We start from the raw sequence: 55,053 nt of genomic DNA, 5'->3' as shown, positions 1-55,053 counted from the left end.
ATTCTCCTGAAGCGGAACGGCTCCAGCAAGGATTGAGAGAAATGGGACTATGGTGAAATATTGGTACAACGGAAATGCGATCGAGTCCAACCAAATCGAACTCTCAATTGCTGACCCAGGCTTAATCTATGGCGCAACAACGTTCACAACATTAAGAGTTTACGGATCACTCGATTATCCATTAACTCAATGGAACGAACATTGTGCGCGATTGAGACATACGATCGATACCTTCCACTGGCAATCTCCAAATTGGGAAAACATTCGATCGGGTGCAGAATGGATGGCGATGAACTATCCAGTCTTGAGAATCGTAGTTTTTCCAGATGGGCGGGAATGGATTACTGGAAGAGCTTTGCCGATCGACTTAGAAAAACGTCAGCAAAAAGGAATTACGGCTTGGGTCGCAGATTCGGAACTTTGTCGATCGCTTCCCCAACACAAAACCGGAAACTATCTCGCGACTTGGCTTGCTCTTCAAGCTGCACAACGCCATAACGCTCAAGAGGCAATTTTAGTTCAAGATGGAAACTGGCTCGAAACGAGTACCGGAACGCTTTGGGGCTGGAAAGAAAATCGCTGGTGGACACCGCCAATAGAAGGAATTCTGCCGGGAATTTTGCGATCGCTCCTGATATCCGAACTCGATCCCATCGAAGCACCTTGGGAATTTGTTGAATCCTTTGAAGCGATCGCTTATACAAATTGTGTAATGGAACTAATCCCGATTCATACAGTGCTCGATCGAGATCGAACTTATCACTACAATTCAACTCATCCAGAATTTCAAATAATCCGAAGCTATTTTTCAAAATAGGAAAGAGCATTTAAACGAAGCCTAAACATGCTAAGAGTATTGATCCGTTCTGTAGCGGTCTAACGTTATGCGATCGACAAATCTAGTTATCTTCACAGCATCTCCCGAATTTGCTCAAGCCGCATTGAATGAATTTCAGGTTGTCGATCGACAATCAAAGCTCCGTCAATGGCTCGATCCAGGCATCGGATTGATTGAAGTTAGCATTCCGTTCTTGCATCTCGCATCTCAGATTACATTGACTAGAGCAGCTTTTATTCGGCATATTTGTCCGGTAATGGAAGAAACTGCGATCGAGAACTTACAAAGCGTAATCTCGGCTCATCTTTCAATGTTCGATCGAACTCAAACACTCTCAGTTCAAATCCGTTCTAATACGAAAGACATCAATCGTTCCGAACTTAGAAATCTAATCGTTAATGAACTAGTTGGATTAAAAGTGGAAGCAAAAGATCCAGTACAAATCATTTCTATCTTTTGCACCAAAGAGATTGCTTATTTTGGATTCTCGAACGCAGTTGAAAACCTTAGCAATTGGGCGGGTGGAATGCACCGATTTGCACACGAAGCAGACCAAATCTCTAGAGCCGAATTTAAGCTATTAGAAGCGATCGACGTTTTCAATCTTCAACTGCCGACAGAAGGTTTAGGACTCGATTTAGGTGCAAGTCCGGGCGGATGGACAAGAGTACTCAGAAATCGAGGACTATCTGTGGTTGCAGTTGATCCAGGTGATTTAGCTGAATCCTTGCGCTCTGATCCGAAGATTACGCACTGTCGCCAGTTAGTCCAGCAATATTTGCCCAATTGCCGCGATCGCTTTGATCTCATTGTGAATGATATGCGAATGAGTCCAGTAGATTCTGCGAAAAATATGATTGCAGCAAGTGAAGTTCTTAAAGAAAATGGACTCGCAATCATGACGCTGAAGTTGCCGAATAAAGGGGTGAAGAACGTGATTAATAATGCGATCGCGCTTCTTGAAAAGCACTACGAAATCATTGGTATCAGAAATCTATTTCACAATCGTCAAGAAGTAACTTTAGTAATGCAAGTTCTTTAACAGCGATCGCAGTGTCCACAAGCAAAGTTAAAGGCTTCTTGCTCAAAGCCAAACGATCGTAGAATGAACTTCCAGCGACAATCTTTAGTGTTGAGGTAAGATTTCATCGATTGTGTAGAATTGAGCAACGCAGACAGCTTGTTTCTGGAAAGAATTTGATAGTGAAATGGATCTGTCCAGATTAATTGCTTGGAACTATGCAACAGAGAAAGCGCGATCGAAGCGCCCTTAAACTCTCGCGAAACCGCATCAATGTTGCCGCGCTCTGGTAATTTCTGAATCAGCTTTTGAGCTTTCATCGTTTGCTGATGTTCTTGAGTCTCAAAGAATTTCCAGCGCTGTTGGTCTTCTGGATCAATCCAACTACTCTTTAGAAGAACTGCGATCGCTGGTTTTCCATCTCGTCCCGCTCTTCCAATTTCCTGCACATATTCACTCATCAGAAACGGAGCATGATAGTGAATTACCCAGCGAGTTTGCTCCTTATTAACGCCCATTCCAAAAGCGCAGGTTGCAACTACGAACTTCAACCGATCGTTGATCCAAGCTTGCTCAATCTGTCGGCGATCGATAGATTTCAGTCCTGCATGATATGCTGCTGTGGGATAGCCTTGCTGCTTGAGCCATTCCGCGAGTTCTTCTCCGTCTCGGCGCGATCGAACATACACTAATCCAGAACCCGACTGCGATCGGATTACGTTTAATAGCTTCTGTTTGCGTTGTTTCGGTGTTACAACAGATTCAATTTTCAAAGTTAGATTGGCTCGATACGGGCTAATCTGAAAGGATTGAGGTGTTTCTAGCTGTAAAATTCGTTTGATTGTTTCTTGTGTTAGCGGGTTTGCAGTTGCAGTAAACGCAGCAATTGAAACCCGATCGCGATCTTTTGATAATGTCGATCGAACTGCTCCTAATCGGTAATAAACAGGTCGAAATGTTTCTCCCCATTGAGTTAGGCAATGTGCTTCATCGACAATAATCGAGTTGATCTTAAGTTCAGGATTTAACAATCGCTGCCATACAGGTGAGCTTAGTAATGTTTCGGGTGAGAGATACAACAATCGATAGTTCTCGATCGTATTCAAAATCTGCTTCCGTTCCGATCCAGGTAGCTCACTATGTAACATTGCTGCTGGAATTCGTTTCTGTCGTAGCTCTTGAACTTGATTCTCCATCAATGCAACGAGTGGAGAAACAACGATCGTTAATCCTGGTTGCATAATCGCTGGCAGTTGAAAACACAGAGATTTACCACCGCCAGTAGGGAGAACAATCAGCGAATCTTTTCGATCGAGAATCGTTTGAACAATCTCAGCTTGAGGATAGCGAAATTCACAATAGCCCCAGACTTGCTTTAAGCGATCGTGCAAATTTATCATTGCCTGTCATTCCCGCACCGACGACTCTAATTTGCACAAATACAGCAGTAGAAGTTTAGGACATCCTCGGAGTTGCCCCCAAACCCCCAATTCTGGGGGCTTAAGACTCTTGCTCCCCCAAACTTGGGGGCTGGGGGGCGATCTCGAAGTGTCCTAACTAAAGTAGGTACTGCTATAGAAAGTTTTATTTTATACAATTCGATGCGGGATGCTCTTAGACCAAAGTAGAATCAAGCCGACAGCATATTCGTCAATTCGGCATGAATAAAGGCAATATCTGGATCACGCTGAATCGCCTGATAATAGTTCTGCTCTAGTGTCGATCCAGTTTCAGACGGGTGCATCAACTGACGAGTCAAGCTCAAAAGCTCCGTTGCCTGATCCATCGTAATCGGCTCTTTTGCGCTTAACGCCTCATCAATCTGCACAATAAACTGCGAAATCGGGCGCAACCAAGCAAACCACTCATTCTCCAGCACCAACTGGAAAAACTCAGTATTCGATCGAATCCGTCCATGTTCCTGTTCGTACCGTATCCGCTCACCATCCAGCAGCGCTTTATGCAGCCGTAACAGGGCAAAACGCACCTGTCCCAAACGTTGCAGCGTAGAATCAAACTCAGTCAAAGACATCCGACAAGATCTGGTAAACACCGTTTCTATCTTGTCACATCCCCAGCGGGCAAATAATTTCTAACCGAACCAATTCCGATCCGGATCACCTCACTGAAGCTTTATTAAAGGTTTGATCGCACCAGATGACTTTCAGAGTGACCAAGGATACGATGGAACCGATATCTTACCCGGACATAATATTTATGCGCGTTCTTTCCGTCTCGATCGGCTTTCTCACATTAGCAGGCAGTTTCGCCTTTGTCGCTGCTCCGAAAGCGATCGCTGAAAATACAACTCCTTATCCCGCTGAGGCAGTCCAGATCTTTAACGACACTTGCGTTTCTCAAGGCACTCAGAGTAAAATTCCGCCCGATGTAATGCGTGAAATTTGTTCCTGCAACATCCGCGAGATTCAGAAAACCTACACCTTTGAAGAATTCACACAGATTGGGACTGCCTTGGGCGAAGGAAAACCAGCCCCCGCAGGCTTCAAAGAAATGGTCGAAGGCTGTGTCGCAGAGGTCTTTCAAAAGTAAAGACGAAATCAAGCACTGAATTCAATTTATGAAGTTGGGGCGGGAAAACTAGGGATGTTCTCTCTAGTGACACTGCCCCAACCATGTTTAACGCCACAGAACTCTTAATCGATGATTTCGTTCAGAAATTAAAGGAAGGCTACCGTCGAACGTATGGCGGCTGGAAATCTGACTATGAAGATATCATCGGCTGGGTGGGGTCGATGGCAATGGAAAATATCGCCAATAGTGACGCGCTCTATCACAACGTTGAGCATTCGATTTTAGTCACGTTGGTGGGTCAAGAAATCTTACGAGGACGACATATTCGCGATGGCGGCGTTTCGTGCGAAGACTGGCTGCACTTCGTTATTTCGCTAGTCTGTCACGATATCGGCTATGTGCGGGGAGTGTGCCGTGCGGATAAACATAATCTGTACGCAACTGGACGAGATGGCGCAATGGTATCCGTTCAGCCTGGATCGTCCGATGCTGCAATGACTCCGTATCATGTCGATCGAGCAAAACTATTCATTGATGAGCGCTTCGGTGGGCACAAATTAATCGATGTGGAAATTATCAAGCGCAATATTGAACTCACGCGATTCCCGGTTCCCGCAGCGGAAGACCACCAGGATACAGAAAATTATCCAGGATTGATTCGAGCTTCGGATTTGATCGGACAGTTGAGCGATCCCCGCTATTTGAAAAAGATTAGTGCGCTCTATTACGAATTCGAGGAAACAGGCGTAAACAAGGCTTTGGGGTATCGTCACCCTGGAGATTTGCGGAAGAATTACCCGAAATTTTATTGGCAGGGAGTCTATCCGTATATCAAACAGGCGCTCTATTACTTGTCGCTGACTCAGCAAGGAAAGCAAATCGTTGCTAATCTTTACTCGAATGTTTTTGTCGTAGAACACGAGCCTTCCGACGAGTGCTAAACGGAAATCTGGGCGAAAAGCGCGATCGCATACAGCGCATTATCGAGATCAAACGGCAGAATTGAAAAGTACTCGATCGTGCTTTTGGCTGTCATGGATCGTTTTTTCTCCCCGATTCAACAATTTCTCATCACCTGGTTGCTGATTCTCGTCTCTGGGTGGCTGACCCTCAACGCCCTGACGTATTTCGGTGAACTGATTAGCGTCGTGGTTACGGCAGGTCTAATCGCGTTCTTGCTGAACTATCCAGTCGCACGTTTGAGCAAAATTCTACCCAGAGCAGTTTCGGCTGCGATCGTGTATTTATTCGCAGGTCTGATTCTGGGAATTGTCGCCGTGACGATCGCGCCTCCGATTTTCCAGCAAGCTCAACAACTCGTGACCAATCTCCCAAATCTGATTGCGTCAGGACAAGAGCAAATTTCGGAACTTCAAGCTTGGAGCCAGGAGCGGCGTTTGGGCTTCGATCTGTCATTTTTGCAGCAGCAATTATCCGTTCAACTTCAAGATCAGACGAAATCGATCGCATCAACCGGAATCGGTCTCGTGCTTGGCACATTTAACTGGGTGCTGGATTTTATTTTGATTCTGGTGATCTCGTTTTATCTGGTGTTGGACGGGGAGAAAATTTGGAGCGGGCTAACCGGAATTTTTTCACGACCGATTCGAGAAGCGCTGACCAATTCGATCCGCGATAGTTTACAGCGGTTTGCCTCTGGACAATTGCTGTTAGGGCTATTCATGTCGATTCTGTTGTCGATCGCATTCTGGTGGCTTAAAGTCCCCTTCTTCCTCGTCTTTGCCGTCTTTATTGGCGTGATGGAAGTGATTCCGTTTATCGGCGCAACGTTGGGAATTGTAACGGTTTGTGTTTTAGTCGCCTTTATTGATTGGTGGCTGGCGATCGAGGTTTTGGGAGTTGCGATCGCGATTCAGCAAGTGAAAGACAATGCGATCGCGCCTCGGATTTTGGGAGAACTTACCGGATTCAGTCCCGTCATTATCCTCACATCGCTGCTTGTGGGTGCTAGAGTAGCGGGATTATTAGGCGTAATTTTAGCGATTCCCTTAACCAGCGTGGTGAAAACGATCGTCGAAATCATGCTCAATCCTGATCTGCCTCCACAAACGGGATCAATCTTCTCGGAAACTGTGGAAAATAGTATCCTGGAACCCATTCTCTCGGTCGAGCCTGACGAACCCAAAGTCACGGTGATCGTCAACGATTCGCATTAAACCCCTTTATCTTCTGTTGACCTATGGACTGGTGGCACAAACTCAAAAGAAATCCGTTAGCCAAGTTTGGGGCGCTTTTACTGGTGGTGTTCTATCTGTCAGTCATGGCTGCCGAATTTGTCGCGCCCTATAGCCCTTGTGACACGATATCGATTACGAGCGGGGCTTGTAAACCTCAGACGGATGGCGCACTGTTGCCCCCAACACAAATTTATTGGACGGATCAGAGTGGGCGCTTCATTGGTCCTCATGTGTATCCCACCACTCAAGGTCCAGTCGATGTCAATACAGGCGATCGAGAATTACGAGTCGATCGATCTAAACCGTCTCCATTGCGCCTCTTCGTCCAAGGTGAACCGTACCGATTCTTTCAACTTCGATTCCCTCTACCGACACGGTTTTCTATTACCGATCCCCGATTTGAAGAAATCGAGATCTTTCCGGGTATTCCTGGCAATTTGCATCTATTCGGTACAACGGGCGAAGGCAAATTTAACTTACTTGGAACTGATGAACAGGCGCGAGATTTATTCAGTCGCTTAGTTTATGGGGGGCGAATTAGTCTCAGTATTGGACTGGTGGGAATTGCGCTGTCATTCCCGATCGGCATGTTGATCGGCGGAATTTCTGGATATATTGGCGGTTGGGTGGATGCGGTTTTGATGCGAATTGTCGAAGTGTTGATGACGATTCCGAGCATTTATCTGTTGGTAGCACTCGCGGCAGTATTACCGCCTGGATTATCGAGCGCTCAACGGTTTTTACTCATCATCTTCATTACGTCGTTTATTAGTTGGGCGGGATTGGCGCGGGTGATTCGAGGGCAAGTGCTTTCGATTAAAGAACGCGAATTCGTACAGGCATCACGGGCAATGGGTGGAAAGTCACTTTACATCATCGTTCGTCACGTTCTACCGCAAACTGCAACTTATGTAATTATTTCTGCAACGTTGCAAGTTCCGAGCTTTATCATCGCGGAATCGGTGTTGAGCTTGATCGGATTGGGAATTCAACAGCCTGATCCATCTTGGGGAAATATGCTGTCACTCGCGACGAATGCTTCGATTCTGGTATTGCAACCTTGGCTCGTGTGGCCTCCAGCAATCTTGATTGTTCTAACTGTGTTGGCGTTTAACTTGCTTGGGGACGGGTTGCGAGATGCGCTCGATCCTCGAAGTTTGCAGCGATAATTTTATTAATTTGAAAAGAGCGATCGCACTTTGACGATCGCTCTTTTTTAATGCCGAGGTGCATACATCATTACCAACACCCCGATAAGTGAGATCGAGTCATGATGTTTAAAGAATTGAGTAAAAGATTCGTATCGATGAGAAAGGGCATTTACCGATCGTCCCCATAAATGCTCTCGCGACTGATGGCTTCATCCGATAATGACGGCAATCCAAGTTCACGATGACTTTCTACCCACGCCGCAAATCGTTGTGTCCATGCTTCTGCGTTTTCTTGAGTATCTAGCTGGGAAGGTTGCAAATCTAGTAAATTCGTGATTAATGATTCCAAACGAGGTTTAATCTGTTCTGAAGGGAGTTGGGTCAGCTTTGATAAGATTCGCGTCACCGCTTCTAAATCCTTTGAATTCTCTTCTAGAATGCGAACCTGATCTGTTGAACGCTGTGTCATAGCCTTTTGATGGTAATTAGTTTCTCAATCATACTCTTCAGGGTTTAGACAGCAAAAGAGATGTATTCCAATCTTTTGCTAATTCTGCACCAAGGATTGAAAAATTCAAGCTGATGAAAATGATCGAGTTTCAAATAGTTAGCTTTCGTGATTTCCCGGTTTTTCATTATTCTCCTAGCTGCTATCTTTCAGCTACATCTATTCTCGCTCAAAACACATGAATAGTTCTTGGCACGAGCTAATGCAAACTCTTCAATTTGAAGGAAGGAGAAATACAAGTCGAAATCCCAATGAAGAAGTAATTGCTGCTTTTGAACAGGAACATCAAATTGTCTTTCCATCGGACTACAGGGAGTTTTGTAAGCTTTTTGGTTCAGGTTGCATCGGTGACACGCTCGATATTTATTGCCCTGAAAATTCTCGACTTTTGTTAGGACAAGAAAGGCTACAGCTGATTATCAACAATATTAGAAAGTTTTCATTCGGTCATGAATTAGACGATGAAAAAATTGATCTATTAAGGAATGCCTTTTGGGTTGGTATCGATAGCTCAGGTTATTGTTTGGTATGGGATTTAGCAAGTTACAGCGAGGAGGACTCTAGCTATAACTTGTATTGGGTGCAAGAGGATTGCCCAGAGTTTTGGGATTTAGAAAGCAACGTTTATTACGCTGGACGGTCTTTCTTTGAGTTTTTTCGCGATTTTTGCAATGGCTTGCGAATAAACCCTTGCCTTAAGCCCTCATACTTTCGCTATTGAGTCATGAACTTTCGGGTATTTGGACGGTGAAAGAGCGGTACTCCGATCTCACCAAAGTCGATCGCTATTTCGGCTCAGAAGATTGAAGAAGACCAGATTTTGCAAGGAGTTCTTGGCTCCACTGTTGCGCGATCGCTGCACTTTCCAACCGCTTTTCTTGAGTTTCAAAAACTTCTTGAACATGAAATTTCCAAACGGTCAGTTGCCGCCCGATTCGCAGTAACTCTTCAGCAAGATTCAGATCAGACTCACTGTTCATCAGGTCAAGCGTTGTAATTGTCCACTCGGTAAAATCCTGACAAGTTTCAATGCTTGAGAGTACGATTTGCTTTCCAACTTCATCGCCTTCCTGTAAGTTTCTTCTGATACGCGCCAACTCAGATGCTAGATTCCCAAGCTGATGAGAACGCTCTAATTTCAAATAACCCATTTTCTGCGCTTCTTGGTTGTTCATGACTCTCCTAAAATATTAAATATAATTCGCTCAATTTGGCTGCGAATTGTTGAATCAAGAATTTCCATTGAATTGTTCTTACGAGGTCGAATGTTAATAATCGACTCATACGTAATTTGACGACGTATTGGAGTCCAATCGCATCCCCAAATATTTGCTTGCACACTCCCATCTTCAAGAAGAGTTTGTTCACAATCGTAATGTGCTCTTCCTCCTCCTGCTAAGATGCACCGCTCCACATCCACTGCTAGTTTAATGTAGATTCCTAGCTCCTCTAGCATTTCATCGAGTTGGGCGGGTGTGACTTGTGAGCGGATAATGAGAATGGACATTAGGTTTTTCAAACGAAATAGAAACTTATCTTCGCCCACCTTCGGGTATTTGGACGGTGAAAGGGCGGTACTCCGATCTCACCAAAGTCGATCGCTTCTCTACAATGGCGGTATTACGATCGATGATGAGATGAGGGAAACGCGATGCAGCCAAATAGTGCAGAGAAATTTACTGAAAAAGCCTGGGAAGCGATCGTACGCACTCCTGAAATCGTGAAGCAGGCACAGCAACAGCAGATCGAAACCGAGCATTTGATGAAAGCGCTCTTGGAGCAAGATGGCTTGGCGATCAGTATTTTCAATAAGCTGGCTGTCCCTGTCGATCGAGTGCGCGATCGAGCCGATGAATTTATCCGCAAACAGCCGAAAGTGTCTGGGAGTGGCACGTCCGTCTATTGGGGACGCAGTGCCGATTCGCTGTTAGATCGAGCGGAAGATTATCGCAAACAATTCGAGGATGATTTTATCTCGATCGAACATTTACTCTTAGGATATGCCCAAGATAGTCGCTTCGGGAAAGGCTTGCTGGCAGAATTTAAAGTAGATGAAGCAAAACTTAGAAACGCGATCGAACAAGTTCGGGGTAATCAAAAAGTGACGGATCAAACTCCTGAAAATAAGTACGAAGCTCTAGAGAAGTATGGGCGCGATTTGACTCAGTATGCGCGAGAAGGCAAGCTCGATCCGGTGATTGGTCGAGATGACGAAATTCGCCGTACAATTCAGATTCTCTCGCGTCGGACGAAGAATAATCCGGTTTTGATTGGTGAACCGGGTGTCGGTAAAACTGCGATCGCGGAAGGTTTGGCACAACGAATTCTCAGCGGTGATGTGCCTCAATCGCTAAAGGATCGCAAGTTGATCGCGCTTGATATGGGTGCGTTGATTGCAGGTGCGAAATATCGCGGTGAATTTGAAGAACGACTAAAAGCAGTTCTGAAAGAAGTCACCGATTCGAGAGGCAACATCATTCTATTCATTGATGAGATCCATACCGTTGTTGGTGCGGGTGCAACTCAAGGCGCGATGGATGCAGGTAACTTGCTCAAACCGATGTTGGCGCGGGGTGAATTGCGCTGTATTGGTGCAACCACTTTGGATGAGTATCGCAAGTACATCGAGAAAGATGCAGCCTTAGAGCGGCGATTCCAGCAAGTCTTTGTGGATCAGCCGACAGTCGAAGATACGATTTCGATTCTGCGTGGATTGAAGGAGCGTTATGAAGTTCACCACGGGGTGAAGATTTCCGATTCAGCTTTAGTGGCTGCTGCAACGCTTTCGACTCGATATATCAGCGATCGCTTTCTTCCTGACAAGGCGATCGACCTTGTAGACGAAGCTGCGGCGAAACTGAAAATGGAGATCACTTCTAAGCCAGAGGAGTTGGATGAAGTCGATCGTAAGATTCTCCAGCTTGAAATGGAGCGACTGTCGTTGCAGAAAGAGAGTGATACAGCATCCCGCGATCGCTTAGACCGCATCGAACGCGAACTTGCAGATCTCAAAGAAACTCAATCGACTTTGAATGCTCAATGGCAAGCTGAAAAAGGCGTAATCTCTGAGCTTCAAAAACTCAAAGAAGAAATCGATCAAGTCAACCTTGAAATTCAACAAGCAGAACGAGATTACGATCTCAACAAAGCGGCTGAACTGAAGTACGGCAAGCTCAACGAACTCAACCGCAAAGTAGAAGAAACTGAAGCTCAATTAACCCAAACTCAAAAATCCGGGACATCACTTTTGCGCGAGGAAGTGATCGAATCAGACATTGCTGAGATCATCTCTAAGTGGACGGGCATTCCAGTCAGCAAGCTCGTTGAATCTGAAATGCAGAAACTTCTAGAGCTTGAGGATGTCTTGCACAAGCGCGTGATCGGACAAGACGAAGCAGTAACGGCTGTTTCTGATGCAATTCAGCGATCGAGAGCCGGACTTTCTGATCCAAATCGTCCCACAGCAAGCTTTATCTTCCTGGGTCCAACAGGTGTCGGTAAAACCGAGCTTGCCAAAGCCCTCGCTTCTTTCCTGTTTGATACTGAAGAAGCCATGATTCGGATTGATATGTCTGAGTACATGGAGAAGCATTCAGTCTCGCGCTTGATTGGTGCGCCTCCTGGATATGTGGGCTATGACGAAGGGGGACAGTTAACCGAAGCGGTTCGTCGTCGTCCTTACTCGGTGATTCTGTTCGATGAGATCGAGAAAGCGCATCCTGATGTCTTTAACGTGATGCTGCAAATCCTTGATGATGGTCGCGTTACCGATTCGCAAGGTCGCACCGTAGACTTCAAGAACACGATTATCATCATGACCTCGAACATCGGTTCACAGTACATCTTTGAATACGGTGGAGACGACGATCGATACGAAGAAATGCGATCGAGAGTCATGGATGCGATGCGATCGAGCTTCCGTCCTGAGTTCTTGAACCGAATCGATGAAATCATCATCTTCCACAGCCTGCAAAAATCGCAACTGCGCGAAATCGTCAAGATTCAGGTCAAACGATTAGAGCAGCGATTGGCAGAGCGCAAGATGTCGCTGAAGTTATCAGACTCGGCGTTAGATTTCTTAGCTGAAGTGGGCTTTGATCCGGTGTATGGAGCGCGTCCATTGAAGCGGGCGATTCAGCGAGAACTGGAAACAGCGATCGCGAAAGAAATCCTACGTGGAAACTATACCGAAGGCGATACGATCTTCGTCGATGTCGGTGACACGGAACGCTTAGAGTTCAAGCGCTTACCTGCCGAAGTGGTGACAACCCAATAAGCTAAACGGGGTGGGAGAAATCTCACCCCATTATTGTATTAGAGGTTTAAGATTGAAACATTGTTGAACGAAGAGAAACACTATGCAGGAAACCGTTCGGATTGTGACTAAAGTGCTACCAGGGAACAGGATTGAAGTTGAAGTTCCGGACGGTTCTGTTGGCGCAGAAGTTGAAGTGATTGTTGTTCTCCCTCAAACGATTTCAACTGGGCGACGGAATGTTTTGAAGTTGATTGAAGAGATTCGGGATCGTCATCCTCAACGTTCTACTGAAGATATTGATCGAGAACTTGCAGCCGAAAAAGACTCGTGGGAGAAGATTAAGCAAATTCCGAAAAATTATCAATCTTCAGTCCCTGATCTTAATCAATTTGCTGGAGTATTGAGATGCGACGGTGAAGATCCTCTAGAGTTTCAGCAACGTATCAGAAGCGAATGGGATTAGAAGTTTTTTGTTTAGATTCTGGCGATTACAAACGTTAAATGAGTGAATTCAGTGATTGCTATTACTTTTTGAATGTAGATAGTAAACGGGTTGTTTCACTACTTAAAAAAATTCGTCGCTATGGAATGGTTCTGCCAGGTAACGATCGCTATACTCCTTTCCTAGTTGACGGAGCTTGGGATGCAGGGAAGTTGATTGATCATGTAGTAGAAAACAATCCTGGTGTAATACTGCATTATTCCTACGCAGCAGATCACGGGCTATGGATCAAAGTTTATGACTCTTCTAGCGAGGCTTTTACGATTGATATTCAGATGCGAGGATCTTCTGAGAATGATTTAGAGACCATCTTGGTTAAAGCAGAAGAATTGAACGTCGTGAAGCGCGATCACACTGTTCAATTACGCGCCATTCTTGCAGAAGCTACGACAGAAAGCATTGTAGATTTAGAGTCAATTCGTACTCAATTAAGTGAAGCTCTAGGCATTGTTTTCTTCAAGTGGTTAGGATGTGCAGACTTATTAATGCAGAGCCATAAAGAGTTATCTAATCGGTTTCCTGAAGCAATTTTTGTTCTTAGAAGTCTACGAGGTAAAGCAGACAAAACAATAGTGCCAGACCCTAATGAGTGGTGTCCTAAAGCTGGACTGCCAGCATTTATGTATTTACCTGTTCCAACTGGAAGCGTTGATGAACTGCTGCTTGAGCGGCATACTCAGCATTGGGTAGAAACACGAGATTGGGATGATAATGAACAAGTAGGATTTTGGCTTTATACCGCTTATCGTCGCGCCCTTCCAAATCGAATGCGTTATCTTGCCGATCGCATTATGAATCTTGAACTCGCGTTTGGTAGTGAACTCTACGAAGCGAAATTGCGTCAAACGATCAGAGGGATTCTTGCGATCGCGGATTCAAATTTTGATTGGGAACCTTACTTAAGCAAAAAGACTGGAGAACAAAGATTGTAATTTCTCACAGTCAATTCTGAATCGTCTGCAAACTGGAATCACAGACTCAAGATCGGCTCGATCCGATACTTCTTAGCAAGTTTGCGAAGGCTCTGTTGGAACTCTAGCGAATCTCGATTGTGGATGGCTCAGGTTCCATAAAACATTTCACATTCGGGCAAGTAAAATCATCTTACCTTTCGGTTGAGCGGATATAGTTTCATTTGCATCGATCGCACTTTTTCGATTTCAATCCACATTGAACTTCATCATCGCTTCATCCAACGGTGAATTCTTTAAATCTATGACCCGATTAGGATAAAGAATCCCCGTTTTCCGTCAACGAACAAAGCTCGTCATTTGACGCACCTCAGTGGATACGTCACAATCGGACGTAGGTATCGAAACTCATCGGGTGCGTCGATTTCACGTTACGACTTTTGAACTAGCCCAACATCTACTCTTCATGCAATCAACGCTCAAGACTGGACAAGCAACACTCTGGGTTCTCCTTGTCGGCGTGAACCAATATCACGATCGACGATTTCCGACTCTGCAATACTCCACAATCGATACTCAACGGCTCTCGGATGCGTTTGCAGATGTGACGCAGGAGTTTCCGCAAAAATCGATTCAGGTTTATCACGATCAAGCAACTGAGCCGACTTTGGAAGCAGTGCGATCGGGGTTAGAAACGATCGTCAATCAGGCGAAACCAGAAGATACGGTTGTCTTCTATTTCTGTGGGCATGGGGGGCTTGATCCGCAGTTACGGCAAGCCGTGTTCTGTTTAGCAGATACGCAGAAAGACGCGATGCTGCGAACCGGATTGAGTGCGATTAAGCTGTTGGGAATGATGGGAAGTTGCGCGGCGAAACAGCAGATTTTGTGGATTGATGTCTGTCACGCCAATGGCATGACAGTGCAGAGCGAAACACCGGAATTGCTTGATAGTCCGGTTGAGCAGTTGATTCAGATGTTTCGACAACAAGCGGCACAAAATTCTAAATTTCAGGCGCTTCTATCGTGTGATATCAGACAGCAATCCTGGAAGTTTCCAGAGTTGGGACATGGAATTTTTAGCCATTTTTTGATTGAAGGACTGCGGGGAGCGGCGGCTAATCCGCAAGGGATTGTCACCGCTCCGGTGTTGGGAAATTATGTTCACGATCGAACACTGCAATATATCGATCGAACCAATCAACAGTTAGCGTGGCTGCATCGCGATACAGAAAATCGTTCCCCGAAACCGATTTTGCAAACACCCACGCGGATCGGTCAGTCACAAACTCAAATCGTTTTAGGGATTAAACCGCAAGATCCATTAGAGTTACTATTTCCGAATATCAAAGCGGAGAACATCGATCCACCGCTTGATCGCTCAGCATCGTTGGTGAAACCAGAAGTTGTGATCCCGCCTCCGATCGGGAAACCTTCATCGATCGAGCCTGCGATTCCTCTGATTCAAAAGATTGTTCCAGAACCGAGTGTTGCAAAAGCAGAAACGTTTATTTGTGAGAAGATCGAGCCAGCGATCCAAGAAAATGTAGCCCGATCGCCTGAGTTGCATGTTATCGAATCAGATTCTTCCACCGCTGAAGAATCTGTACCAGAGCTTTTCGATTTTTTAGCTCAAGAACCTACTTCACCTATTGAAGCATCCGAACAAGATAGCGTTTCTGAATTTATTGATTCAACAGTTCATAAAACTGCTTCTGAAATAGTCGAGCCTGTGCTTCCTCTAGATGAAGAAACGATTTCCGAAATTGAGATCCCTCCAATTCAGGAAACGGCTTCTGAAACAATCGAGCCTGTGGATTCCGTAGAGAAGATTTCTGAAATTCCTCCAGTTCAAGAAACGGCTTACGACTTAATCAAGCCTGCTCCTTTAGCTGAAAAAGCTCCTGAATCTAAAACTTCTTCAGTTCAAGAGAGTGTTACTCAGCCGATCGAACCTGAAACCCCTCCAAATCCGCAAGCGATCGCGAAACCTCTTCGGCGCAAACGCAACAATACCCAACGTCAAATCAAACGCCTAAAGACTGCAACTCAAAAGCAACTTCGGCAAACAGCAAAGACACTTTCAAAAGCCACTCAAGCGGCTGGAGAATTCGCCAGCAATCAACACGCCCACTCCAAACAAAGAGCGGCTGAGCTTCAAGACAACTTCTCAACTCGGCTCAATGAATTCAATCGATTCCTGCATCAAGCCAAGAATTCAGGGCAAGTCGTCTATCGCCAGCGCACCACTGAAGCGAGTCACATTGCCGCACAGACGATTCACAATGTCGATCGAACTTCTCGCAGTCTCACTCAATCCGCCCTTGAACACACTCAAAAGGCTGAAGCTCATCGGCTACTGACTACGAGCCTAAAAGTTCTTGGCGTGGTGGCGGTTGCTTTAACAGGCGTTGGATTGTATCAATGGCGAAATGAGCAAATTCAAGCCGTCCAGCAACTCTCAAGTGCTGCAACGACGCAGATTGAATCAGGTCAACCTGGAGCGTTTAACACAGCTTTGAAAGCTGGACGGAAACTGCAAGAAGTCGATCGACCTTGGACTTTTGTACCTCAGAGTTTGAGAATTAGTACGGCTGCGACCTTGCAACAAGCGATCGCATTTTCTGAAATGCCTACAACTCCCGTTGGTGTTTCGCTCTCGAATGCGAGTCTCAGTCCCGACCAAAAAACATTTGCAGTCTCAACCCGTGACAATACGATCCAACTCTGGCAGCGAGAAGGCGAGAAATTTCAGCAACTTGGAACAGGCTTTAAGGGACACCAAGGCGCAATTACTCAACTCGCATTTAGTCCAGATGGGAAGCGGCTGGCTTCTGCAAGTCGGGATAAAACAATCAAGCTTTGGGATGTTCAGAAAGGGATTTTGATTCAAACCTTATCTGATCATACGCAAGCAGTTACAGCATTGAGTTTTCGATCGGATGGAGAAGTTCTCGCTTCAGGAAGTGCGGATCAAACAATCAAACTCTGGAGTGTTAGCCAAGGGAAAGTTCTTGATACGTTCAAAGGACACACTGCGACTGCGAGTGTGATTCGGTTTAGTCCAGATGGGCGAATTTTGGCAGCGGGAATGCTCGATAACTCGATTCACCTCTGGTATCCCGATAGCCAAAAACCAGTATTGCTTGGAAGTCACGATCGACAATCTGAAAAACCTCAAGGTATTCTCGATCTTGCCTTTACCCCAGATGGAAAAACGATCGCATCTGCGGGATCAGATAACACAATCAAGCTTTGGACGGTTGGAAATGCGAACTCTGAACGTGAAGCAGTCCCAAATCAAACCCTGTCGGCACATGAGAACACAGTGACGAGTTTGAGCTTTAGTGCCGATGGGCAAATTCTGGCATCTGGGGGACGCGATCGCACCATCCGTCTCTGGAATATGCAGAATGGAACCTTCATTAAAACAATGCTCGGATCGCAAGACCCGATCGAGCATCTCGCTTTCGGTTCTAATAGCAAAGCTCTATTCAGTGTCGGAAATCGCTATGGACTGAGAACTTGGAATCTTGATTTAGACAGTTTGATCGAGTCCGCCTGTCGAGTCTCTAGCGAAACGCCGCCCGCAGAATGCCTCTAAGGGAGTGTTTGAAAAGCAATCGTTTATCGCATTCCCCCGCCCGGACATGAATCTCCGGGCTAATCGGGGGAAGCCCACTGAACTGGGCTAAGAACTCCGAATTGCGCTTCCAGTCCGCTTCAGCGGGGTTTCCTCCATTAGCCCGGAGATTGATCTCCGGGCGAACTCGCAACGCAGCCAAGCCGCTTTTTATACTTCTCAAACACTCTCTAAGGTAAACTTTCTGGCGGACTGACCGAATTTTTCAGAGCAGGAAGACTATCACCGGGAGTCGATCGAATTCGATTCAACTGACCCAACGCCCATTTTGCAGTCTCTTGCACATCTTTATCCGAATCATCCGTTGCTTTGTGCAGCAAATTGCTAATCTGCGAAACCATGTCATATACACGAGTCAAATCTCGAATCGCATTTTTTCGCACTTCGGCATTTTCATCCTGAAGCGAGACTGCCAATGCACGTGTCATCGGTTTTAGTGTCCGAGTTCCAATCTCAGAAAGTGCTGACAGAATTAAACTCCGCTGTTTGGAATCAGAATCGACGAGCAGATCAACTAAGGGTTGAACGGCACGAGTGTCACCCCGTTGTCCCAGTTCCCAGATGATTTTGCGACGTTTAACGGGATCGGGCGATCGTAAATCTTGAATTAATTCATCAACGATATTGACCTTCGCCAGCCGCGTCGTTTCTTCAAGTTTCGGCTGTGTCGCAGGTTTTGGCGAATCAACAACTTGTAACAAAGCTTCTAAGGTTTCTGCTTGCGCCAAGGTTTCTGTCTGCGTGTGTCCGTTGCGGGACGAAAAATCTGGTTTTGGAGCGGCTGAGCCATTCATACTCGGTAACTCGCTCAAGCTTGGAGGCTTTAGAGGAACGATCGGTTCAGGAGCAATGGGTTCCAAAACTTCTGGAGTCGATCGAGAACTGCGTTTCAAAATAAATACCGTCGCCGCTCCGATCACACTCGTTGCGCCAAGTCCGCCCAAAAATAGAGGCGATGCCCAAAACGGAGTTCTCGCTTGCTGCGCGGTCTGAGCCAACAAAACAGGGGGAAAGCGAACGGCTGAAACTGGGCGAGTCAAAACGCCGAGACAAGCCATACAAGTGACGATCAGGAGTTGAGAGCGAACCATAGCTGAATCCAGAAATGGGATACATCGCCATCCGACTCCTGAAACGGCTTATCGCTGAGAGTCGGAATCGGAGAGGGTCGTAATTTCACTGAGATTTGATTCGGCTTGCGGTAGCAATTGCCTATTCTCGGCTATGTTACCCTGAACTTCCTCGATCGACTCAGAAATCGATCCACTGAGTTTTTCCCCTAAGACATCTCGCTGATTAATCAGATAGATACTGAGTAGGGTCAATCCTACGCCAGTCCATTGAATCGGGCTGAGAACTTCAGATAAAAATAAGTTGCCGAATAACAAAGCAAATACGGGTGTTAAAAATGTCAGAGAACTCAAACTTGTAAGGCTTCCACTCGCGGCGAAGTAGAAAAAGAGACCGTAAGCGATCGCACTTCCAAAAATCGTTGAATAAGACAGCGATGCCCAATTTGCCGCCGTTAAATGATTCCATTGCTCGCTTTCTAATTGGCTCGACAATCCAAACAGCGGCAATCCACCGATAATCATGTGCCAACCTGTCGCAGCGATCGGATCAGCATATTGACAAACATAGCGGGAAATAATCGTTCCAACTGCCATCGACAACGCCGCCAACAGCATCAACCACTGTCCGTTATCGAACAAACCTACAACGAGATCGGTAAAAGAGTCGAGATCAATGAAAGCCGCTCCAAGCTGTGATCCCGCTGAGAGAATTAATTCTTCTGGCAATCCAAGCAAACTAATTCCGCCAACCCCGATCGCTAATCCCAACCAGCCCCAAACCCCAATCTTTTCTCCAAACAAAACAAGAGCCATCAACGCCACGGCTAACGGTTGCGAATCGATCATCACCGACCCCAATCCGGCATCCGTTCTGACCAATCCTTGTGCGAGAAAGCCCTGAAACATTGCGCCATCCACCAGCGCGAATAAACTAATCCAGAGCCACGCTGCCCATCCTTTCGGCTGCGATCGCTTCATCCACATCGCTGCCAGCAGCACCAAAATTCCCGCAGGGAGCAAGCGAACTCCTGCCATAAAAAACGGAGTCGTATTTGGAATCACGCCTTTCATGGCGACCATCGCGGTTCCCCAGAGAAAAAATGGAGCAATCAAGAGTACAGGAGATCGATTCTGCATGAATTGAGGTTTGGGAATGGGGTTCTTCTCATCTTAAGGAATTTATGTAGAACTGTTAAGCAGATCTATCGGATGGATTTAGAGTGGAAACGTTAAAATCGGTTTAACTTGTGATGATTAAAGCGATATGGTGCGATTGTTAAAGCGTGGGTTGCGAAAGCAGATTGCTCGGATTGAAGTCAAAGGCGCGATCGCGGGCGCAACTCGAAAACGAGTCTTGGAAAATCTCAAAACCGTCGAAGAGCGAGAATTTCCGGCATTGTTGCTGAGAATTGATAGCCCTGGTGGAACAGTGGGCGACTCACAGGAAATTTACGAAGCTCTGAAGCGATTGGGGCAAAAGATTAAAATTATTGCAAGTTACGGCAATATTTCTGCCTCTGGTGGCGTTTATATCGGCATGGGAGCGCAGCATATTGTGGCGAACCCTGGAACGATTACTGGAAGTATTGGCGTGATTCTGCGCGGTAATAATATTGAACGCTTGCTGGAAAAGGTTGGCGTTTCGTTTAAAGTGATCAAATCGGGTCCTTACAAGGATATTTTGTCGTTCGATCGAGAACTGACCGAACCTGAGGAAAAGATCCTTCAAGAATTGATCGATGTTAGCTATTCACAATTCGTGAGAACGGTGGCTGAATCGCGGAGTTTGCCAGAAGAAACGGTGCGAACGTTTGCGGATGGACGGATTTTTACTGGGCAACAAGCGATCGACTTAGGCGTGGTCGATCGATTAGGAACCGAGGAAGATGCCCGACGTTGGGCGTGTGAATTGGTCAACCTCGATCCAGAGAAGACCAAGACGTATAATTTCGAGGAAAAGAAATCGCTGGTAAATCGGTTTACCTCGAACGGAGCCTTACGGCGCAGCGAAGCTGTTCGTTTAGATGGTTTAATCGGAGCTTTACCGCCTCTAGTGGTCGGTATGGACTGGCTAGAGTTCGAGCTTGAAACCTGTGGGTTGCCTCTATGGTTGTACCGCCCGTAAATGTAGGAAATAAAGCATTTCTCCGGATTCAAGGCTTCTCCATTCGTTGATAAGCTAGGTACGGACTAGCAAGATTAGGAGGACTGAAACGTGCATTGGCGAGTACGAGCAATTCGGGGAGCGACCACCGCTTCAGATAATACGATCGAGGCAATTCGCGAAGCGGTGACGGAGTTATTGGACGAGTTAGAGGCTTATAACGAGCTTGACCCGGATGAGATCGTCAGTGCTACGTTTACGGTGACAAAGGATTTGGATGCGATTTTTCCAGCCGCGATCGCACGAGAACGATCGCATTGGGCGAATGTGCCGTTGATTGATGTTCAGCAGATGCACGTTGAAGGCAGTTTAGAGCGATGTATTCGGTTTTTGATTCATTTCAATACGCCTGATCCAGATGTGAAAGTGCATCATCCGTATTTGAGACACGCGAAAAACCTGCGCCCGGATTGGTCATTGAGCACGATCGCAGCTTCGCAAAATTAATTGAACTTTCACGCTTCGTTCTAAGCGGCTAATGCCCCCTAAGTCCCCCAAATTTGGGGGACTTTGAGCAAGAAGAGATTCTAGAAATTTTGAACCTCTTTAAACCTTCAAAGTCTCCCAAAATGAGGGATTTAGGGGGCAAACTTTAGAGCATTCTAAGAGGATATTTGAAAAGTATAGGAAGGCTCTTCGCTGCGATTGCGTTCCGCCCGTGATTGGAAATCACGGTCTATCGGAGAAAGTCCACTGAAGGGGACTGAAAGCCAGCAGTCATCTACTCTTCAGTCTGTTTCAACAGACTTTGTTCCGATAGCCCCGAATTCCATTCGAGGGGCGATTCAGGCGATCAAAGATGACTTTTCAAACATCCTCTAAAACACTCACCAAATTCGCTACGCATTCGTCTTAAAATCAGCACTGCGTTCCGCAAAGTACTTATTCAGGAACGTGCTTGCCAGCGACAGAATAAACGGTGCAACCAGGAATGAAACTAATCCATGCGCTTGGAAGCCAGGAACTAATGCAGCCGCTAACGTGAAACAAATTCCGTTAATGACGATCGAGAACAATCCCAAAGTCAGCAAATTAATCGGCAACGTCAACAGCGATAGAAGCGGTTTTACAAATGTATTCACCGCGCCGATTACAACACCCGCAATAATCGCCACGGCAAAGCTTTGAATACTTACACCAGGTAAAACAATATCAACGACCAGCAAGCTTAAAGCTGTAACCAAAATCGTTAGTGCATATCCCATATCTTTTGCCTCGAATTAATAACATTTTTTCTAATTGTGATTGTGACTTAGCGATCGAGCTTCCATCCTCTCCATCTGGGCAGATATTTCAAAGCCCCAAATCTCTTGTGGAAACTTGGGGCTTTGAGTTATTCAATACTTTCAGAAATCTCTTCCAGCGGTTTCGGTTTGGGATGAATCCGAATCCCTAAAAAGATGTCGTAAACAAATCCAAGAAAGTCCTCTTTCAAAAGTCCGATCGATTGAGGTGATCCTTTCTCATCTAAAATCGGTTTCGCTGCGTAATAGGCTGCCTGATATTTGTACCAAGGCACAGCGGGCCAAAGATGATGAACCAAGTGATAGTTCTGTCCCAGAATCAGACAGTTTAGAATTCGACTCGGATAAACTCTGGCATTCTTCCAGCGATCGCGTTCCTTAAACGGACGATGCGGCAAGTAATCGAAGAATAATCCCAAAACTAAACCGACGATCGCCAATGGCACAAACCAAAAATTGAACACATAGCCCAAGAAATGAAACTTGACCGCCACAACGATCACCGCAGCCAGCGACAATCGCGCTAGAAACCACTCAAACAGTTCATTCTTCCGCCACAATTTACGCTGGAAGAAGAAGAACTCGTGATACATAAATCGAGCATTAATGATCCAGAGCGGTCCAAATGTAGAAACAACATGATCTGGATCGTTCTCTGGATCATTCACATTGCCGTGATGCTGAATATGCACCCGCGTGAACACCGGATAAGAAAAGCACAACAGAAACGCGCTTCCATGTCCGAGAAAGGCATTCATCACTTTATCTCGGTGGGCGACTCCATGACAGGCATCATGAATCACCGTCCCGACCAGATGAAGTGCCACTGTATTTAGGCAAAAACACACCCAATCTACCCATCCCCAACACCAGTAACCGAATGTAGTGAGCAGTGCGATCGCAATTGCAATCAGAAATATGAGCAATGTTGGATTAAAATCTCCGGGCGCTCCCACCAACTCTCTAGGGATCGTCAGGGGCTTTACTGCCGCCTCCGACATCACATCGTCTCTCCTTGCGAATACTTTGCGTAGTATAGAGCTTTCAGTATTCCTTTACAAAGCGCAATCGTCCATCTCATTTTGGTTAGACTTCGATCGTTTCGCCCAAAGTCGTTACTCGATCGCCCTTAACTAATTTGCGTCCTCGTCGCGTTTCTACCGTTCCATTGACGCGCACTTCCCCGGATTGAATCAGCATTTTTGCCTGTCCTCCGGTCTGCGTCAAGCCTTGAAGCTTCAAAAACTGGTCTAATTTAATCGTGTCTTCCTGCATAGATTTCGCAATGATCGTCTGATTCGATCGTAGCTGAAAAAAAGCGCAGAGCCTTGAAAAGACCCTACGCACCGGAGAATATCAAACTTGATTAATAGCGATCGACGCTTCCTGCAAACACTGGCTCAACTCGCAGGCTAACGACTCGTGCCGGACGGACGACCATGTATTCGCCTTGCACATTTTTAATCGGGACACTGATGAAATCTTCTGAAGCGGCTTTTGGCATCAGTTCACCGCTGTACCATTTTTGAAAGTCTTGAATTGTTGGGAATCGCACTTCTTCGCGATGTCCGCCTTCCATCATGATATGGACTGAAAATTCGGTGGGCGTTCTAGGCATCTGAGTTGACCAAACAGGACAGGTTCAGTATGGGCAAAGAGGTGCAAGAAGTATCAGGAGGAGGTAGGAAGTGGGAAAGTAGGGAGTGGGGGGTGAGTTTCTTATTCCGCTGATGCTGTCGAAAAAATTGACCAATCTCAACGTTGTTTTCTATCTCCCCACTCCCTACTCCCCACCGCTATCACAGTTTCGATTTCACAAAGGTCGCTAATCGATCGATGCCTTTCTCGATCGTTGCCATATCCGTGGCGTAAGACATCCGGATATGATCATCCGCATCAAACGCAATTCCTGGAATCGCCGCGACTTTCTGTTCGGTCAATAAGCCATCACAGAACTCTAAAGAACCTTTCCCAAGCTTGCTGATATCGACCATGAGATAAAACGCGCCATCAGGCTTTTCACAGCTTAATCCTGGAATTGCACTAACTAAATCAAAAATCGCTTGTCGTCGTTCTGCGAATGCTTGTCGCATCAGTTCGACCGATTCATTCGATCGTGGATCTTCATAAGCCGCGATCGCGCCATATTGAGCAAATGTGCAAACATTCGAGGTGCTATGTCCCTGAATTTTACTTGCAGCTTTGATCAAATCCACATTGCCCGCTAAATATCCCACACGCCATCCGGTCATCGAATAGGCTTTGGCAAATCCATGACTGATGATTGTACGATCGAATACTTCTGGACTTGCCGCCGCAATACTTAAATGCTCTGCACCGTCGTACAGTAAGCGCTCGTAAATTTCATCAGAAACGACATAGATTTGCTTTTCGGCGATCACTTCTGCGATCGCGCGAATCTCATCCGGTGTGTAAACCATTCCCGTCGGATTCGAGGGGGAATTGAGAATAAACAGCTTTGTCTTTTCTGTGATCGCTTGTCTCAGTTGGTCGGGTGTAATTTTGAACTGTGTTTCTGCGGTGGCTTTCACAACGATCGGTGTTCCACCTGCAAGTTTCACCATTTCGGGATAGCTCACCCAATAAGGAGCCGGAATAATCACCTCGTCGCCCGGATCGATCATTGCCATCATCAAGTTATAGAGCGAATGTTTGCCGCCATTCGTCACGATGATATTTTCCGGTTGATAAGTAAGATGATTCTCGCGATGAAGTTTCGATGCGATCGCTTCTCGCAATAAGGGTTCTCCAGCAGCAGGACCGTAGCGAGTTTTACCTTGCTTGAGCGCGTCCGAGGCAGCTTGCTTAATATGCTCTGGCGTATCAAAATCAGGTTCACCTGCGCTAAAGCTACAGATATCAATGCCTTCTCGTTTCATTGCTTTTGCTTTTGCATCGATTGCAAGGGTGAGAGAAGGCGTAACCTGACTTACTCGTGCTGCCAGTTTCATGTCAATGTTCAGAATGCGAAGGTTAAATCGGGAACCACGAAAGTACCCTGATCAGGATTTAGATTCTATCGTGATCCCCGGAAATTAAACCCTAAGATTTCAGGTATCTTTTATGCGATCGTAATCTCTGGAGATAGATAAACATCTTGGATCGCATTAAACAGTTTGACTCCCTCATCAAACGGTCGCTGGAAGGTCTTCCGTCCCGAAATTAGTCCGGTTCCTCCTGCACGTTTGTTGACCACAGCCGTCCGAATTGCTTCCGCAAAATCGTTCTTACCGGATGCGCCACCGGAGTTAATCAATCCTGCCCGTCCTGCATAGCAGTTCAGAACTTGGTAGCGAGTGAGATCGATCGGGTGATCAGTCGTCAAATCGCTGTACATCTTTGGATCAGTTTTTCCATAACTCTTTCCGGTTGCTTTCGCGACTGCGGCATATCCATTATTGATTTCAGGCAGTTTTTGCTTGATGATATCCGCTTCGATCGTGACTCCCAAATGATTCGCCTGTCCGGTCAAGTCGGCTGCCAAATGATAGTCTTTGTCTTGCTTGAAGGCATCATTTCGCAAATAGCACCAAAGAATCGTTGCCATTCCATACTCATGTGCGAGTGCAAACGCTTGACTGACTTCCTGAATTTGGCGAGTTGAACTCTCAGAACCAAAATAAATCGTCGCGCCCACTGCAACGGCTCCAAGGTTCCAAGCTTGTTCGATCGAGGCAAACATCACCTGATCATATTGATTCGGAACGGTAAGCAGTTCATTGTGATTGATTTTGACGATAAACGGAATTTTGTGAGCATATTTGCGCGAAACACTGCCCAAAACACCGAGCGTGGTTGCGACTGCATTACAGCCCGCTTCGATCGCTAATTTGATAATGTTTTCGCTATCAAAATAAATCGGATTCGGAGCAAACGAAGCACCCGCCGAGTGTTCAATCCCCTGATCCACAGGCAAGATCGAAATGTAACCCGTATTCGCCAAACGTCCGAATGAATAGAGTTGGCGCAAACTCCGCAGCACTTGGGGAGAGCGATCGCTTTGCAGAAAAATACGATCGAGAAAGTCCGGTCCCGGCAAGTGCAGTAAATCCTTAGAAACTTTCGCCTTGAAGGTCAGCAAATCTTCGCCTTCATCACCTAACCAAGATGTGACTGACTGAGGCGCAGAGAGTGTAGCGGTCATCGCAGTTTCCTCAATACTGTTCTCATTCAATCTAACGTTTTGGTTAAAAATGGCTTATGTCCATAAGAGTATTTTTATGAAAATCCAGAAAGCTTGGGCAACGATCGCGGCAGTCGAGTTTGATCGATCGGTGAATTTTTATCGTCATTTATTCCAACAAGAGCCGCAAATTTTCGCACCTGAGAAATACGCAGAGTTTGAAACGACTGGACTCCGACTAGGAATTTATCGCCCGACCGTGGAAGAGTCGCCCGAAAAAGCGCCGATTACATTATTTCCAGCGGTGAGTTTATGCGTTCAGATTGAAGATTTAGATAAAGCGATAGCGCATCTCGAATCCGAAGCGCATATTGGAGAAATTCGATCGGTTTCACATGGACGAGAGGCATACGCCTACGATCCAGACGGCAATCGCATTATTTTGTATGAGCCACGTTGAATTAGAACGTGCATTTGCTCGATCGAGAGATACGTTTTTAATTTCGGCATCTCCATTTGTTGTTTTGAAACCTCTAATTTACGTTTTGGCATCTCCACTTTCTATTTTTGGAAGTGCATTTGTGATTTCGAGAGGTGTCTTTTCGATTTCGGCATCTCCACTTTCTATTTTTGGAAGTGCATTTGTGATTTCGAGAGGTGTCTTTTCGATTTCGCCTCCGTATGTGAAGACAAATCTATCTGAATTACACGAAAGCTTTAAATTCAGAACCGCATAAATAAATAGAAATACGAATCTCATTGGAAAGAGATTGAAACTAGCTTAGAGAAGAAATAAATTACTCAGATGGTGATCTTCATGGCATTAAAAACTCGTGGGTCTTCTGCTGTCGATAAAGCTCAACGTCGCTTGGCTTTGCTTAAATCGATCGATGAAAATCTAGATCTCGGATACGGACTCACGGTTAGTACCTACGCTGGGCTAACAGAACAAGCACGCCTTTCTCTGGAAACCTACAATACGCTGCTCTCGAAAGTTGATGAAGCGCGGACGAAACTCGAACAAACCGAGAAAGCGCTTTCCGAAATGTCGGAACGAATGTTGAGCGGTGTCGCGACCAAATACGGCAAATCCAGCATCGAATACTCGAAAGCGGGTGGGTCGAATCGGAAGCGATCGAAGGTGGCGGCGCAACCTGTACCCGAAGTGTTACCTCCACTGACGGTTGAGAAGAATGGTAAGACGCTGTTGGTAAATTAGCGATCGATTAAAGTGCGATCGGCTTTAGGGCATGGGGGAATCCTGTGTCCTTTTTTATTGTGGAAACGATCGAGCAGGTGAATTTGTTAGGAGTTTTTGCTTCGTTTGAGGCACTCCCCCGATCGCTCTGACCTCAATACCATTCCAGCACCCAAATCACTCCCCCATCCTCACCCTGCAATCCTACGGAAATCGAAACCCATCTTTATAAAGTTACTTCAAAGCCTCAAGTGTCCATACTGAACCCATCTGTTCCTTGACTTCCTCAGCACATGACTGACCCTAGAATTGGACAACTGCTTTCAAATCGCTACCAACTCGCCGAATTGATCGGGCGTGGTGCAATGGGACAAGTGTACAAAGCAGAAGACATTCTCTTAGGCGGCGTAGTCGTTGCGGTGAAGTTCCTGTCCCAGACCTTGCTGACTCGAAAAATGCGCGATCGCTTCCGCAGTGAAGCCCGGACTTGCGCCCTCCTTAGCACCAAAAGTATGCACATTGTCCGCGTCATGGACTATGGCGTAGATGACCAAGAAGTGCCCTACTACGTAATGGAATACTTAGAGGGCAATAGTTTGAGCGAGGTGATTAGCGCTCAAAATCTTCCGTTACCTCGATTTCTCAACTTAGCGCGGCAGCTTTGCAGCGGAATTCAATGCGCCCATCACGGAATTACGATCGATGGCACGCTCTATCCGATCATTCACCGCGACATCAAACCGAGCAATATTCTAGTCACGCAAGATTCAGGCTACGGAGAGTTAGTCAAGATTCTCGACTTCGGGATTTCCAAACTGCTGCAATCGGATGGAAGCCAGACGAGTTCCTACATGGGAACGCTCGCTTATTCGTCTCCAGAACAAATGGAAGGACGGGAACTCGATTCTCGATCGGACATTTACAGTTTAGGCATTATGTTCTTCGAGATGCTAACTGGAAAAATGCCTTTGCAAGCAGATACACACTCTTTTGGTAGCTGGTATAAAACTCATCATTTCCAGCCACCTCACAGCATTTCAGAACTCAATCCAAACGCAAAAGTGCCCAAGGTTTTAGAAACCTTGGTGATGAGTTGTCTGGAAAAAATGCCACAAGATCGTCCGCAAACGATCGATGAAATTCTCAAGGCGTTAGAACCTTTAGAACAGCGTTACAATGCCACTCGCCAGATTAGTCATCGCATTGGAGAAGCGCTTCTTAGAAGACCTGTCGTAACGCCGCCTCGAAAAGAAGATGATCTTTCTCCAGATGAAGCGTGTCAGTTAACGACTTGGCCCAGAGACAAACCGATCGCGCAAATTGTCTTCCCCCACATTCTCGAAACCAAGCGAGAAACTTCAGCCACAATCTGGGTCATGCTGCCGCAACAAGAAATTGAAAATATTCAGATTGGCAAGCTGTACAACCAGTTTTTCAAAACGTTTTTGTGTAGCCAATCGCCGCATCCCGTCATTATGTGGGTGACAGCACTCTACAATCAGTTGCAGCACAAGGACGGCAATCCCCGCTGGCTCAAGTGTTTTCTCGATTTAAAGACGGATCAAGGTCAAAAGCTGACGCGATTATTGATCGATAAACAGAGTTACTACATTCTGTTTTTTGCGATCGAAGATCCCCATCATTGCGCTTATGTCATGCCACTTCAGCTTTCATCGATGCAGCGATCGCAACTTCTCGAATGGATGTTAGCCAGTCAAACTTGGGCATCAATGGGCAAAGCTGCCATCAGTAAGGATCTGCTCAAAGCTGAGTTCGAGAAAATCAAGCCCAAGGTGATCGAGGATCTAATTCGCACTCCATCAATCAAAGCTTTGACCTAGAAATGTAAATTGAATCACTCCGAACGTTTGCTTGGCGAATAGAATTCGCACCTACACAGACAAAACCCGCCGTTGCGGGTTAAGAAACTGGCTGTTAGTCCGCGTTCGGCGGACTTCGTTTGTCTAGCCGCGAATTCTATTCGCTAGGGCAAAAGTTCGGGTTTATTTAATCCAAACCCCTAACTCACAAGCTCTTTCAATCGCTGCACAAAAGCAGGTTTATCAAAGATCGCAAGGCTTTCTCGACGCAACCACGCACCCTTACAGCGTTGGTCTTCACCCTTGAGCATTTCGACACATGCGATCGCGACTTTATCCGGGTCACGATGCGGCACTTGCCAGCCAAATCGCCCATCTTGCAGCGGATCAGCCGATCCATCTGCATCTCCCGACAGTACCGGAACTCCACAAGCCATTGCTTCTAGATAGACAATGCCAAATCCTTCTTGAGACGGCATCACATACGCATCCGCTAGACAGTAATGTTTCGGCAGTTCTTCAGTCGCAACAAATCCAGCAAAGACGACTCGATCGCTAATTCCCAAGTCTTCTGCAAGTCCCGCAAGTCGGGGCTGATCATCTCCCCGCCCAATCACCAAATACTTTACGTCTGGAAAGACTTTCAGAATTTGCGGCAAAGCCCGAATCGTGACATCAACGCCCTTATAAGGATCACCCGACCACAATCGCGCCACGGTCATTAAAACCTTACAATTCTCAAGCTCATATCTCTGCAAGAGTTCTGGATCTTTCGCTTGGGGTTGAAAGACTGTTCCATCCACCGCACAAAAAAGAAAATCAACTTTATCCCGTGCAATTCCATTCGCTTCACAAGCTCGATCGCGGGAATACCGACTAATTGCCCAGATCCGATCGGCATTCTGCACTGCTTTCTGTTTCCGACCCGGTAAGGGCTCCCAAACTTCTTTCCCATAGGTCAAAACCGTATAAGGAATTCCCAACGGCTTACAGAGCATTTCGACTAACGGAGCCAGCAGAATATGACCGCAAAAGACTCGCTCTGGGCGATGGGTGAGGAGATGAGTGAAAAGCTCGATCGCTAATTTGATCCGTCCCAGCATTGGCGATCGAGCTTTACAGTAGTGAAACCGAAATCGCTCCGAAACGAATGGATTCTGAACCGTTGCATCATCCCGCAATAGAAACACATCCGCAGTGCTATCTAATTGCGAATAAGCTTGCAAAATATCTTTAACGTAAGACTGGATTCCGCCTTCACACGAGAAGACTTGGATAAAAACAAAAACGTGATTAGTTTGGGGCATAAACAGGAAAAAGGGCGAACCGCAGTTCGCCCAGAAGAGCATCAGATTACCCTCTCTTTAAATGCCCAAATGACAGGCTCGATCGCACAATTAATCGCTCGGTCGAACGCGCTTCAGCATTTCCACGAGAATAATATGAGCTTCTTTGGCATCTTTCAACGTTCGATCGAAGTTCACGCGCACCGGAACCGTTTCTGCATTCACCTGTGCCAATAGATCCATGCCTTTTTCATCGATCGATTTCATCTCAGCAGCGGTTGCATCCTTCACTTTGCCAAAATGCTGCACGTAGACCAGCACTGAATCACTGTGGTCTTTATTCATGTGACTACAAATGCGATCGCTCACCGCAGGCGAAAAGGCTTCACTGACGGATTCAGACATAATTCTCTCCCATGCACTGATCCCGATGATATCGCAATCCAATCTGCTAAATTCAGTGTTAGACCATCGAATTCAAAAAATCTAAGCAAGGGTACTTAAGCATGACCGAAACAGCAGAAAAACTGAAGATTGAGCTTTCTCAGCTTTCCACTAAAGAACGTGCGGAACTTGCTTCTTTTCTGATTCACTCTCTTGATGAGGAAGTCGATGAGGATGTAGAAAGTACTTGGGACGCGGAGCTAATCCGAAGAATGCAAGATATTCAGAACGGAACGGCTTCCAGTCAACCTGCTGAACAGGTCTTCACTCAATTGAGAGAGAAGTACTCGTGAAGCCTGTTATTCTTCATAGCGAAGCGATCGCAGAATTAGACAGCGCTATTTCCTACTACGAAAATCAACAAGTTGGACTAGGACTGGATTTCTTGGTCGAGGTAGAACAAGCGATCGACAAAATTCAGCAAAACCCGAAGATAGCGGCAGCTTACAAAGATATAGGATTGCGACGGTACAGAATGCAACGCTTTCCTTTCCTCATTTTCTATGCAGAGTTTGAGGAATACATTTGGGTTGTTGCGATCGCTCATGCCAAGCGTAGACCGGATTATTGGAGAAGACGACAGCCAGAATAACGCTTTGAAATTAGCCCGAAACTAATGCTTTGAATCGATTATTGAAATTAAACCGATCCAACAACATCAGTTCGAGCAAGCCAACAAGATGATGAAACGCGATCGAACCTCCCCCCTTTGACAGATGAACCTGTCGATCGCGATCTGGTTTGGTCTTGAATGTAGTTTTGTCCTAGCAACCGATGCAGCGAAAAACAGTCTGGTGTGTAGGAGTCTTACTAACCTGTGCAACCTTTTTCAGCCCCCAACCCAGTTTTTCAAAGCCGATCGCTCAACCTGTCCGAGCCTCAGAGCCAACCAAACAACCGTTGAGATTAGAGATTCGACTGAGGCAACGACGAGTCACCCTATATCAAGGCGATCGTAAAGTCAAAAGTTATCCGATCGCAGTCGGAAAACCGGGCTGGGAAACCCCAACGGGCAACTTCACCATCAAACAAAAAATTCGCGACCCCGAATGGATTCATCCGCTCAACGGCTCCAAAATTCCAGGCGGCGATCCTGAAAATCCACTCGGACGACACTGGATCGGATTCTGGACAGATGGCAAAAACTGGATCGGATTTCATGGCACTCCAAACCCCGAATCCGTTGGCACTGCCGCATCCCACGGCTGTATTCGCATGTACAACCGCGATGTAGAAGAACTATTCGGCAAAGTCAGCCTAGGGACAGAAGTAATTGTGAAAAATTAACTCTCCTAGGAAATTTCGCCTACAAACAAATCGAACCACAGGGGGAGCCTTTTCGGGATCAACACTCCCTAAACTGCAACCTGTGGTCGTGAGTCCAAATCGGATTCTCGCTTCCGCCTATTCGGTGGTTTCTATCAGAAAACCGGACTTGTCAATATTCAACAAGGGAGAGACCGATGAACGGAAAGATTAGAAAATTCGCAGGTACGATCGTTGTTACCAGCTTTGGATCGTTGCTCTCGTTGCCTGCAATGGCACAATCTCCGCTAAATCCGAACCCAAGCATTTTTAGTGAAGCTCCTTATAGCCGCACTCTCGCGCAGGCGACTCCAGATGCTTCGATGCCAATGAGTCCTTCGGTGAGCAATACGCCCCGAAGTTCGACTCCCTCATTGGCAGGAGTCAACCCCAATCCAAGTATTTTTAACGAAGCTCCGTACAATCGGGCATCCTCGGTTTCATCTGACTCCTCGCTGACGACTCCTAGTGCTGCTACTCCCAGCGATTCAACGACCTCTCAGACTCCATCGACGATCACGCCGCAGACTACGCCCACGACTCCAAGTACTATTCAAAGTCCGAGCCAAACTACACCTGAGACCAGTAGCCCCAGTTCACCCACAACTACTCCCAGCCCTTCTGGTGATGTCGTTGTACCAACTGAGCCTTCTGGAACCACTCAGACGACACCGAGCACCATTCCAACTTCGCCGACTGAAACGACACCGAGCACCATTCCAACTTCGCCAACTGAAACGACTCCGAGCACAACGACTCCGGACACCTCAGTTCCCTCGAACACCACTCCAGATACGTCAGTTCCCTCTACAACTCCAGAGCAAAATACCACTCCGTCCACGACGACACCAGACTCTACCGTTCCCTCGACAACCACTCCATCGAATACTGATGATAGTGGGACATCAGGCGGAACCTCTGGCGGCGTTCGTGCCCTGTGGTAAATGTGGTAAAGTGACGTGATTCAGAAGGGGGATGTTCAACGCATCCCCCTTTATTTATGTAATTTATGTAAGATGAGTCGCCCATTGCTGAATGATTTCAGGGGAGCCATACCAGCGACCTAGCGATCGAGGAGAATGCCCCACCCCTTCATAGATTAGATTCTCCGCGCCTTCGAGGTGAGCCGCCTCGATTGGGGTAATGCCATCTCCCCATACATCGCCGCGTCCACCCGTTAATTGATAGCTGCTATACGCTAACCATTGACCGAATCGACGCGCTCCGAAAATTGACCTTCCCGCTACACAGACGTATTTAACCTGTGGATAAAACGCGCCGGGATAAGTGAAATTCACAAAGTTCAAATTCTTCAGTGTCCAACGCTCGTAGCTCGTTTGTGGAGTTCCGAGAGTGCAGAGCGTGGAAACGAATTGATGAGCTTGCCAAACGTAAGTTCGATCGCTCACCATGCCATGCACGTCGTAAGCTTTCTCACCTAAATAAATTCGTGCGATCCATCCGCCTGCCGAATGTCCAACGAGATTGATCTTTTCAGAATTGTAAGTCTGACGCACTTCTTGAACGGTTCGATCGAGCGCTTCCAAAATCGGCAAGACTGATCGCCCTCCCAAGGTCGGTAGCCAGTCTCGTTTGACTAAAGGCACGGTTACTGCCGGGATTCCAAAGTCAATTAGAGTTTGCTGCATTTCGCGATAGTCGATCGCACTCGCAAGATACCCCGGCAAAATTACAGTTGGCAATGCCATAACTCGAAGAAAACAAACGCTTCAGCTAGGATCTTAAAGCATTTGTTGGATTTGCTTATGTCTCTTGCTCCTTGGAGATCGATTCTCGCTCGTGCCCTTCACCGTAATCGATCGCTCCCCCACGCTCGATATGTTCAACTCGCGACCGTTCGCCCAGATGGAAAACCTGCGAATCGCACGATCGTGTTTCGAGGCTTTCTGGAAGACACGAATCAGCTAAAGTTTGTCACCGACGATCGCAGCGAGAAGCCAAAACAAATCGCATACTGTCCTTGGGCAGAGGTTTGCTGGTACTTTCCCAATACTCGTGAACAGTTTCGGTTTGCTGGAAAATTGAGTTTAATCGATCGCGCTAATCCAGATGAGAAGCTCCAAAAAGCACGTCAACAAATTTGGCAAGAACTCTCAGACAGTGCCAGAATCCAATTCGCTTGGGCACATCCAGGACAGTCTCGCGCAGAAGCCGAAACCTTTTCTCCTCCTGCGCCAAGCCAAACTGAGCCGCTTGAGCAGTTTTGTCTGCTCCTCCTTGAACCAACCGAAGTAGATCATTTGGAGTTGCGAGGCGACCCTCAGAATCGATATCAGTACCATCTCAAGGAGACAGGCTGGATCGTTGAAGAGATAAATCCTTAAGGAGCTGCTGGAGCCGCTGCGCCTGGAGCACCCGGAGCCGCTGCGCCTGGAGCACCCGGAGCCGCTGCCCCTGGAGGGGGTGGCGTTACAGTCCCTTGGAAATCAAACTCCATCTGACGCATCACACTACTAACCACACTGAAAGTCTGACGAGTACCGATCGGGAAATTTGTGCCATCCGGTTCAACCACGTACAGTCCTGGCGCTAAAGCAAGTCGGAACTCGCCCCCTTCACCGACAAAGAGACGAATCACACGATCGCGGGCAGCGGTCGAGATCTTAATCATTCCAGTGTATGGACGGGGCGCACAAGCCGCAGCGGGAGCCGTGATCGAACAGATGGGAGTGAGCGTGATTCTGCCCGTAACACCGCTGAGACCACCTGAAGGTCCTGGCATGGTTCGTAGATCAGGAGTGGCAGGTAAGGGCGGCAGGGTTTGAGGTCGATCGCCTGGCATCGGAACAGGTTCGATTGGGATTCGGCGAGTCGGACGGCGAATCACAGGGGATCTAGGGATGGGGGGAGTGAGCACCGAGGGTCTGACCGGAACTCCTGGCATTGTAGGAAATAGCGGATCTGCGGGAATATCAGGGGTGATCGGAGGGGGTGGAGCCGCAGGAATTGGCTCGATCGGGGGGGGAGGAACTTGAGCGATCACTCGACTCGCCAGCGGACTGAGTGCACCAGCTAGAACAACTCCAGACACTCCTAAAACGATCGCACGTGATTTGGTTAAGCCAAACATTGCACTTTTCCTACCTGGGACATGGATTAATTTTTAGCACAGAGCGATCGCTGAATTGTTCGATTTCCCCGTTTCTTGATGAAAGCTTCAAAAGCAGTTCAAACCCTTAAATCTGCTGAATAATTCCATCGCCTTCGATTCGCAGTTTGCGCCCTCTCCAGTAAGCATTTCGACCAACTCCACCCATTGCCCAAATTACTAAACTCAAGGCATCTCGAAATGGCAATGCCCATACCCAACGCAATAGATCTAGACTCTTCATATTGAATATCGCAGTCAAAGCCTGGGTATAACGAATCACATAGACTACGGATGAAAGCGCGATCGCCCAAGTTGAAAAATTAGAAATTAATAGCAACGGGAGACAAAATGCAGTTCCGTAGCAAAAAATCATTGTGTAGTAAATATTACCTTTATTAAATCGAATGGTTCTCGACCAGCGCAACTCACGCTGGAATAAGTCATTGAGACTTTCTTTCCCGGTATCGGATTCGAGAACAAGCTGCGAGAGTTCTACTTTGTAGCCCGCCTTTGCTGCTCGCTTTCCCAGATTATGATCAGAGCCAATTCGATTCAGTTGCAGCCCACCAAAATCCATCAAAGTCGTTTTACGAACCGCGATCGTCACTCCAATAGCAAACTGTAATCCTCGATCGATGGCTCGTGCAATTAAAGCACCAGGAATAAAATCGCAACAGCGTCCTAAAGATGCGATCGCAGAGGGGAAAAATTGCGGATTATGCCCGATATACGCACAAGTCACAACATCCACTCGATCAAGCGGTGCGGTGACGGTTTGAATATAATCAGGCTGAACTCGAATATCACTATCAACAAAGATTAAAGTTTCGTACTTTGTTCTCTCTAACAAATAGCTCAGCGTACTATCTTTGTGGTTAATTCCACGAGGCGGAAGCCCAACACACACCTGTACCAAATCGGGAAACTGCACCTGTAATTGATGCAGCACTGGAATCGCTGGATCGTTCGAGTCAACGACCCCAAAGAGAACTTCATACGTGGAATAGGTCTGAGTGCATAGGGAAGTCCAGTTGTCGATCGCGCCCTCATCCAGTCCACAAATCGGAACCAAGATTGAGACAGGCTCTTGGTGTAACGCAGGACTAGGCGGAGGTTCTGAAAAGAACTGAACAGTAAACCAAGTACAAGCGAGATAAAACGCAATTGACCCCAAAATCAGGATCACCAACACCATTTCAACCCAAAACATTCTAATTCAACCTAGCGATCGCGAATACTGATCAAAGTTTTTCAGACCTGACTGTGATCTGCTTCTATCTAGGACATAATATTCCGCGATCGGAGTTCCAAAAAAAATACCTCTTCTAATAAGTAAGAAGAGGTATCTGCAATTGAGCAAAATTACTAATCTTTTTTCTTGCCCTTCTTCTTCGCTCTGCGGCGCTGCATCAAAGCAGCAAATCCAATCGCCGCACTTGATCCCATAATTGTCATTGGCTCAGGGATGACTTCGGTTGGAGGCGCACCACCACCGCCACCACCGCCGTCGTCATCACCCCCTGCGATCGCGAAGCTTAATCCTGCTAAACCAGTCACAATTCCTAAAGGTAGCAGGAATCCACCGCCCGGACTGCCAGCAACTGCACCGGGTGGAATCTGACCTACAGGCGTTCCTGGCGAAATCGGCGAGACCACGGGCGGCGGCTCACCCTGTCCAACTGGGCAAGCAGTATCCCGCAGGCGCACAATAAAGTCATCAAAGTCGCGGTCTTGGGCTGGACGATCGCGCACGATTCTCGATCCGGTATCATCCCATCCAAGCTGCATTCCTCCGGTTTGGCACAAGGCATTGATATTGCCTGTAAATCGGACATGCTGCTCCGCATTTGGATTTAAGCGATCGGTCGAATACAAAATACCTGTAGGTCTACCGTTAAACGAAGACTCTAGATAGAACACATAGTCATTGTTGGGACGGAAGGTATATTTTGCAGTCGGTTGGGGAACCGCGTTTCCGGGCGTTCCAGGAAAATCCTGCGGTGTACCGACATCATCGATCTTGGTAGAGGGACGGAAAATAGAGTCTGGGTTATCCGACGGCTTGGTTTCGACCAGGAGCGGGACTTTCTCCTTCGTGGTCAAGTTGATTACACCAAACGTCGATTGGTACGCACCATGAGATTCAACGAACTCGGATTCGAGCGTCGCGTCTCGGTTGACTCGGATGCCTTCATTGCCGATCGACAAATCCGCAGCCCGCGCTGGAATCGCCAAACTGCTAGTCAACCATCCGAGTGAAAGCGTGAATGCGATCGTTGAGAGACGATACTTACGCTGTGATTGTTTCAGGTTCTCCATAGGGGTACAGCGGAACTGAGGCTGTCTCCCCACACACTTCCTTGAAGTAGGACTTTCTTCTGGCACCATCTAAAGCTGACTCTGCGAAAGGACTATAAATAACGCCCTGGCGCTCACTGCTGTAAGCTTACTTCGCCAAGGGGAGCTATGAGGAGCGCGACTTTACTTTCCGCTCAGCGTAAAATTTCTATGCAAAAACAGCATCGATCCTACGGGAGATCAAAACGCTGGCGGGAATTATGTCGCTCGAACTATTTGAGTCAACTCTGAGTAGCTAATTAGAACCAATGCGCTGAACCTATAGGTCATTTGACCCATGTGCATTGTCACCGCGAGAAGCGCGATCGCACTTTCACAGCTTTCTCATTCTACAAACGACGCAAATTCTTGCAAGACTCAGAGGGTACAAAAATTGCGAGAGGTCTACGACTGCTGGCTGCGACACCTACTTCAAAGCGACTTCGCGCCTTGATTTTCTAGATCTTTGCTGCGCGGCTTTGTCCTGCACTTTACGTATTCCACATTTGTGAAGTTCTAGTTAATGACTAAGTTAATTTTCCTGAAGGGCAATCACATCTGTCCAACGATAGGGATTAGCGCTTAATGTCTAGGTTTCCTCACCCGCATGATAGGAACTGCGAACCAAAGGAGCCGATCGTACATGAGAAAATCCAAGCGCTTTGGCGATCGTGCCTAATTGCTCGAATTCATCGGGATGCCAATATTTCTGAACGGGTAGATGTTCGAGCGAAGGGCGCATGTATTGACCGAGCGTCACGCGATCGCACTCGACTGCTCTCAAATCTTTCAGCGTTTCGATCACTTCTTCTTCTGTCTCGCCATGTCCCAACATCAAACCCGATTTGGTTGGAATAGTCGGATCGAGTTCTTTCACGATTTGGAGCACTCGGAGGGTTCGATCGTATTTCGCACCTCGTCGCACTGGAGCCTGTAACCGTTGGACTGTTTCGATATTGTGGTTATAACAAGCAGGTTTCTCAGATACGATCGTTGCGATTCGCTGCTGTTGTAATTCTTCGGGTGACACTCCATCTTGCCGTCCGCCCCAAAAATCCGGAGTCAGTAGCTCGATTTGAGTCTCAGGATTCAGTGCCCGAATCTTCCGCATCGTTTCCACGAACCATCCCGCGCCCTGATCTGCCAAATCGTCCCGCGCCACTGAAGTTAAAACGACATATTTCAATCCAAGAAGCTGTACCGATTCAGCGACTTTTTGCGGCTCATCCACGTCGAGCGGCATCGGAGCATGACCTTTATCAACCTGACAGAAGGCACACGATCGCGTACAAGTTGGACCCATGAGCAAAAAGGTCGCAGTCTTTTGGGCGTAACATTCTCCGCGATTTGGGCAGCGTCCTTCCTCGCAAATTGTGTGAATCTGCCGCTGTTTGATGATTTGTTGAACCGTGGAAATCTTACTGGCATTCCCGATCGAGCGACGCAACCAATCGGGCATTGATTGAACTAGAGCGCGACGGTCAGAAATTGCAGATCGATGGGTTTGGGAAGACATAAATCAGGGAATGCTAAGGGTCAGTTCGATGAAGATTGTCGCAAGCCGGAAGCAGAAAGTATGAAGTTTCTTGAGCCAAACCCATTATAAAGCGGAGAAACTGACTGGAGTGGAGCGCCACTGTTGTCCGTATTTTGCTCATATCGAGTAATATTTATCACGGCTCGGCGCGACAATCCGTTGTCATGTTGAATGATTCGGTCAGGAGTACAGTATTTCTGTCGCATCGTTTTCCGGCGAGTCCTACCCGATTCAGTTGCGATTTTCCAGATCACCCTAGAGGAGTTCAGTTGTGGCAAGTCACAAAGTCATAGTTATCGATGATAGCGCCGTGATTCGGAACATGGTGCGGGATATGCTACCGAAAGGTAATTTTGAAGTGTTAGAGGCGAAGGATGGTCTGCAAGGAATCAATTTGATTCGGCAGGAACGTCCGACGCTGATTATGCTGGATTTCTTGCTGCCCCGGATGAGCGGCTGGGAAGTGTATCAGCAAATTCAAGGCAGTGCTGAACTGCAAACGATTCCGTTAGTGCTAATGTCTGGGCGCAAGGAAGAAGTCGCAGAAAAGCTACAAGAGCCGTTTGAATATTTTGAATTTGTGCAAAAGCCGTTTGATCAGAAGGGCTTGATCGAGGCGATCAAGGCGGCGATGGGTAAGGCGAAACGTCGTCCAGCGATGGTCGCGCCTTCAACTCCTGCTGCGGGTGGTTCAGCGGATGCGGCTGAGATCGAAGCGCTGAATCAGAAGATTGCGAAAATGCAGGCTGAAATTGATGGTCTGAAGAAACAAATGGGTCAGTTATTGACGTTTGTGAAGCAAAAAATGAAGTAGAAACGGATTGTGGTGATAGAGCGCTATGGAGGCAGAAAAACTTCCGTAGCGCTTTTATTTGTGTCCTAACTCTGCCGCCAAATTTTCTCTAATCGTTCTAGGCGTTTTGCCCGATCGACATCTCGTTTGTGATGCAACAGAATGACGAGAACTAAGGCGATCGGTAATCCAATAAACATCACCGCGATCAAATCATTGGATAGTTGTTCGAGTTGATCAGCAGTTGAAAGTTTAACCGTGACGGATTCTTGAGTTTCGTCGATCGTACACATCAGCCCGCTCTGATTTTTGGTACAGGTCAAGTGATGAACCGTCTGATCAGGTTGAGCCGCGATCGCAGAAGAACTTCCTAATAGAGCAACACTTAACATCAGCGAGGGCAGATGTAGTAGACGCATATCAATCCCTTCCAAAAAGATCTGTATTATTGAATACCATTTTTTCAGAAGATGACTACCTCCGATCGGGCGAGTCGAATTTTTTGTCAGAATTCTATGACTCCGGTTTGTCTTTTCTACGCCATCCAGGTTTGACCACTTGACGAGCACGAGCGATCGCTAAACAATCATTCGGCAAATCTTCGGTAATCGTTGATCCTGCGGCAGTTGTGACATCTTCGCCGATCGTGATTGGGGCAACGAGGCAATTGTTTGAACCAATTTTTGTGCGATCGCCAATTTTCGTCGGGTATTTCTTCACACCGTCGTAGTTCACGGTAATCGTTCCCGCTCCAATATTGACGCGATTCCCGATCGTGGCATTGCCCAAGTATGAGAGATGAGCCGCATTTGTCCGCTCTCCTAAGGTTGTGTTCTTCAACTCCACAAAGTTTCCAACTCGGCAACCCGCACCGATTTCGACAGGTGATCTTAGATGCGAGTAGGGACCAATCTGAGCATTATCGTGAATTACACTGCCTGAAACAACTGAGAATAAAACTGTAACGTTTTCCCCAATTTGGCTATTTTCGACCAGGCTACCCGGACCAATTCGGCTTCCTGCTTTGATGATGGTATTGCCACGTAAATGAGTTTGAGGTTCGATCGTGACATTGGCTTCAAGTTCGACCGTATCATCGATCGTCACACTGGCAGGATCGATAATGGTCACACCTTCTTTCATCCAGCGATCGCGAATCCGGTTTTGCAAAATCGAATACGCTTCCGCGAGTTGAGCACGATCGTTAATTCCCAAAACTTCCTGATAGTCCGGTACATCTACTACAGTGACGGCATCAAAAAAGTTAATCGCATCCGTAATGTAATACTCTTTCTGATCATTATTCGAGGTCAGTTTGGGAAGAACTTGAACTAAGTCTTTCCATCGAAAACAATACGCGCCTGCATTCATTCGAGTATTGCAACGTTGTTCCGGAGTGCAATCGCGATCTTCAATAATTTCTGTCAAAATCTGATTCTCATCACAGAATACGCGCCCATATCCAGTTGGGTCGGGAACATGAGCCGCGAGTAAGGTTGCAGCATTTCCTTTCGATCGATGAGTGTCCAACAATAAAGCCAAGGTTTCAGGACGCAACAGCGGCAAATCGCCATTTAGCACGATCAGATCATCATCAAAATTCTCAAGCGATGGAATCAACTGCTGAATCGCGTGTCCTGTTCCCAACTGTTCAGTCTGTTCGACAAACTCAATTTCTGCGAGATAGTTCGCTAAAGATTCCCGCACCAAGTCCGCTTGATAACCAACAATAACCAATCGTCGCGATGGAGCGATCGTGCTAGTGCTGCCCAAAACTCGATCGATCAGCGATCGACTGCCCAATGGATGCAGCACCTTGGGTAAATCCGATTTCATCCGCGTTCCACGACCTGCCGCCAGAATTGCCACCGCTACCATAGCTTTTTCATTTCTCAATACGAGAGGGAGTATACCGTGAGTCGGTTTATTCCTTCATCCTCTAACCGATTTCCACCGGAGAGTTTTAAATTTTGGTTGAGTTAAATAGTACAATTGCTTTAGTTTCTCATTCGTTCTCATGCGTCGCGATTCGATTTTTTATGCACTGTTTCAACAATCCCCAACGCTTCTATTTGAACTTCTAGAAACTCCACCGTCTAACGCTGAGGAGTACCGCTTCGACTCAGTTGCGGTAAAAGAACCTAGAGCGGTAAAAGAACCTAGATTTGAGATTGACGGCGTGTTTCTGCCGCCTGAAAGCGAGACTCCTGGAATCGTCTTCTTTTGCGAAGTGCAGTTTCAGAAAGATGAACAGCTCTATGAACGATTATTTGGGGAATCGTTTTTGTATTTTTACCGAAACCGCGATCGTTTCTCCGATTGGCAAGCGGTTGTCATTTACCCGTCACGATCGAGCAGCAAGAGACTCGACCGTTTGAGGATTTGCTGAACGGAGATCGAGTGCATCGAATTTATCTGAATGAGTTAGGAGCCGTTGAGAATCTACCACTCGGAAGCGCTCTGATGGTGTTGACAACGACCCCGGAAAATCAAGCGGTTGAAACTGCGCGGGAATTACTCGATCGAGTTCGGCAGTCCGAAATCGCTGCACAAAGAAGGCGTGCCATCATAGAAATGATCACGACGATTCTGGTTTACAAATTTACCACTCTGTCTCGACGGGAGATTGAACAAATGCTTGGAACTGCACTGCAACAGACACGGGTTTATCAAGAAGCGAAAGAAGAGGGAAGAGAAGAAGGAAGAGGCGAAGGGCAACGATCGCTCATCCTCTTACTCCTGAATCAGAAGGTTGGAGCGCTATCGGAGGAAACGATCGCACAAATTTCGACGCTCAATCCTGAACAACTCGAAGCACTCGCGATCGCGCTTCTCAATTTCACCTCGATCGGCGATTTGACTGACTGGCTCGAACACTCTGTTTAGCAATTTTCAAAGTTCCAGCAAAAATTTGGAGATCGAACCCACGCTCTCGATCGAACAGCGTTATGATCGAAAATCCCGGATACCCCATTCGTAATTTGTGATTGAGTCGTCTCAAAGTGCTGTACCCTTGATTGCGTTTCTGCTCAATCGCGCCAATCCGATTACGAAACTCCGATCGACGAACTAAAGGAAAAAAGCACTGTGACGCATTCTGATTTTCTCGCTAAGTCCGATCCCGCTCTCGCTGAAATGATGCAACAAGAACTGCAACGTCAGCGGGATCACCTAGAACTGATTGCCAGCGAGAACTTTACCTCTGCTGCGGTAATGGAAGCTCAAGGATCTGTTCTCACAAATAAATATGCTGAAGGTCTGCCTTCAAAACGCTATTACGGCGGTTGTGAATTTGTCGATCGCGTCGAACAATTGGCAATCGATCGAGCAAAAGAACTTTTCGGAGCCGCTCACGCAAACGTGCAGCCTCACTCTGGCGCACAGGCGAATTTCGCAGTCTTTCTGACGCTGCTCCAACCCGGTGACACGATCATGGGAATGGACTTGTCTCATGGTGGACACTTGACCCACGGATCGCCCGTGAACGTTTCGGGCAAATGGTTCAAGGTGCAGCACTATGGCGTAAGTCAAACCACTGAGCGTCTAGATTTTGATCAAATTCGCGATCTGGCACTGCAACATCGTCCGAAGCTTTTGATCTGTGGTTACTCGGCTTACCCGCGTGTGATCGAATTCGAGAAATTTAGAGCGATCGCAGATGAGATTGGTGCGTATCTCTTAGCGGATATTGCTCACATTGCGGGATTGGTCGCATCTGGACATCATCCGAATCCGATTCCTTACTGTGATGTTGTCACGACGACGACTCACAAAACCTTGAGAGGTCCGAGAGGTGGACTGATCCTGACTCGTGATGCAGAACTCGGTAAGCAGTTGGATAAATCAGTATTCCCTGGTAGCCAAGGCGGACCTCTAGAGCATGTGATTGCTGGAAAAGCTGCTGCATTCGGGGAAGCGCTCAAGCCTGAGTTTAAAACCTATTCAGGTCAAGTGATCGAGAACGCGAAAGCGATGGCAACTCAGCTTCAAAATCGCGGCATCAAGTTGGTTTCTGATGGTACAGATAATCACTTGATGCTGGTTGACTTGCGATCGATCAATATGACCGGAAAAGTAGCCGATCAACTGGTCAGCGGCGTAAACATTACCGCGAATAAGAACACCGTTCCGTTTGATCCCGCTTCTCCGTTTGTCACAAGCGGTCTGAGACTTGGATCGCCTGCGATGACGACTCGCGGAATGGGAACGGTAGAATTTACCGAAATCGCGAATATTATTGCCGATCGCTTACTGAATCCTGAAGATGAAAGTGTCGCTCAGGATTGCCGTCGTCGAGTCGCGGCATTGTGCGATCGCTTCCCGCTCTATCCGCATCTCAGTGCTCAAGTTCCAGCATTGGTATAAATTCTCCCGATTTAATTAGGGGCAACTGAATAAGCTTAACGAGGGCATCCTGAAACGGATGCCTTTCTTTTTGCAAACTGCTGACTTTAGGCAGATGACGATCGACCTAAAAAATTTCTGAATGAAACAGAGAAATTCGTTCATAATTCTTTGCTGAGTATTGTTGAATCTGTAGTACACTCTGCCTGAAGCTTTTGTCCTTCTTACCTGCAAGTTCTGATGCCGTTTTTTGCTCTTGCCACGTTTCTGATTTCATTCTTGGTTGTCCTTGTTGCAACCCCGATCGTGAATCGCCTCGGTAGACGAGTGGGATTAGTCGATCAGCCAAATCACCGCAAAGTCCATAAGCGCCCGATGGTTCGACTGGGCGGCGTGGCAATGTTTATCGGTGTGGTGGTCGCTCTATTAATTGTTTGGTCGATCGGCGGATTTGGAGTTCTCAAGCCTGGAAAAGAATCGGAAGTTTGGGGAGTGGCAATCGGTGGGATTGCCTTCTTTTTGATCGGACTTGCGGACGATTTGTTCAATCTTTCACCCAAAACTCGATTAGTGTTGCAGTTTGTTGTCGCGGGTTTAGCTTGGCAGTCGGGAGTCCAGATCGATTTCTTGACAAACCCGATCGCGGGTCTTGTTTCGCTGCCTGAATGGGCGAGTTTGCCGATTACGGTGATTTGGCTGGTCGGAATGGCGAACGCGATTAATTGGATTGATGGACTCGATGGATTAGCAGCGGGTGTTTCAGGAATAGCAGCGTTTGTCATGTTCTGGACTTGTCTATTCATGGGACAGCCGCAAGCCGCATTATTCGCAGCAGCATTAGCGGGCGCGACCTTTGGATTTTTGCGCTACAACTTCAATCCAGCTCAGATTTTTATGGGTGACGGAGGCGCGTATTTTATTGGGTTTACGCTGGCGGGTGTTGGCATCATTGGCTTGGTGAAGAGTGTCACAACCGTTGCAGTTCTATTGCCTTACGTGATTTTGGCGGTTCCCATTTTGGATATGTCGGCGGTGATTGTCGATCGCTTACGTCGCGGAAAATCTCCCTTCGTTGCGGATAAACGCCACTTGCATCATCGACTATTGAAAGCAGGACTGTCTCAAAGATTGGCAGTGCTATTTATTTACTCGCTAACCTTATGGGCGGGAAGTTTGGCGATGGCAGTGTCCGGAATGCCGAGCGGTGTCGGATATGCGATCGCAGCTACAATCATCTTGAGCGTGACCAGTTGGCAAGTGTGGCGGACAGCAAGATGAATGCGGAAATTATTAGCGTCGGAACTGAGTTGCTTCTGGGAGATATCCTGAACTCGAATGCTCAGTTTCTCGCGCAAGAGTTTGCCAAATTGGGTATTCCGCATTATTTCCAAACGGTTGTTGGGGATAATCCGGAGCGACTGAAGCAAGCGATCGGGATTGCCAGCGATCGAGCAAATTTAATCGTGTTCACGGGTGGCTTGGGTCCGACTCCAGATGATCTGACCACTGAAACGATCGCAGATTTTTTCTCGACTCCTTTGATTGAGAAACCCGAAATCGTTGAGGATATCGCCGCAAAATTCGCTCAGCGTGGTCGCCAGATGACCGATAACAATCGCAAACAAGCGCTATTTCCTCAAGGTGCAAACACTCTCTACAATGCACTAGGAAGCGCTCCAGGTATGATCTGGCAGCCTCGCCCGAATTTGACGATTCTCACATTTCCGGGCGTTCCAACTGAGATGAAATACATGTGGCACGAGGTGGCTGTGCCGTATCTCAGAGGACAGGGATGGGGCAAAGAAATTATTGTGAGTCGCACTTTGCGATTTTGGGGAATTTCAGAATCGGCTCTAGCAGAAAAGGTTGGAAGCTTTTTCGACTTGCAAAATCCAACCGTCGCGCCTTATGCGAATTATGGACAGGTGAAGCTGAGAATTTCTACCAAATCGCCTTCAGAGCAAGCCGCTCAGGAATTAATCGCGCCCGTTGAAGAGCAATTGAGAGCGATCGCTGGAATTGATTGTTATGGAGCCGATGAGGATTCTTTGGCTTCCGTTGTTGGAGAGATTTTGATGGCTCAAAAATCGACTTTGAGCGTGGCGGAATCCTGCACAGGGGGCGGTTTGGGTCAAATGCTGACTGCTGTAGCGGGAAGTTCAGTTTATTTCTGGGGTGGAGTCATTTCTTATGACAATTCCGTAAAAGAGAATCTTTTAGGCGTTGATCCGAACGCGATCGCAACTCAAGGAGCGGTTAGCGCGATCGTGGCTGAACAAATGGCAGCGGGAGTGCGATCGCGACTCAATACCACCTGGGGCATCAGTATCACAGGAGTTGCAGGTCCCGGAGGCGGCTCAGATGAAAAACCTGTGGGACTCGTTTATATTGGGTTAGCGAATGCGGAAGGGGCAACCAGTCAGCGATATCGATTTGGCGATCGAGGACGGGATTGGATTCGCCAAGTCAGTGCTTGCAGCGCTTTAGATCAACTTAGACGAAGATTGTTAAGCAATGTATAAGTTTTGTGGCTTGATTTTAATCTGTCTTTCGGTATGATGAATAAGTACCAATTCTCTACCCTTGGGGATCATTGGTATTCAATAAGCTCCCTGCTAGAATCAAACTATAAAAGTCGGAATCTAGTACAGTTTAGACCCTATCAAAGGAGCCGTCTGACCGATGGATTACATTGAAAAGGTATTGGAAAAGCTCAAAGAATGGGCGCGTCGCGTGATCGAAACTCTGTTGGGTCCTGAAGAAGAACCGGAGCCGGAGCTAATTCCGATTCCTGTACGCGATCGTCACCGCTAATCTACAGACTGCGGGGCAAATCGATTGAGCAGTATTTTGGTTCTCCACGGACCCAACCTTAATCTTCTGGGTAAGCGAGAGCCTGGGGTTTATGGTGTGGTGACGCTGGAGCAAATTAATCAGCGCCTATCCGAAGAAGCTCGATCTCTAGAGGTTGAACTTGCGATCCTGCAATCAAACCATGAAGGTGTTCTGGTCGATGCAGTTCAGGCTGCAATGGGCGAACACCAAGGCATTTTAATTAATCCAGGCGCATATACGCACACGAGCGTTGCAATCCGGGATGCGATCGCGGCTGTGAATCTCCCTACAGTTGAGGTGCACCTCAGCAATATTCACAAGCGCGAAGAATTTCGACATCATTCTTATATTGCACCTGTCGCGATCGGACAAATTTGTGGATTTGGAGCCGAGAGCTACCGTTTAGGACTTCATGCGCTTGTAAACTATTTGAGACAAGCTTAGTGTGGCTCTATGGAAGGTGCGGTGAAGTTGGCGGTTAATGGGACATTAATGCGCGGCTTGGAATTGAATCCGAATTTATTGGCGATCGACGCTCAGTTTCTCAGGGAAACTCAGACTGAGCCAGCGTATCGAATTTGGTCGATTGGCGATCGACATCCTGCAATGCTGAAAGTGAAAGAAGGCGGAGTCGCGATCGCGGTTGAAGTCTGGGCAGTTCCAGCGAGTGGATTAGCGACTTTACTCATGCAAGAACCACCAGGATTGTGCATCGGGAAGGTTCAACTCGCAGACGGTGAGGAAGTTCTGGGAGTATTAGGTGAGCCTTTTCTGTGTGAAGGACAAACTGAAATTACGCAGTTTGGTGGCTGGAGAGCTTATATCGGGAGCAAATAGATGGATGAGTTTGTAGAGATAATGTCTGAAGTAATCGGATTGCCCATTCCAGAAGAGTATCGCGAAGGTGTGGTTGCTAACCTGGAGCGAATCCAAACAGTCGCGCAATTCGTTTTAGAGTTTCCGTTGCCTGATGAGATCGAAGCTGCTCCGGTGTTTGAACCATGACGATTCCTGATGCTACTCAACTCTCGATCGCGGTTCGTAACCAAGAAGTTTCTGCTCGATCCGTGACCGCCGCCGCTCTCGCCAAAATTGCAGCGCAGAATCAGATTTACAACTGTTTCACAACGGTTTTATCAGAATCAGCGTTAGAAGATGCCGATCGTATTGATCAAAAAATTGCCGCAGGTGAAGATCCAGGCGCACTTGCAGGCGTTCCATTTGCGGTAAAAGACCTCTTCGATGTCGCTGGAATTCCAACTCTAGCAGGCTCCAAAATCAACGCAGGAAAGCCTCCAGCCGCTCAAGATGCAACCCTAGTCAAACGATTGAAGGAAGCGGGCGCGATTCTGGTTGGAGCGCTGAATATGGATGAATTCGCTTACGGGTTCACCACTGAGAACGCGCACTATGGAGCCACTCGCAATCCGCATGATCTCGATCGCATTTGTGGCGGTTCATCTGGAGGATCGGCAGCCGCGATCGCATCAGGTTTAGTTCCTTTCAGCTTAGGCTCTGATACGAATGGCTCAATCCGAGTACCTGCCTCATTTTGTGGAATCTTCGGACTGAAGCCGACTTATGGAAGACTATCGCGATCAGGAGCTTATCCGTTTGTTGGCAGCTTGGATCATGTCGGTCCATTTGCTCGATCGGTTCGTGATATTGCACTCTTGTTTGATTTAATGCAAGGACACGATCCGAGCGATCCAGTTTGTACAAAGCGATCGCCCGAATTCTGTTTGCCCGAACTATCCAAAGGCAGTGAAGGATTGAGAATTGCGATCGCGGATGAATACTTTGCGAAAAGTGCAGAACCCGAAGTTTTCGCTGCACTCGAACAGGTCGCACAAGCATTAGATGCCACTCAACGGGTCACTTTACCCGCAGCAGGACGCGCCAGAGCAGCAGCATTCGTCATCACTGCAACTGAGGGAGCAAATCTGCATTTTGAAGAGTTGAAGACTCGACCCCAGGATTTTGATTTTGCAGTGCGCGATCGACTGTTAGCAGGCGCATTCGTTCCGGGACATTGGTACTTGCAAGCGCAACGATTTCGCCAATGGTTTCGCGATCGAGTTCGAGAAATTTTTCAAGAAGTTGACATTATCCTCGCTCCTTCTACGCCTTGTGTTGCACCTCGAATTGGACAGCAGATGATGACCTTAGACGGGCAGGAAATGTTAGTGCGTCCGAATTTGGGACTGTTTACACAACCGCTCTCGTTTATTGGATTGCCAATCATTTCGGTTCCAGTGAAGCGATCGGGGTTACCGATCGGGGTTCAAATCATTGCGGCTCCGTATCAAGAAGCGCTCGTACTGCGGGTAGCAGCGGAATTGGAAGCGAAGGGAATTGTTGCGGCTCCGGTTGTCGATCGTTCTTAGGGATTGTCAGGCAATAATTTCACGCTCTCATCTTCGGCATTTCTCCCTCTCCGATCGCTCCAGGAGTTTACAACTGCGCTTCGGGAGGTCTCAGATTCGCTCTACGAGGTCTCGGATTGACTGTGGGAGTTTATAAATGCACTCTAGGAGTTCACAAATTAACTGTGGGAGTTCACAAATTAACTGTGGGAGTTCACAAATTAACTGTGGGAGTTCACGGTAAGTTTATCTGCGATCGCAGACAGCAGACCTGAAGGTGGCAGAATTCCCGTCGCTCAGGCAAATCTGAATCGTCAGAGACCCTTCCGGTTCTCCACGAGTTCAAACCGTGAAGCTATTTCTTGACTACGCCTTAGTTGAGCGGGTTTGAGCAGATCTGTTTCTTCGTTGCTCACTCGCCCCGGAATGGAATTCGGGGCTAATAGAACGAAGTCCCTTCAGGACTAAGGAATATCGCTAGTTGTGAGTTCCTTCAGATGGATTTTTTCTAACTAGACCAGAGTTTCATTCACGAACGGGAGCGGAACGCAGCGAATAAGTTTCCCGATCGTTAACTCTTTCAACAATGTTGATCAGAGAATTCAGCAAACGGGTATCTATGGATCTTGTGAATTGTTTCAATTTAGCAAGATTCAGGAGAAAAACTTTGCTTTACTCAACACTCCTTGCCACGATGCCCCGCACGATCGAATGGTCGCCCGCAGTCGGATTAACCATGACTTTGTGTTGTCTATTCTCAGTTGCGATCGGACGTTTTGCGATCAAAAACCGTGGAGTCGGACCCAAATTACCGCTCGAATCTCCTGCATTGTTTGAAGGTTTCGGAGTCCCCGAACTACTTGGAACCATGAGCTTCGGTCACGTTCTCGGCGCAGGTGTGATTCTTGGACTGAGCAACGCTGGCGTTTTGTAATGGAAAATCACCGTGTACGCACAATGCCTGTGTGTACACGGGTTTACACACCCTGTGGAACTTCAGTCCAGATTGAAGTCGTTTGTCTCAAACTGGTATGTGTCCCATTGCCTAAGATTAAGTGATCCAAAATGGGAATTCCAAGAAATCGAGCGCCTTCTAAGAGTTGATGAGTCAGTGAAATGTCCTCTGCGCTCGGTTCAGTATTTCCAGAGGGATGATTGTGAGCAACGATCGCTCTTGTTCCCCCTTGCCGAATGATTTCTCGAAAAATCTCGCGTGGATGTGCCAACGTTTCAGTGGCAGTCCCGATCGTAATTACCTGCGTGGCAATCAATCGATTTTTCACATCCAGAATCAGAACCGCAAATCGCTCTTGTGTTTGCCACATTAATTCGTGACTCAGAGCAGCAGCGGCAACATTTGGGTCATCAATGATCGTCTTTTCAGGAGGACGCGATTGATAAACTCGCTTTCCAAGCTCGATCGCTGCCAAAATCGTCGTTGCTTTCGCCGTTCCCACTCCCGGAACTTTGACTAACTCTGCAATGTTGACTTCTCGTAATGCACTTAACGGATCGCGATCGTTCCGACTCAATTCCTGCAAAATGTACTGTCCCAATCCCACGGCTGAAAGTTTTCCTGACCCGGTACTGAGCAAAATCGCTAAAAGTTCGGCAGTCGAAAGCGTTCTTGCACCTTGAGCAATCAGACGTTCGCGGGGACGTTCACTTTCAGGTAAATCAGCAATTCGGAACGAATATGACATATAGCAGCGATCGTAAAGAGGTTTCTCAATTAATCCCTTCTAGCAAATGCAACGTGACAGTGCAGAACAAGCGATAATCTTGTCAGATGAAATGGCAAAGGTTATGTGGAATGCAAGGTTAGTGTCTGGTGTGGTTTGGGGAAGTGTGGTAGGTATTGTGCTGTGTCAATCTGTGAATGCAGCGCGATCGCAAGACTATACACCCGCGCAGTTTATTTCTGTTCTCAATGGTTTGGGTTATGCCGTTCCGCTCGATGCGCGAATTGATGATCCCCGTGTTCAGCAAGCAATCCGAGATTTTCAAATTCAGTTTCGCTTACCTGTCGATGGCACGTTGAATAATCCAACTCAGGATCGAGCAGCGGATATTGTCAGAACGCTTCAATCTGCGTTAAATCGTACAGTGAAGCCGTCTCCGCAACTTCCTGCGACTCAGTTTTATGGGAGACAAACCGAAGCGGCAGTAAGACTATTTCAACAGCAGAATCGTTTACCTGCAACCGGGATTGCTACGCTCGAAACTCGACAGCGATTGAATGAGATTGTCAGCGATGCAGAACCGCGACAGCCTACGAATCCGACGAGTTCAGCGAATCCACCTCGATCGCAATTATTCATCTATACCGAACCCGAAATCAAAGCGATCTTGACTGGATTTGGCTATGACATCAATTCGCAAGCTCCGTTATCTGATCCGCCGACCGTTCGAGCGATTCGGGAGCTTCAGCGAAATTATGGACTGTCTGAAACGGGAGCCATCGATCGAGCCACCGAAGAGAAGTTTTCCAGCGTAATGCGAAATCTGCGGAACAATCTGAGGGTGATTTTGAGGAGTAATTTCGCGATCGCACAATACTACGATGCTGCAACTCAAGCTGCCGTTCGACAGTTCCAAGCCCGAAACGGATTGCGCGTGACTGGCATCGCAGATCTGTCTGTCCGCAGTCGAATCGATGCAGCAGCGCGTCGAAATTGAACTGCTCGTGCAGGACTTTCCGCAATCGGACCCTCAAAAGATTTTTGCTTCGATTTGAACACTCTGAACTACACTGAAAACGCAGATTTTCGAGCTTCCTAGTTCTTCAAAAGCTTTCAATCGAGGAGTCTACCCCCATGCGTCACAGTTCTCTCAATCCCAAACTCCAACAGGCGTTAAGCTGCCTCGATTTGCGCTTAGAAGACGAACTGACCCGCTATCGACGACAAAAAGCCGGGTTGAGCGTCGCCCCGATCGTCATGCGCCCCAAACAGCCCAAGAAATCGATCGAGCAACCCCAATCCAATTCTGATGCTCCCCCAAAAGCGATTTCGTTCGATCTCGGCAAACCTGCAATGCCAGAGATGAATGCGATCGACGACGAAAGCGCAATGATTCCCTATGAACCAGAAACCGCTGGAGATGCCTTATTTGAAATAGCAAACGAAGGCGAACCCACTCCACCCGATGACTATCTCGAATCGTCTGAGCATCTTTTGAGAAGCCTGGAGCGCGAAGAAGCCAAAGTCGAAGTCGAACGCGGATTTTTGCAAAGTCTCTCGACTCCACTCGGAATTGGTTCGATGTTGACGCTCTTACTATCGAGCGCGATGTTGGGCTACGTGATTATGAATCCTTCGATCTTGAGTGGAATCGCTCAACAATTCACACAGCCTGAAGTTGCAGAATCTCCAGTTGCAGAAGTTACAACTGGAGACATTCCAAATTCTCCGCCGCTCGATCGAGATGAATTCTCCGATCTCGGTTTAGACACGCTCTCGGTGATCAGAACGAAACCCGCTCCGGTTGCTACTTCACCCGCTCCGTCTCCGAGTCCGTCCCCAACCACTTCACCTGCTGCCCCAAGTGCGATCGTACCTCCATCGCCCTCTGTTTCTCCTTCCCCGATTGCAGGCTCTTCCGTCCTTCTCCCCTCTGTGACCGTCCCTCGCACCCCAACTCCCCAACCCCCCACTCCCAACTCCCCACAGCGCTCCCAATTCTACCGAGTTGAAATCCCCTTCACAGGCGATCAATCCCTTGCTGCCGCCCGTCAAATCGTCCCGGATGCCTTTGTCCGTTCCGATGGCAAAATCCAGCTTGCCGCCACGGTAACCGAATCCGAGGCTCAACAGAAAGCCCAAGACTTCAAGAATCGCGGACTCGCTGCCGCCGTTCAGAAGCCTTAATCTAACAATTGTTAGACGAATCGATTCCATCTCGTGCGGTAGGATTTAGGGAAAGCGCTGATTGAATTCTTGCTGGGAGTTGCTGATATGGGATTGTTTGACCGAATTTGGCGGGCTATTCGTGCGAATCTCAATCATCTGGTGGGACAGTTAGAAGATCCAGAGAAAATTCTGGAACAGACTGTCATCGATATGCAGGATGATTTGATTCGTCTGCGGCAAGCGGTGGCTCAAGCGATCGCAACTCAAAAGCGAACTGAACGTCAAGCCTCTCAAGCTCGATCGAGTTCTGAAGAATGGTATCGCCGCGCTCAGTTAGCATTAACCAAAGGCGACGAGAATTTGGCGCGTGAAGCCCTCGCTCGTCGAAAGAGCTATGTCGAAACGGCGAATGCAATGGAATCGCAGTTAGAGCAGCAAAGTTCTGTGGTGAAACAACTGAAGCAGAATATGTTGAAGCTCGAAGGCAAGATTTCAGAAGCGAAGACCAAGAAAGATATGTACGTTGCACGAGCGCGATCGGCAAAAGCGTCTGAACAACTGAACGAAATGCTCGGTCGTGTGGGAACGGGAAGCGCGATGAATGCGTTTGAGCGGATGGAAGAGAAAGTTTTACAACTCGAAGCGCGATCGGAAGCGATGGCAGAATTGGGAGGCGATGATCTCGAAAAGCGGTTTGAAGCCTTGGGGCAAGGCGATGATCTGGATGCTGAACTTGCTGCAATGAAAGGTCAAATCAGCGGCAATTTACCGCCTGCGAAACCTGCGATCGATCCAGAGTTAGAGAAACTACGATCGGAAATTCGCGGTTCTTAACACAATAGATAGACGGCATTGCTAGATCACAAGTTCTATAACAGTCATGATGAGATCAAACCGATAACCATGACTGTACAAGATTTAAGAAAAAGCGACATGATGGCACATTTGCTCGATTCGCTTGAATCAGGTGAAGATATTGGACACTATGGACGCTTGGTATTTGCAATGGTGGCGCGTCATTTCCTATCCAAAGAAGAAGTGATCGAATACTTGCTGAAAGACAAAGACTGCAACGAAGAAGAAGCAAAATCCTTGTATCAACAAGTCGAAGGCAAAGACTACAATCCACCAAAGCGCGATCGAGTTCTGGCATGGCAACAAGAGCAAGAGTTTCCGATCTGCCCAAATCCTGATGATCCAGATGCTTGCAATGTCTATCGAGATTTAGAATTTCCGCAGCACGTTTACGAGCATATTTCGAGCTACTACGCTCACAAGGCATAATTGAGAAGCGCGATCGGGCAATTGTTCGATCGCGCTTCTCAGCAACAGAAATGGCAAACTGGAGTAAGCCACCCGTGCCAAAGAAACTCCATGTTGCAGAAAATTGAGAATTGGGTAGAAACAATCTCTCCGAAATTTGAATTCCTGATCGTAATCCTTGTTGCGTTTGGATACTTCTGCGTTAGTTCTTTATTTTCACTCGTCTTTCACACTCGCAAAGCTCTATTTAGGGCTTGCTGAAAAAGTCATTCTGTAAAAACTGGATCACAGACTTCTCTGAATCTGCATCCTTTTATTTATGCGATCGCCAATTGCCATTGATTCGGTTGTCGCCGTGTTCGATGTAATTCAAAG

Annotated in this window: 61 protein-coding genes and 1 pseudogene (1 of these 62 only partly in view); 39 read left to right on the top strand and 23 right to left on the bottom strand. The window is 47.2% G+C overall.

Annotated elements, in window-relative coordinates; all coding sequences use genetic code 11:
- From ACQ4M5_RS30545 to ACQ4M5_RS30535, 3 genes are all read left to right on the top strand, one after another.
- A protein-coding gene (locus ACQ4M5_RS30545) for a tetratricopeptide repeat protein (protein WP_430679576.1) crosses the window boundary here: on the top strand, positions 1-56 show its 3' portion. Its footprint begins 1,126 nt before the window's first position; the window shows 56 of its 1,182 coding nt (coding positions 1,127-1,182); the start codon falls outside the window, past its left edge; its stop codon occupies positions 54-56.
- Positions 50-817: an aminotransferase class IV gene (locus ACQ4M5_RS30540; RefSeq protein ID WP_430679575.1), complete on the top strand. Its 768-nt coding sequence runs from the start codon at positions 50-52 to the stop codon at positions 815-817. The genes ACQ4M5_RS30545 and ACQ4M5_RS30540 overlap by 7 nt, the downstream gene beginning before the upstream one ends.
- Before the next feature lie 67 nt (positions 818-884).
- On the top strand, positions 885-1,880 hold the full coding sequence (locus ACQ4M5_RS30535; RefSeq protein ID WP_430679574.1) for an SAM-dependent methyltransferase: 996 nt from the start codon (positions 885-887) through the stop codon (positions 1,878-1,880).
- Here ACQ4M5_RS30535 and ACQ4M5_RS30530 read toward each other — a convergent pair.
- Entirely contained in the window at positions 1,877-3,259 is a 1,383-nt protein-coding gene (locus ACQ4M5_RS30530) for a RecQ family ATP-dependent DNA helicase (RefSeq protein WP_430679573.1), read from the bottom strand. The two genes, ACQ4M5_RS30535 and ACQ4M5_RS30530, sit on opposite strands and share 4 nt — an antisense overlap.
- A gap of 230 nt (positions 3,260-3,489) precedes the next feature.
- Positions 3,490-3,891, bottom strand: coding sequence for a hypothetical protein (locus ACQ4M5_RS30525; protein WP_430679572.1), 402 nt, complete (start codon positions 3,889-3,891; stop codon positions 3,490-3,492).
- Positions 3,892-4,076: 185 nt separating this feature from the next.
- Here ACQ4M5_RS30525 and ACQ4M5_RS30520 point away from each other — a divergent pair, with 185 nt between their 5' ends.
- From ACQ4M5_RS30520 to ACQ4M5_RS30505, 4 genes are all read left to right on the top strand, one after another.
- Positions 4,077-4,409: a hypothetical protein gene (locus ACQ4M5_RS30520; protein ID WP_430679571.1), complete on the top strand. Its 333-nt coding sequence runs from the start codon at positions 4,077-4,079 to the stop codon at positions 4,407-4,409.
- A gap of 83 nt (positions 4,410-4,492) precedes the next feature.
- A complete protein-coding gene (locus ACQ4M5_RS30515) occupies positions 4,493-5,332 on the top strand; it encodes an Npun_R2479 family HD domain-containing metalloprotein (protein WP_430679570.1) in 840 nt (279 codons plus the stop codon).
- A 93-nt stretch (positions 5,333-5,425) separates the two neighbouring features.
- Positions 5,426-6,568 carry an AI-2E family transporter gene (locus tag ACQ4M5_RS30510; RefSeq protein ID WP_430679569.1) on the top strand — a complete coding sequence of 381 codons (1,143 nt, stop codon included), beginning with the start codon at positions 5,426-5,428 and terminating at the stop codon, positions 6,566-6,568.
- A gap of 23 nt (positions 6,569-6,591) precedes the next feature.
- Positions 6,592-7,758, top strand: coding sequence for an ABC transporter permease (locus ACQ4M5_RS30505; protein WP_430679568.1), 1,167 nt, complete (start codon positions 6,592-6,594; stop codon positions 7,756-7,758).
- A gap of 151 nt (positions 7,759-7,909) precedes the next feature.
- On the opposite strand, the gene ACQ4M5_RS30500 is transcribed toward ACQ4M5_RS30505, so the two are convergent.
- Complete coding sequence (locus ACQ4M5_RS30500; protein WP_430679567.1) at positions 7,910-8,209, bottom strand: hypothetical protein; 300 nt, start codon at positions 8,207-8,209, stop codon at positions 7,910-7,912.
- Between the two features lie 241 nt (positions 8,210-8,450).
- On the opposite strand from ACQ4M5_RS30500, the gene ACQ4M5_RS30495 reads away from it, so the two are divergent.
- Positions 8,451-8,969 (top strand): SMI1/KNR4 family protein, encoded by a 519-nt coding sequence (locus ACQ4M5_RS30495; RefSeq protein ID WP_430679566.1) that lies wholly within the window; start codon positions 8,451-8,453, stop codon positions 8,967-8,969.
- A gap of 64 nt (positions 8,970-9,033) precedes the next feature.
- On the opposite strand, the gene ACQ4M5_RS30490 is transcribed toward ACQ4M5_RS30495, so the two are convergent.
- Positions 9,034-9,423 (bottom strand): hypothetical protein, encoded by a 390-nt coding sequence (locus tag ACQ4M5_RS30490; protein WP_430679565.1) that lies wholly within the window; start codon positions 9,421-9,423, stop codon positions 9,034-9,036.
- Positions 9,420-9,755, bottom strand: a complete 336-nt coding sequence (locus ACQ4M5_RS30485) for a DUF5674 family protein (protein ID WP_430679564.1) — start codon at positions 9,753-9,755, stop codon at positions 9,420-9,422. The genes ACQ4M5_RS30490 and ACQ4M5_RS30485 overlap by 4 nt, the downstream gene beginning before the upstream one ends.
- Before the next feature lie 144 nt (positions 9,756-9,899).
- Between ACQ4M5_RS30485 and clpB the strand changes: the two genes are divergently transcribed.
- The 4 genes from clpB to ACQ4M5_RS30465 all read left to right on the top strand — a co-directional run bounded on the left by clpB (position 9,900) and on the right by ACQ4M5_RS30465 (position 17,523).
- Entirely contained in the window at positions 9,900-12,524 is a 2,625-nt protein-coding gene (gene clpB, locus ACQ4M5_RS30480; protein ID WP_430679563.1) for an ATP-dependent chaperone ClpB, read from the top strand.
- 82 nt (positions 12,525-12,606) lie between these two features.
- Complete coding sequence (locus ACQ4M5_RS30475) at positions 12,607-12,969, top strand: hypothetical protein (protein WP_430679562.1); 363 nt, start codon at positions 12,607-12,609, stop codon at positions 12,967-12,969.
- Between the two features lie 38 nt (positions 12,970-13,007).
- Positions 13,008-13,940 (top strand): hypothetical protein, encoded by a 933-nt coding sequence (locus tag ACQ4M5_RS30470; protein WP_430679561.1) that lies wholly within the window; start codon positions 13,008-13,010, stop codon positions 13,938-13,940.
- A gap of 352 nt (positions 13,941-14,292) precedes the next feature.
- Positions 14,293-17,523: a hypothetical protein gene (locus ACQ4M5_RS30465; protein ID WP_430679560.1), complete on the top strand. Its 3,231-nt coding sequence runs from the start codon at positions 14,293-14,295 to the stop codon at positions 17,521-17,523.
- A gap of 209 nt (positions 17,524-17,732) precedes the next feature.
- Here ACQ4M5_RS30465 and ACQ4M5_RS30460 read toward each other — a convergent pair whose 3' ends face one another.
- Together ACQ4M5_RS30460 and ACQ4M5_RS30455 are read right to left on the bottom strand one after the other, a co-directional pair.
- Entirely contained in the window at positions 17,733-18,653 is a 921-nt protein-coding gene (locus tag ACQ4M5_RS30460; RefSeq protein WP_430679559.1) for a HEAT repeat domain-containing protein, read from the bottom strand.
- A gap of 48 nt (positions 18,654-18,701) precedes the next feature.
- A complete protein-coding gene (locus ACQ4M5_RS30455; RefSeq protein WP_430679558.1) occupies positions 18,702-19,772 on the bottom strand; it encodes a DMT family transporter in 1,071 nt (356 codons plus the stop codon).
- A gap of 127 nt (positions 19,773-19,899) precedes the next feature.
- Here ACQ4M5_RS30455 and sppA point away from each other — a divergent pair, with 127 nt between their 5' ends.
- Together sppA and aroH are read left to right on the top strand one after the other, a co-directional pair.
- Positions 19,900-20,760 carry a signal peptide peptidase SppA gene (gene sppA, locus ACQ4M5_RS30450; RefSeq protein ID WP_430679557.1) on the top strand — a complete coding sequence of 287 codons (861 nt, stop codon included), beginning with the start codon at positions 19,900-19,902 and terminating at the stop codon, positions 20,758-20,760.
- Between the two features lie 90 nt (positions 20,761-20,850).
- On the top strand, positions 20,851-21,246 hold the full coding sequence (aroH, locus tag ACQ4M5_RS30445) for a chorismate mutase (protein WP_430679556.1): 396 nt from the start codon (positions 20,851-20,853) through the stop codon (positions 21,244-21,246).
- A gap of 392 nt (positions 21,247-21,638) precedes the next feature.
- Here the strand turns inward: aroH and ACQ4M5_RS30440 are convergent, their stop codons facing one another.
- The 6 genes from ACQ4M5_RS30440 to ACQ4M5_RS30415 form a co-directional block, all read right to left on the bottom strand.
- The gene (locus ACQ4M5_RS30440; RefSeq protein WP_430679555.1) at positions 21,639-22,004 is read right to left on the bottom strand and encodes a phage holin family protein; all 366 of its coding nucleotides are present in this window, start codon (positions 22,002-22,004) and stop codon (positions 21,639-21,641) included.
- A gap of 128 nt (positions 22,005-22,132) precedes the next feature.
- Complete coding sequence (gene crtR, locus ACQ4M5_RS30435; RefSeq protein ID WP_430679554.1) at positions 22,133-23,044, bottom strand: beta-carotene hydroxylase; 912 nt, start codon at positions 23,042-23,044, stop codon at positions 22,133-22,135.
- Positions 23,045-23,129: 85 nt separating this feature from the next.
- Positions 23,130-23,318 carry an RNA-binding S4 domain-containing protein gene (locus tag ACQ4M5_RS30430; RefSeq protein WP_430679553.1) on the bottom strand — a complete coding sequence of 63 codons (189 nt, stop codon included), beginning with the start codon at positions 23,316-23,318 and terminating at the stop codon, positions 23,130-23,132.
- A gap of 91 nt (positions 23,319-23,409) precedes the next feature.
- Positions 23,410-23,661: a hypothetical protein gene (locus ACQ4M5_RS30425; protein WP_430679552.1), complete on the bottom strand. Its 252-nt coding sequence runs from the start codon at positions 23,659-23,661 to the stop codon at positions 23,410-23,412.
- A gap of 181 nt (positions 23,662-23,842) precedes the next feature.
- Positions 23,843-25,015 (bottom strand): pyridoxal phosphate-dependent aminotransferase, encoded by a 1,173-nt coding sequence (locus ACQ4M5_RS30420; RefSeq protein ID WP_430679551.1) that lies wholly within the window; start codon positions 25,013-25,015, stop codon positions 23,843-23,845.
- 110 nt (positions 25,016-25,125) lie between these two features.
- Positions 25,126-26,208, bottom strand: a complete 1,083-nt coding sequence (locus ACQ4M5_RS30415) for a class I fructose-bisphosphate aldolase (RefSeq protein ID WP_430679550.1) — start codon at positions 26,206-26,208, stop codon at positions 25,126-25,128.
- Positions 26,209-26,284: 76 nt separating this feature from the next.
- Here ACQ4M5_RS30415 and ACQ4M5_RS30410 point away from each other — a divergent pair, with 76 nt between their 5' ends.
- From ACQ4M5_RS30410 to ACQ4M5_RS30395, 4 genes are all read left to right on the top strand, one after another.
- Positions 26,285-26,647: a VOC family protein gene (locus ACQ4M5_RS30410; protein WP_430679549.1), complete on the top strand. Its 363-nt coding sequence runs from the start codon at positions 26,285-26,287 to the stop codon at positions 26,645-26,647.
- A complete protein-coding gene (locus ACQ4M5_RS30405) occupies positions 26,634-26,924 on the top strand; it encodes a hypothetical protein (RefSeq protein WP_430679548.1) in 291 nt (96 codons plus the stop codon). Before ACQ4M5_RS30410 ends, ACQ4M5_RS30405 begins: the two co-directional genes overlap by 14 nt.
- Positions 26,925-27,004: 80 nt before the next feature.
- Positions 27,005-27,406: a hypothetical protein gene (locus ACQ4M5_RS30400; RefSeq protein ID WP_430679547.1), complete on the top strand. Its 402-nt coding sequence runs from the start codon at positions 27,005-27,007 to the stop codon at positions 27,404-27,406.
- Between the two features lie 272 nt (positions 27,407-27,678).
- A complete protein-coding gene (locus ACQ4M5_RS30395) occupies positions 27,679-29,226 on the top strand; it encodes a serine/threonine protein kinase (protein WP_430679546.1) in 1,548 nt (515 codons plus the stop codon).
- A gap of 179 nt (positions 29,227-29,405) precedes the next feature.
- Here the strand turns inward: ACQ4M5_RS30395 and ACQ4M5_RS30390 are convergent, their stop codons facing one another.
- Positions 29,406-30,512, bottom strand: coding sequence for a glycosyltransferase (locus ACQ4M5_RS30390; RefSeq protein ID WP_430679545.1), 1,107 nt, complete (start codon positions 30,510-30,512; stop codon positions 29,406-29,408).
- A gap of 90 nt (positions 30,513-30,602) precedes the next feature.
- A complete protein-coding gene (locus tag ACQ4M5_RS30385; protein ID WP_430679544.1) occupies positions 30,603-30,896 on the bottom strand; it encodes a DUF2470 domain-containing protein in 294 nt (97 codons plus the stop codon).
- Between the two features lie 101 nt (positions 30,897-30,997).
- Here ACQ4M5_RS30385 and ACQ4M5_RS30380 point away from each other — a divergent pair, with 101 nt between their 5' ends.
- The 4 genes from ACQ4M5_RS30380 to ACQ4M5_RS30365 all read left to right on the top strand — a co-directional run bounded on the left by ACQ4M5_RS30380 (position 30,998) and on the right by ACQ4M5_RS30365 (position 33,184).
- Complete coding sequence (locus ACQ4M5_RS30380) at positions 30,998-31,228, top strand: addiction module protein (protein ID WP_430679543.1); 231 nt, start codon at positions 30,998-31,000, stop codon at positions 31,226-31,228.
- Positions 31,225-31,527: a type II toxin-antitoxin system RelE/ParE family toxin gene (locus ACQ4M5_RS30375; RefSeq protein WP_430679542.1), complete on the top strand. Its 303-nt coding sequence runs from the start codon at positions 31,225-31,227 to the stop codon at positions 31,525-31,527. The genes ACQ4M5_RS30380 and ACQ4M5_RS30375 overlap by 4 nt, the downstream gene beginning before the upstream one ends.
- A 182-nt stretch (positions 31,528-31,709) precedes the next feature.
- Entirely contained in the window at positions 31,710-32,222 is a 513-nt protein-coding gene (locus tag ACQ4M5_RS30370) for a L,D-transpeptidase (RefSeq protein WP_430679541.1), read from the top strand.
- A 176-nt stretch (positions 32,223-32,398) separates the two neighbouring features.
- The gene (locus tag ACQ4M5_RS30365; protein WP_430679540.1) at positions 32,399-33,184 is read left to right on the top strand and encodes a hypothetical protein; all 786 of its coding nucleotides are present in this window, start codon (positions 32,399-32,401) and stop codon (positions 33,182-33,184) included.
- A 63-nt stretch (positions 33,185-33,247) separates the two neighbouring features.
- Here the strand turns inward: ACQ4M5_RS30365 and ACQ4M5_RS30360 are convergent, their stop codons facing one another.
- Complete coding sequence (locus ACQ4M5_RS30360) at positions 33,248-33,949, bottom strand: esterase/lipase family protein (RefSeq protein WP_430679539.1); 702 nt, start codon at positions 33,947-33,949, stop codon at positions 33,248-33,250.
- A 57-nt stretch (positions 33,950-34,006) separates the two neighbouring features.
- Between ACQ4M5_RS30360 and ACQ4M5_RS30355 the strand changes: the two genes are divergently transcribed.
- Positions 34,007-34,585 (top strand): Npun_F5749 family FMN-dependent PPOX-type flavoprotein, encoded by a 579-nt coding sequence (locus ACQ4M5_RS30355; protein WP_430679538.1) that lies wholly within the window; start codon positions 34,007-34,009, stop codon positions 34,583-34,585.
- On the opposite strand, the gene ACQ4M5_RS30350 is transcribed toward ACQ4M5_RS30355, so the two are convergent.
- The 4 genes from ACQ4M5_RS30350 to lipA all read right to left on the bottom strand — a co-directional run bounded on the left by ACQ4M5_RS30350 (position 34,582) and on the right by lipA (position 39,205).
- The gene (locus tag ACQ4M5_RS30350) at positions 34,582-35,331 is read right to left on the bottom strand and encodes a hypothetical protein (RefSeq protein WP_430679537.1); all 750 of its coding nucleotides are present in this window, start codon (positions 35,329-35,331) and stop codon (positions 34,582-34,584) included. The genes ACQ4M5_RS30355 and ACQ4M5_RS30350 overlap by 4 nt on opposite strands.
- A 106-nt stretch (positions 35,332-35,437) precedes the next feature.
- Positions 35,438-36,562, bottom strand: coding sequence for a glycosyltransferase (locus ACQ4M5_RS30345; RefSeq protein ID WP_430679536.1), 1,125 nt, complete (start codon positions 36,560-36,562; stop codon positions 35,438-35,440).
- Between the two features lie 155 nt (positions 36,563-36,717).
- Positions 36,718-37,671, bottom strand: a complete 954-nt coding sequence (locus ACQ4M5_RS30340) for a PEP-CTERM sorting domain-containing protein (RefSeq protein WP_430679535.1) — start codon at positions 37,669-37,671, stop codon at positions 36,718-36,720.
- 607 nt (positions 37,672-38,278) lie between these two features.
- Positions 38,279-39,205 (bottom strand): lipoyl synthase, encoded by a 927-nt coding sequence (gene lipA, locus ACQ4M5_RS30335; RefSeq protein ID WP_430679534.1) that lies wholly within the window; start codon positions 39,203-39,205, stop codon positions 38,279-38,281.
- 292 nt (positions 39,206-39,497) lie between these two features.
- On the opposite strand from lipA, the gene ACQ4M5_RS30330 reads away from it, so the two are divergent.
- Positions 39,498-40,040 carry a response regulator gene (locus ACQ4M5_RS30330; protein ID WP_430679533.1) on the top strand — a complete coding sequence of 181 codons (543 nt, stop codon included), beginning with the start codon at positions 39,498-39,500 and terminating at the stop codon, positions 40,038-40,040.
- A gap of 65 nt (positions 40,041-40,105) precedes the next feature.
- Here the strand turns inward: ACQ4M5_RS30330 and ACQ4M5_RS30325 are convergent, their stop codons facing one another.
- Both ACQ4M5_RS30325 and glmU read right to left on the bottom strand, forming a co-directional pair.
- Positions 40,106-40,438 (bottom strand): hypothetical protein, encoded by a 333-nt coding sequence (locus ACQ4M5_RS30325; RefSeq protein ID WP_430679532.1) that lies wholly within the window; start codon positions 40,436-40,438, stop codon positions 40,106-40,108.
- A 94-nt stretch (positions 40,439-40,532) separates the two neighbouring features.
- Entirely contained in the window at positions 40,533-41,897 is a 1,365-nt protein-coding gene (gene glmU / locus ACQ4M5_RS30320) for a bifunctional UDP-N-acetylglucosamine diphosphorylase/glucosamine-1-phosphate N-acetyltransferase GlmU (RefSeq protein WP_430679531.1), read from the bottom strand.
- Positions 41,898-42,036: 139 nt separating this feature from the next.
- Between glmU and ACQ4M5_RS30315 the strand changes: the two are divergent.
- The 11 genes and pseudogenes from ACQ4M5_RS30315 to psaK form a co-directional block, all read left to right on the top strand.
- A pseudogene (locus ACQ4M5_RS30315) lies at positions 42,037-42,599 on the top strand (Rpn family recombination-promoting nuclease/putative transposase); the annotation flags it as partial.
- Complete coding sequence (locus ACQ4M5_RS30310) at positions 42,594-42,905, top strand: DUF4351 domain-containing protein (protein WP_430679605.1); 312 nt, start codon at positions 42,594-42,596, stop codon at positions 42,903-42,905. The pseudogene ACQ4M5_RS30315 and the gene ACQ4M5_RS30310, both read left to right, overlap by 6 nt.
- A gap of 201 nt (positions 42,906-43,106) precedes the next feature.
- Complete coding sequence (glyA, locus tag ACQ4M5_RS30305; protein WP_430679530.1) at positions 43,107-44,384, top strand: serine hydroxymethyltransferase; 1,278 nt, start codon at positions 43,107-43,109, stop codon at positions 44,382-44,384.
- Positions 44,385-44,603: 219 nt separating this feature from the next.
- The gene (locus tag ACQ4M5_RS30300) at positions 44,604-45,641 is read left to right on the top strand and encodes a glycosyltransferase family 4 protein (protein ID WP_430679529.1); all 1,038 of its coding nucleotides are present in this window, start codon (positions 44,604-44,606) and stop codon (positions 45,639-45,641) included.
- Positions 45,524-46,885: a competence/damage-inducible protein A gene (locus ACQ4M5_RS30295; protein WP_430679528.1), complete on the top strand. Its 1,362-nt coding sequence runs from the start codon at positions 45,524-45,526 to the stop codon at positions 46,883-46,885. Before ACQ4M5_RS30300 ends, ACQ4M5_RS30295 begins: the two co-directional genes overlap by 118 nt.
- Before the next feature lie 160 nt (positions 46,886-47,045).
- A complete protein-coding gene (locus ACQ4M5_RS30290) occupies positions 47,046-47,177 on the top strand; it encodes a hypothetical protein (RefSeq protein ID WP_430679527.1) in 132 nt (43 codons plus the stop codon).
- A gap of 24 nt (positions 47,178-47,201) precedes the next feature.
- The gene (gene aroQ, locus ACQ4M5_RS30285) at positions 47,202-47,642 is read left to right on the top strand and encodes a type II 3-dehydroquinate dehydratase (protein ID WP_430679526.1); all 441 of its coding nucleotides are present in this window, start codon (positions 47,202-47,204) and stop codon (positions 47,640-47,642) included.
- 9 nt (positions 47,643-47,651) lie between these two features.
- Positions 47,652-48,035 (top strand): allophanate hydrolase-related protein, encoded by a 384-nt coding sequence (locus ACQ4M5_RS30280; protein ID WP_430679525.1) that lies wholly within the window; start codon positions 47,652-47,654, stop codon positions 48,033-48,035.
- Complete coding sequence (locus ACQ4M5_RS30275) at positions 48,036-48,203, top strand: DUF4089 domain-containing protein (protein ID WP_430679524.1); 168 nt, start codon at positions 48,036-48,038, stop codon at positions 48,201-48,203.
- Positions 48,200-49,585: an AtzE family amidohydrolase gene (locus tag ACQ4M5_RS30270; protein WP_430679523.1), complete on the top strand. Its 1,386-nt coding sequence runs from the start codon at positions 48,200-48,202 to the stop codon at positions 49,583-49,585. The genes ACQ4M5_RS30275 and ACQ4M5_RS30270 overlap by 4 nt, the downstream gene beginning before the upstream one ends.
- 646 nt (positions 49,586-50,231) lie before the next feature.
- Entirely contained in the window at positions 50,232-50,498 is a 267-nt protein-coding gene (gene psaK / locus ACQ4M5_RS30265) for a photosystem I reaction center subunit PsaK (RefSeq protein WP_068393430.1), read from the top strand.
- 43 nt (positions 50,499-50,541) lie between these two features.
- Here the strand turns inward: psaK and radC are convergent, their stop codons facing one another.
- On the bottom strand, positions 50,542-51,267 hold the full coding sequence (gene radC, locus ACQ4M5_RS30260; protein ID WP_430679522.1) for a RadC family protein: 726 nt from the start codon (positions 51,265-51,267) through the stop codon (positions 50,542-50,544).
- Between the two features lie 46 nt (positions 51,268-51,313).
- On the opposite strand from radC, the gene ACQ4M5_RS30255 reads away from it, so the two are divergent.
- The 4 genes from ACQ4M5_RS30255 to ACQ4M5_RS30240 all read left to right on the top strand — a co-directional run bounded on the left by ACQ4M5_RS30255 (position 51,314) and on the right by ACQ4M5_RS30240 (position 54,699).
- Complete coding sequence (locus tag ACQ4M5_RS30255) at positions 51,314-52,243, top strand: peptidoglycan-binding protein (RefSeq protein WP_430679521.1); 930 nt, start codon at positions 51,314-51,316, stop codon at positions 52,241-52,243.
- A gap of 137 nt (positions 52,244-52,380) precedes the next feature.
- Positions 52,381-53,433 carry a hypothetical protein gene (locus ACQ4M5_RS30250; protein ID WP_430679520.1) on the top strand — a complete coding sequence of 351 codons (1,053 nt, stop codon included), beginning with the start codon at positions 52,381-52,383 and terminating at the stop codon, positions 53,431-53,433.
- Positions 53,434-53,520: 87 nt separating this feature from the next.
- Positions 53,521-54,249, top strand: a complete 729-nt coding sequence (locus ACQ4M5_RS30245; protein WP_430679519.1) for a PspA/IM30 family protein — start codon at positions 53,521-53,523, stop codon at positions 54,247-54,249.
- Positions 54,250-54,318: 69 nt separating this feature from the next.
- Positions 54,319-54,699 carry a hypothetical protein gene (locus ACQ4M5_RS30240; protein ID WP_430679518.1) on the top strand — a complete coding sequence of 127 codons (381 nt, stop codon included), beginning with the start codon at positions 54,319-54,321 and terminating at the stop codon, positions 54,697-54,699.
- Positions 54,700-55,053 lie beyond the last annotated feature (354 nt).

The organism is Leptolyngbya sp. AN10 (assembly GCF_050565645.1).
Classification (GTDB): Bacteria; Cyanobacteriota; Cyanobacteriia; order Leptolyngbyales; family Leptolyngbyaceae; genus Leptolyngbya.
Note: the sequence above shows the minus strand (reverse complement) of the source record. Positions and strands in the feature narration are given on the sequence as shown.

Excerpts from the sequence above, each read along its gene's own strand:
- ACQ4M5_RS30385 (WP_430679544.1), bottom strand. The coding sequence starts at position 30,896 with ATGTCTGAATCCGTCAGTGAAGCCTTTTCGCCTGCGGTGAGCGATCGC.
- ACQ4M5_RS30295 (WP_430679528.1), top strand. The coding sequence starts at position 45,524 with ATGGGCGGGAAGTTTGGCGATGGCAGTGTCCGGAATGCCGAGCGGTGT.
- ACQ4M5_RS30540 (WP_430679575.1), top strand. The coding sequence starts at position 50 with ATGGTGAAATATTGGTACAACGGAAATGCGATCGAGTCCAACCAAATC.
- ACQ4M5_RS30255 (WP_430679521.1), top strand. The coding sequence starts at position 51,314 with ATGCAACGTGACAGTGCAGAACAAGCGATAATCTTGTCAGATGAAATG.
- lipA (WP_430679534.1), bottom strand. The coding sequence starts at position 39,205 with ATGTCTTCCCAAACCCATCGATCTGCAATTTCTGACCGTCGCGCTCTA.
- ACQ4M5_RS30270 (WP_430679523.1), top strand. The coding sequence starts at position 48,200 with ATGACGATTCCTGATGCTACTCAACTCTCGATCGCGGTTCGTAACCAA.
- ACQ4M5_RS30325 (WP_430679532.1), bottom strand. The coding sequence starts at position 40,438 with ATGCGTCTACTACATCTGCCCTCGCTGATGTTAAGTGTTGCTCTATTA.
- ACQ4M5_RS30345 (WP_430679536.1), bottom strand. The coding sequence starts at position 36,562 with ATGTTTTGGGTTGAAATGGTGTTGGTGATCCTGATTTTGGGGTCAATT.
- ACQ4M5_RS30495 (WP_430679566.1), top strand. The coding sequence starts at position 8,451 with ATGCAAACTCTTCAATTTGAAGGAAGGAGAAATACAAGTCGAAATCCC.
- ACQ4M5_RS30360 (WP_430679539.1), bottom strand. The coding sequence starts at position 33,949 with ATGGCATTGCCAACTGTAATTTTGCCGGGGTATCTTGCGAGTGCGATC.
- ACQ4M5_RS30475 (WP_430679562.1), top strand. The coding sequence starts at position 12,607 with ATGCAGGAAACCGTTCGGATTGTGACTAAAGTGCTACCAGGGAACAGG.
- ACQ4M5_RS30250 (WP_430679520.1), top strand. The coding sequence starts at position 52,381 with ATGCGTCACAGTTCTCTCAATCCCAAACTCCAACAGGCGTTAAGCTGC.
- ACQ4M5_RS30520 (WP_430679571.1), top strand. The coding sequence starts at position 4,077 with ATGCGCGTTCTTTCCGTCTCGATCGGCTTTCTCACATTAGCAGGCAGT.
- ACQ4M5_RS30430 (WP_430679553.1), bottom strand. The coding sequence starts at position 23,318 with ATGCAGGAAGACACGATTAAATTAGACCAGTTTTTGAAGCTTCAAGGC.
- ACQ4M5_RS30515 (WP_430679570.1), top strand. The coding sequence starts at position 4,493 with ATGTTTAACGCCACAGAACTCTTAATCGATGATTTCGTTCAGAAATTA.
- ACQ4M5_RS30535 (WP_430679574.1), top strand. The coding sequence starts at position 885 with ATGCGATCGACAAATCTAGTTATCTTCACAGCATCTCCCGAATTTGCT.
- ACQ4M5_RS30280 (WP_430679525.1), top strand. The coding sequence starts at position 47,652 with ATGGAAGGTGCGGTGAAGTTGGCGGTTAATGGGACATTAATGCGCGGC.
- ACQ4M5_RS30240 (WP_430679518.1), top strand. The coding sequence starts at position 54,319 with ATGACTGTACAAGATTTAAGAAAAAGCGACATGATGGCACATTTGCTC.
- ACQ4M5_RS30415 (WP_430679550.1), bottom strand. The coding sequence starts at position 26,208 with ATGACCGCTACACTCTCTGCGCCTCAGTCAGTCACATCTTGGTTAGGT.
- ACQ4M5_RS30510 (WP_430679569.1), top strand. The coding sequence starts at position 5,426 with ATGGATCGTTTTTTCTCCCCGATTCAACAATTTCTCATCACCTGGTTG.
- ACQ4M5_RS30395 (WP_430679546.1), top strand. The coding sequence starts at position 27,679 with ATGACTGACCCTAGAATTGGACAACTGCTTTCAAATCGCTACCAACTC.
- ACQ4M5_RS30490 (WP_430679565.1), bottom strand. The coding sequence starts at position 9,423 with ATGAACAACCAAGAAGCGCAGAAAATGGGTTATTTGAAATTAGAGCGT.
- ACQ4M5_RS30370 (WP_430679541.1), top strand. The coding sequence starts at position 31,710 with ATGCAGCGAAAAACAGTCTGGTGTGTAGGAGTCTTACTAACCTGTGCA.
- ACQ4M5_RS30460 (WP_430679559.1), bottom strand. The coding sequence starts at position 18,653 with ATGGTTCGCTCTCAACTCCTGATCGTCACTTGTATGGCTTGTCTCGGC.
- ACQ4M5_RS30340 (WP_430679535.1), bottom strand. The coding sequence starts at position 37,671 with ATGGAGAACCTGAAACAATCACAGCGTAAGTATCGTCTCTCAACGATC.
- ACQ4M5_RS30350 (WP_430679537.1), bottom strand. The coding sequence starts at position 35,331 with ATGTTTGGCTTAACCAAATCACGTGCGATCGTTTTAGGAGTGTCTGGA.
- glmU (WP_430679531.1), bottom strand. The coding sequence starts at position 41,897 with ATGGTAGCGGTGGCAATTCTGGCGGCAGGTCGTGGAACGCGGATGAAA.
- ACQ4M5_RS30530 (WP_430679573.1), bottom strand. The coding sequence starts at position 3,259 with ATGATAAATTTGCACGATCGCTTAAAGCAAGTCTGGGGCTATTGTGAA.
- ACQ4M5_RS30425 (WP_430679552.1), bottom strand. The coding sequence starts at position 23,661 with ATGCCTAGAACGCCCACCGAATTTTCAGTCCATATCATGATGGAAGGC.
- ACQ4M5_RS30310 (WP_430679605.1), top strand. The coding sequence starts at position 42,594 with ATGATCACGACGATTCTGGTTTACAAATTTACCACTCTGTCTCGACGG.
- radC (WP_430679522.1), bottom strand. The coding sequence starts at position 51,267 with ATGTCATATTCGTTCCGAATTGCTGATTTACCTGAAAGTGAACGTCCC.
- ACQ4M5_RS30400 (WP_430679547.1), top strand. The coding sequence starts at position 27,005 with ATGGCATTAAAAACTCGTGGGTCTTCTGCTGTCGATAAAGCTCAACGT.
- ACQ4M5_RS30485 (WP_430679564.1), bottom strand. The coding sequence starts at position 9,755 with ATGTCCATTCTCATTATCCGCTCACAAGTCACACCCGCCCAACTCGAT.
- ACQ4M5_RS30420 (WP_430679551.1), bottom strand. The coding sequence starts at position 25,015 with ATGAAACTGGCAGCACGAGTAAGTCAGGTTACGCCTTCTCTCACCCTT.
- ACQ4M5_RS30290 (WP_430679527.1), top strand. The coding sequence starts at position 47,046 with ATGGATTACATTGAAAAGGTATTGGAAAAGCTCAAAGAATGGGCGCGT.
- crtR (WP_430679554.1), bottom strand. The coding sequence starts at position 23,044 with ATGTCGGAGGCGGCAGTAAAGCCCCTGACGATCCCTAGAGAGTTGGTG.
- ACQ4M5_RS30410 (WP_430679549.1), top strand. The coding sequence starts at position 26,285 with ATGAAAATCCAGAAAGCTTGGGCAACGATCGCGGCAGTCGAGTTTGAT.
- ACQ4M5_RS30355 (WP_430679538.1), top strand. The coding sequence starts at position 34,007 with ATGTCTCTTGCTCCTTGGAGATCGATTCTCGCTCGTGCCCTTCACCGT.
- ACQ4M5_RS30300 (WP_430679529.1), top strand. The coding sequence starts at position 44,604 with ATGCCGTTTTTTGCTCTTGCCACGTTTCTGATTTCATTCTTGGTTGTC.
- ACQ4M5_RS30275 (WP_430679524.1), top strand. The coding sequence starts at position 48,036 with ATGGATGAGTTTGTAGAGATAATGTCTGAAGTAATCGGATTGCCCATT.
- ACQ4M5_RS30500 (WP_430679567.1), bottom strand. The coding sequence starts at position 8,209 with ATGACACAGCGTTCAACAGATCAGGTTCGCATTCTAGAAGAGAATTCA.
- ACQ4M5_RS30405 (WP_430679548.1), top strand. The coding sequence starts at position 26,634 with ATGAGCCACGTTGAATTAGAACGTGCATTTGCTCGATCGAGAGATACG.
- ACQ4M5_RS30245 (WP_430679519.1), top strand. The coding sequence starts at position 53,521 with ATGGGATTGTTTGACCGAATTTGGCGGGCTATTCGTGCGAATCTCAAT.
- ACQ4M5_RS30455 (WP_430679558.1), bottom strand. The coding sequence starts at position 19,772 with ATGCAGAATCGATCTCCTGTACTCTTGATTGCTCCATTTTTTCTCTGG.
- clpB (WP_430679563.1), top strand. The coding sequence starts at position 9,900 with ATGCAGCCAAATAGTGCAGAGAAATTTACTGAAAAAGCCTGGGAAGCG.
- ACQ4M5_RS30440 (WP_430679555.1), bottom strand. The coding sequence starts at position 22,004 with ATGGGATATGCACTAACGATTTTGGTTACAGCTTTAAGCTTGCTGGTC.
- ACQ4M5_RS30365 (WP_430679540.1), top strand. The coding sequence starts at position 32,399 with ATGAACGGAAAGATTAGAAAATTCGCAGGTACGATCGTTGTTACCAGC.
- ACQ4M5_RS30525 (WP_430679572.1), bottom strand. The coding sequence starts at position 3,891 with ATGTCTTTGACTGAGTTTGATTCTACGCTGCAACGTTTGGGACAGGTG.
- sppA (WP_430679557.1), top strand. The coding sequence starts at position 19,900 with ATGGTGCGATTGTTAAAGCGTGGGTTGCGAAAGCAGATTGCTCGGATT.
- ACQ4M5_RS30390 (WP_430679545.1), bottom strand. The coding sequence starts at position 30,512 with ATGCCCCAAACTAATCACGTTTTTGTTTTTATCCAAGTCTTCTCGTGT.
- ACQ4M5_RS30380 (WP_430679543.1), top strand. The coding sequence starts at position 30,998 with ATGACCGAAACAGCAGAAAAACTGAAGATTGAGCTTTCTCAGCTTTCC.
- ACQ4M5_RS30505 (WP_430679568.1), top strand. The coding sequence starts at position 6,592 with ATGGACTGGTGGCACAAACTCAAAAGAAATCCGTTAGCCAAGTTTGGG.
- ACQ4M5_RS30470 (WP_430679561.1), top strand. The coding sequence starts at position 13,008 with ATGAGTGAATTCAGTGATTGCTATTACTTTTTGAATGTAGATAGTAAA.